44 protein-coding genes (1 of these 44 only partly in view) are annotated in these 57671 nt (G+C 55.6%); 21 read left to right on the top strand and 23 right to left on the bottom strand.

All coding sequences use genetic code 11. The features are described 5' to 3' along the window. On the top strand, positions 1 to 1783 hold the 3' portion of the coding sequence (locus CCALI_RS07725; RefSeq protein WP_016482920.1) for an NPCBM/NEW2 domain-containing protein. Its footprint begins 227 nt before the window's first position; only the last 1783 of its 2010 coding nucleotides appear in the window; its start codon lies beyond the left edge, outside the window; the stop codon is at positions 1781 to 1783. 239 nt (positions 1784 to 2022) lie between these two features. On the opposite strand, the gene CCALI_RS07720 is transcribed toward CCALI_RS07725, so the two are convergent. From CCALI_RS07720 to CCALI_RS07705, 4 genes are all read right to left on the bottom strand, one after another. After that, on the bottom strand, positions 2023 to 2943 hold the full coding sequence (locus CCALI_RS07720; RefSeq protein WP_044949016.1) for a peptidase associated/transthyretin-like domain-containing protein: 921 nt from the start codon (positions 2941 to 2943) through the stop codon (positions 2023 to 2025). 46 nt (positions 2944 to 2989) lie between these two features. Next, complete coding sequence (locus CCALI_RS07715) at positions 2990 to 6241, bottom strand: FlgD immunoglobulin-like domain containing protein (protein ID WP_016482918.1); 3252 nt, start codon at positions 6239 to 6241, stop codon at positions 2990 to 2992. 185 nt (positions 6242 to 6426) lie between these two features. Beyond that, positions 6427 to 7974: a carboxypeptidase-like regulatory domain-containing protein gene (locus tag CCALI_RS07710; protein WP_016482917.1), complete on the bottom strand. Its 1548-nt coding sequence runs from the start codon at positions 7972 to 7974 to the stop codon at positions 6427 to 6429. 283 nt (positions 7975 to 8257) lie between these two features. Further along, the gene (locus CCALI_RS07705; protein WP_016482916.1) at positions 8258 to 9955 is read right to left on the bottom strand and encodes a CRTAC1 family protein; all 1698 of its coding nucleotides are present in this window, start codon (positions 9953 to 9955) and stop codon (positions 8258 to 8260) included. 323 nt (positions 9956 to 10278) lie between these two features. Here CCALI_RS07705 and CCALI_RS07695 point away from each other — a divergent pair, with 323 nt between their 5' ends. Beyond that, entirely contained in the window at positions 10279 to 11985 is a 1707-nt protein-coding gene (locus tag CCALI_RS07695) for a COG1470 family protein (protein WP_016482915.1), read from the top strand. 2 nt (positions 11986 to 11987) lie between these two features. Here the strand turns inward: CCALI_RS07695 and CCALI_RS07690 are convergent, their stop codons facing one another. From CCALI_RS07690 to prfB, 4 genes are all read right to left on the bottom strand, one after another. Continuing rightward, positions 11988 to 12740 carry a phytanoyl-CoA dioxygenase family protein gene (locus CCALI_RS07690; RefSeq protein WP_016482914.1) on the bottom strand — a complete coding sequence of 251 codons (753 nt, stop codon included), beginning with the start codon at positions 12738 to 12740 and terminating at the stop codon, positions 11988 to 11990. 190 nt (positions 12741 to 12930) lie between these two features. After that, positions 12931 to 14049 carry a M28 family peptidase gene (locus CCALI_RS07685; RefSeq protein WP_016482913.1) on the bottom strand — a complete coding sequence of 373 codons (1119 nt, stop codon included), beginning with the start codon at positions 14047 to 14049 and terminating at the stop codon, positions 12931 to 12933. Next, a complete protein-coding gene (locus CCALI_RS07680) occupies positions 14030 to 14752 on the bottom strand; it encodes a 5'-nucleotidase C-terminal domain-containing protein (RefSeq protein ID WP_016482912.1) in 723 nt (240 codons plus the stop codon). The genes CCALI_RS07685 and CCALI_RS07680 overlap by 20 nt, the downstream gene beginning before the upstream one ends. Before the next feature lie 2 nt (positions 14753 to 14754). Then, positions 14755 to 15877, bottom strand: a protein-coding gene (gene prfB, locus CCALI_RS07675) for a peptide chain release factor 2 (RefSeq protein WP_155850509.1) whose coding sequence is annotated in 2 segments (ribosomal slippage) — positions 14755 to 15807 and positions 15809 to 15877 — 1122 coding nt in all. Because the reading frame shifts where the segments join, the coding sequence is not laid out codon by codon here. A 239-nt stretch (positions 15878 to 16116) separates the two neighbouring features. Between prfB and CCALI_RS07670 the strand changes: the two genes are divergently transcribed. Next, the gene (locus CCALI_RS07670) at positions 16117 to 16611 is read left to right on the top strand and encodes a fasciclin domain-containing protein (protein WP_016482911.1); all 495 of its coding nucleotides are present in this window, start codon (positions 16117 to 16119) and stop codon (positions 16609 to 16611) included. 70 nt (positions 16612 to 16681) lie between these two features. On the opposite strand, the gene CCALI_RS07665 is transcribed toward CCALI_RS07670, so the two are convergent. The 3 genes from CCALI_RS07665 to glgP all read right to left on the bottom strand — a co-directional run bounded on the left by CCALI_RS07665 (position 16682) and on the right by glgP (position 21259). Beyond that, entirely contained in the window at positions 16682 to 17923 is a 1242-nt protein-coding gene (locus CCALI_RS07665) for a glycosyltransferase family 4 protein (protein ID WP_172636642.1), read from the bottom strand. Beyond that, a complete protein-coding gene (locus CCALI_RS07660; RefSeq protein WP_016482909.1) occupies positions 17889 to 18485 on the bottom strand; it encodes a D-sedoheptulose-7-phosphate isomerase in 597 nt (198 codons plus the stop codon). Before CCALI_RS07660 ends, CCALI_RS07665 begins: the two co-directional genes overlap by 35 nt. 203 nt (positions 18486 to 18688) lie before the next feature. Continuing rightward, entirely contained in the window at positions 18689 to 21259 is a 2571-nt protein-coding gene (gene glgP / locus CCALI_RS07655) for an alpha-glucan family phosphorylase (RefSeq protein ID WP_016482908.1), read from the bottom strand. A gap of 320 nt (positions 21260 to 21579) precedes the next feature. Between glgP and CCALI_RS07650 the strand changes: the two genes are divergently transcribed. The 9 genes from CCALI_RS07650 (at position 21580) to CCALI_RS07615 (ending at position 31795) form a co-directional block, all read left to right on the top strand. Next, entirely contained in the window at positions 21580 to 22353 is a 774-nt protein-coding gene (locus tag CCALI_RS07650) for a hypothetical protein (protein ID WP_016482907.1), read from the top strand. A gap of 359 nt (positions 22354 to 22712) precedes the next feature. Next, positions 22713 to 23111 carry a Na-translocating system protein MpsC family protein gene (locus CCALI_RS07645; RefSeq protein ID WP_016482906.1) on the top strand — a complete coding sequence of 133 codons (399 nt, stop codon included), beginning with the start codon at positions 22713 to 22715 and terminating at the stop codon, positions 23109 to 23111. A gap of 272 nt (positions 23112 to 23383) precedes the next feature. Next, positions 23384 to 23470, top strand: a complete 87-nt coding sequence (gene kdpF, locus CCALI_RS16940) for a K(+)-transporting ATPase subunit F (protein WP_075060789.1) — start codon at positions 23384 to 23386, stop codon at positions 23468 to 23470. A gap of 14 nt (positions 23471 to 23484) precedes the next feature. After that, positions 23485 to 25278 carry a potassium-transporting ATPase subunit KdpA gene (gene kdpA / locus CCALI_RS07640; RefSeq protein ID WP_016482904.1) on the top strand — a complete coding sequence of 598 codons (1794 nt, stop codon included), beginning with the start codon at positions 23485 to 23487 and terminating at the stop codon, positions 25276 to 25278. 86 nt (positions 25279 to 25364) lie between these two features. Continuing rightward, positions 25365 to 27395: a potassium-transporting ATPase subunit KdpB gene (gene kdpB, locus CCALI_RS07635; protein ID WP_044950068.1), complete on the top strand. Its 2031-nt coding sequence runs from the start codon at positions 25365 to 25367 to the stop codon at positions 27393 to 27395. Positions 27396 to 27419: 24 nt separating this feature from the next. Further along, complete coding sequence (gene kdpC / locus CCALI_RS07630) at positions 27420 to 28049, top strand: potassium-transporting ATPase subunit KdpC (RefSeq protein ID WP_016482902.1); 630 nt, start codon at positions 27420 to 27422, stop codon at positions 28047 to 28049. Between the two features lie 7 nt (positions 28050 to 28056). Beyond that, positions 28057 to 29892 carry a sensor histidine kinase gene (locus tag CCALI_RS07625; RefSeq protein WP_016482901.1) on the top strand — a complete coding sequence of 612 codons (1836 nt, stop codon included), beginning with the start codon at positions 28057 to 28059 and terminating at the stop codon, positions 29890 to 29892. A 2-nt stretch (positions 29893 to 29894) separates the two neighbouring features. Continuing rightward, on the top strand, positions 29895 to 30632 hold the full coding sequence (locus CCALI_RS15125) for a sigma-54-dependent transcriptional regulator (RefSeq protein WP_016482900.1): 738 nt from the start codon (positions 29895 to 29897) through the stop codon (positions 30630 to 30632). Positions 30633 to 30646: 14 nt separating this feature from the next. Beyond that, positions 30647 to 31795 (top strand): universal stress protein, encoded by a 1149-nt coding sequence (locus CCALI_RS07615; protein WP_016482899.1) that lies wholly within the window; start codon positions 30647 to 30649, stop codon positions 31793 to 31795. On the opposite strand, the gene CCALI_RS07610 is transcribed toward CCALI_RS07615, so the two are convergent. Both CCALI_RS07610 and cbiM read right to left on the bottom strand, forming a co-directional pair. Beyond that, entirely contained in the window at positions 31792 to 32688 is an 897-nt protein-coding gene (locus tag CCALI_RS07610) for an energy-coupling factor ABC transporter ATP-binding protein (protein WP_016482898.1), read from the bottom strand. The two genes, CCALI_RS07615 and CCALI_RS07610, sit on opposite strands and share 4 nt — an antisense overlap. Further along, a complete protein-coding gene (gene cbiM / locus CCALI_RS16085; RefSeq protein ID WP_016482897.1) occupies positions 32688 to 34652 on the bottom strand; it encodes a cobalt transporter CbiM in 1965 nt (654 codons plus the stop codon). The genes CCALI_RS07610 and cbiM overlap by 1 nt, the downstream gene beginning before the upstream one ends. A gap of 254 nt (positions 34653 to 34906) precedes the next feature. Here cbiM and CCALI_RS16750 point away from each other — a divergent pair, with 254 nt between their 5' ends. Beyond that, complete coding sequence (locus CCALI_RS16750) at positions 34907 to 35038, top strand: hypothetical protein (RefSeq protein WP_269148088.1); 132 nt, start codon at positions 34907 to 34909, stop codon at positions 35036 to 35038. A 22-nt stretch (positions 35039 to 35060) separates the two neighbouring features. Here CCALI_RS16750 and CCALI_RS15115 read toward each other — a convergent pair whose 3' ends face one another. Then, positions 35061 to 35975 (bottom strand): type II secretion system protein, encoded by a 915-nt coding sequence (locus CCALI_RS15115; RefSeq protein WP_016482896.1) that lies wholly within the window; start codon positions 35973 to 35975, stop codon positions 35061 to 35063. 346 nt (positions 35976 to 36321) lie between these two features. On the opposite strand from CCALI_RS15115, the gene CCALI_RS07595 reads away from it, so the two are divergent. Both CCALI_RS07595 and CCALI_RS07590 read left to right on the top strand, forming a co-directional pair. Beyond that, positions 36322 to 37425 carry a stage II sporulation protein M gene (locus tag CCALI_RS07595; protein ID WP_081648324.1) on the top strand — a complete coding sequence of 368 codons (1104 nt, stop codon included), beginning with the start codon at positions 36322 to 36324 and terminating at the stop codon, positions 37423 to 37425. Positions 37426 to 37483: 58 nt separating this feature from the next. Then, entirely contained in the window at positions 37484 to 39457 is a 1974-nt protein-coding gene (locus CCALI_RS07590; protein WP_016482893.1) for an AAA family ATPase, read from the top strand. A gap of 21 nt (positions 39458 to 39478) precedes the next feature. On the opposite strand, the gene recN is transcribed toward CCALI_RS07590, so the two are convergent. Together recN and mrdA are read right to left on the bottom strand one after the other, a co-directional pair. Then, complete coding sequence (gene recN / locus CCALI_RS07585; protein WP_016482892.1) at positions 39479 to 41152, bottom strand: DNA repair protein RecN; 1674 nt, start codon at positions 41150 to 41152, stop codon at positions 39479 to 39481. Positions 41153 to 41200: 48 nt separating this feature from the next. After that, on the bottom strand, positions 41201 to 43012 hold the full coding sequence (gene mrdA / locus CCALI_RS07580) for a penicillin-binding protein 2 (RefSeq protein ID WP_016482891.1): 1812 nt from the start codon (positions 43010 to 43012) through the stop codon (positions 41201 to 41203). A 460-nt stretch (positions 43013 to 43472) separates the two neighbouring features. Between mrdA and CCALI_RS07575 the strand changes: the two genes are divergently transcribed. The 6 genes from CCALI_RS07575 to CCALI_RS16740 all read left to right on the top strand — a co-directional run bounded on the left by CCALI_RS07575 (position 43473) and on the right by CCALI_RS16740 (position 50699). Continuing rightward, positions 43473 to 46982, top strand: a complete 3510-nt coding sequence (locus tag CCALI_RS07575; protein ID WP_016482890.1) for a DNA polymerase III subunit alpha — start codon at positions 43473 to 43475, stop codon at positions 46980 to 46982. 31 nt (positions 46983 to 47013) lie between these two features. Beyond that, positions 47014 to 47817: a 4-hydroxy-tetrahydrodipicolinate reductase gene (gene dapB / locus CCALI_RS07570; protein WP_016482889.1), complete on the top strand. Its 804-nt coding sequence runs from the start codon at positions 47014 to 47016 to the stop codon at positions 47815 to 47817. 32 nt (positions 47818 to 47849) lie between these two features. Further along, a complete protein-coding gene (locus CCALI_RS07565) occupies positions 47850 to 48374 on the top strand; it encodes a mismatch-specific DNA-glycosylase (protein ID WP_052572358.1) in 525 nt (174 codons plus the stop codon). A gap of 306 nt (positions 48375 to 48680) precedes the next feature. Continuing rightward, a complete protein-coding gene (locus CCALI_RS07560) occupies positions 48681 to 49703 on the top strand; it encodes a zinc-dependent alcohol dehydrogenase (RefSeq protein WP_016482887.1) in 1023 nt (340 codons plus the stop codon). A 103-nt stretch (positions 49704 to 49806) separates the two neighbouring features. Continuing rightward, on the top strand, positions 49807 to 50286 hold the full coding sequence (locus CCALI_RS16745) for a beta/alpha barrel domain-containing protein (protein WP_075060790.1): 480 nt from the start codon (positions 49807 to 49809) through the stop codon (positions 50284 to 50286). Further along, complete coding sequence (locus CCALI_RS16740) at positions 50259 to 50699, top strand: beta/alpha barrel domain-containing protein (RefSeq protein ID WP_172636641.1); 441 nt, start codon at positions 50259 to 50261, stop codon at positions 50697 to 50699. Before CCALI_RS16745 ends, CCALI_RS16740 begins: the two co-directional genes overlap by 28 nt. Before the next feature lie 48 nt (positions 50700 to 50747). Here the strand turns inward: CCALI_RS16740 and CCALI_RS07550 are convergent, their stop codons facing one another. The 7 genes from CCALI_RS07550 to rpsB form a co-directional block, all read right to left on the bottom strand. Further along, the gene (locus CCALI_RS07550) at positions 50748 to 52076 is read right to left on the bottom strand and encodes a M50 family metallopeptidase (RefSeq protein ID WP_016482886.1); all 1329 of its coding nucleotides are present in this window, start codon (positions 52074 to 52076) and stop codon (positions 50748 to 50750) included. A gap of 72 nt (positions 52077 to 52148) precedes the next feature. Then, positions 52149 to 53312, bottom strand: a complete 1164-nt coding sequence (locus tag CCALI_RS07545; RefSeq protein ID WP_016482885.1) for a 1-deoxy-D-xylulose-5-phosphate reductoisomerase — start codon at positions 53310 to 53312, stop codon at positions 52149 to 52151. 5 nt (positions 53313 to 53317) lie between these two features. Further along, on the bottom strand, positions 53318 to 54073 hold the full coding sequence (gene uppS / locus CCALI_RS07540) for an undecaprenyl pyrophosphate synthase (protein ID WP_016482884.1): 756 nt from the start codon (positions 54071 to 54073) through the stop codon (positions 53318 to 53320). 15 nt (positions 54074 to 54088) lie between these two features. Beyond that, the gene (gene frr / locus CCALI_RS07535; RefSeq protein WP_016482883.1) at positions 54089 to 54646 is read right to left on the bottom strand and encodes a ribosome recycling factor; all 558 of its coding nucleotides are present in this window, start codon (positions 54644 to 54646) and stop codon (positions 54089 to 54091) included. A gap of 43 nt (positions 54647 to 54689) precedes the next feature. Continuing rightward, entirely contained in the window at positions 54690 to 55508 is an 819-nt protein-coding gene (gene pyrH / locus CCALI_RS07530; RefSeq protein WP_016482882.1) for a UMP kinase, read from the bottom strand. Next, positions 55505 to 56425, bottom strand: coding sequence for a translation elongation factor Ts (gene tsf, locus CCALI_RS07525; RefSeq protein ID WP_016482881.1), 921 nt, complete (start codon positions 56423 to 56425; stop codon positions 55505 to 55507). The genes pyrH and tsf overlap by 4 nt, the downstream gene beginning before the upstream one ends. A gap of 55 nt (positions 56426 to 56480) precedes the next feature. After that, positions 56481 to 57356 (bottom strand): 30S ribosomal protein S2, encoded by an 876-nt coding sequence (rpsB, locus tag CCALI_RS07520; RefSeq protein ID WP_016482880.1) that lies wholly within the window; start codon positions 57354 to 57356, stop codon positions 56481 to 56483. Between the last annotated feature and the right edge of the window lie 315 nt (positions 57357 to 57671).

The following is a 57671-nucleotide window of genomic DNA, read 5'->3' as shown; positions in this document are numbered from 1 at the left end:
AGTCTATCCGCATGGCATTGGCACTCATGCCGTCAGCGCCCTCCTTGTGCAGTTGAACGGGTGCGCCACACGCTTCGAGGCGATGGTGGGTGTGGACGATGAGACGATGGGGCGCGGTTCCGTTGACTTCCAGATCTATGTAGACAATAAGAAGGTGGCCGACAGCGGTGTGCTACGCGGTAAGGAGCCTCCAAAGCTGCTCTCAGTGCCTTTAGATGGGGCAAAGAACATGCTGCTGCTTGTAACCGATGCGGGCGATGGCATTGATTTTGATCATGCCGACTGGGGTGGTGCTCTGCTACTGCTGAAACCGGGCACCGCTGTTCGGCCGCAAAGCGTTCCAATAGGGCAGGATGAGCCACCGCGAATGACCATTCCCAAGCCAGACCCTCGTCCCGCCATTCATGGAGCGCCCGTTGTAGGCGCAACTCCCGGCTACCCGTTTCTCTTTCTCATTCCGGTAACGGGCGAGGGGCCTTTCCATTTCTCTGCCTCTCCGCTGCCGGCAGGCCTACATCTGGATGCGGATAAGGGGATTATCAGCGGGCGATTGGAACATGCTGGGCAAACGGTAGTTCACATCACGGTGCGAGGGGCGCGCGGCGTGGCGCATCGTGATCTAATCATTGTGGGGGGTAAACACAAGTTGGCCCTCACGCCGCCGATGGGCTGGAACTCTTGGAACGTTTGGGCCGGCGCAGTAGACCAAGAGAAGGTGAAGGAGGCTGCCGACTGGATGGTGCGTAGCGGTTTAGCGGCGCACGGTTATCAGTACATCAACATTGATGACACGTGGGAGGGTCCCCGTAAACCGGATGGCGAGATCACGACCAACCAGAAGTTCCCCGATCTTCCCGCCCTCGCCGCCTATATTCATAGTCTGGGTTTGAAGATAGGCATCTACTCTTCGCCAGGGCCAACCACTTGTGGCGGTTATCCAGGAAGCTATCAACATGAGCTGCAGGATGCGCAGACCTACGCCAAGTGGGGCATTGACTACCTTAAGTACGACTGGTGCTCCTATGGGAACGTGGCCACCGGCGAGGGGTTGGAGCGACTGGAGAAGCCCTATCGGGTAATGCGCGAGGCCCTCGACCAGGTTCCGCGCGACATCGTCTACAGCCTTTGCCAATATGGCATGGGCGAGGTCTGGAAGTGGGGAGCCGAGGTGGGAGGCAACTGCTGGCGCACTACGGGCGACATCAACGATAGCTGGGGCAGCCTTAGTAGCATCATTAACAGCCAGGTAGGACATGAGAAATATGCCGGCCCCGGCCACTGGAACGACCCCGACATGCTTGTGGTGGGCCGTGTAGGCTGGGGGAATCCTCACCCTAGCCATCTCACACCCAACGAACAGATCATGCACATCACGATGTGGTGCATGTTCTCGGCGCCGTTATTGATCGGCTGTGATCTCTCCAAGCTCGATCCTTTTACACTGGCCCTCCTGACGAACGATGAGGCCCTAGCGATTAACCAAGACCCCTTGGGGCGACCGGCCAGTCAGGTTGCCAATACCGGCCTTACTGAGGTTTGGGCACGTCCTCTCGCCGATGGCACTAAGGCAGTTGCCTTACTCAACATGGGCTATTGGGATACGCCCGTTACCGTCACATGGAGTGAGCTGGGCTTAGAGGGGCGGCAGCCCGTTCGTGACCTTTGGCTCCATAAAAACCTCGGCACCTACGACGGCCAGATCACCGTTAAGGTGCCGATACACGGTGCGGTTTTGCTCAAGATCGGTCGTCCCTCGCATTTGGCGCAACTACCGCACTTCTAGCAGAGCGCCGTCCATTGGACGGCGCTCTTTCGCCCCCTTCAAGGCCTAACGCCCTTCCTATTGGGGGCCAATACTGGGGGACCCCAGAAAATCGTACGATTTTCTGGGGCGCCCTTCCCCTCCAAGGCCGACGCCCTCCCCCTCCAAGGCCGACGCCCTCCCCCTTTTAGCTCGCACAACGAGAGCTTTGCAGTCCCTCGCCCGCGACGTATCTCCCCAATGCTAGAGGAGGCCCGAAGTTAGGGCAGGTTTACATTTTGGGTAACCGGCTGGTTCGTGGATTGCAGCGTAACTGGTTGGGTAACACTGCTGCCATCCGGCAGGAACACCACAATAGTGTAGCTGCCGGGCACCACCCAAAAGCTAAAGGTGCCGGTGCTGTCGGTGTGGGTATTGCCCACTACGGTGCTGCCTTGCTGCAAAATGACAGGGTAGTTTGGCTGGCCCTGACCGTTTTTTAACACCTTACCAATGATGGTGTAGGGAAGCCCTGGCACGCTCGAACTGATAGGCGCGCCAAGCGAGATGGGGCCGAGGGGATTGACCCCAGCGATCAGAGGAGCCTGTACGAATATCTGTTTGGTAACGTAGCCGGTGGCGGATACCGAGCCAATGGGTATATTGGGATCGTTGCCTAGCCCGACGGGCAGATTGCTGATGGTAAAAGAGCCATCCGAGCCGGAAAGCGTGCTGGAGCCGCCGATGGTTACGGTAGCGCCGCCCACGGGTTGGTTCTGCCCGTTAACGGTGGTGACGATTTGACCGGTGACAGAGGCATTGTAGCCGGAGGCGGAGAGAAAAATGGTACCTAGATTGACAGGCTGGGTGCTTTGGGAGGGCAATTGAAGATGAAGGGTAAGAGTCTGCTCGCCCTGTGCGGAGACGGTGGCCGTGGTAGCGCTCGCAGGAATGCCAGTAAGGGTAAAGGCGCCGTTGGTGCTAGTGGTGGTGGAGTGCCCCGCGATGCTTACGGTGGCGGGCGGATTAGGTGGCGCATCGGTCTCCACCGTTAGCACGGTACCAATAACGGTAAGATTGCCGCTGCTAGCACCACCGCCACCACCGCCGCAGCCTGCCAGCAAAGCTCCTCCTACATTTAAGAGAAGCGACCACCAGAGGAGATGCCCTCCTAAGAGGGCTTGCCTATATCTGCCCAACATACTGTTTCTTCCCATTTTGCGTTAATAGCTCCAGCTGCAAAAAATTTTAACGAATGATGGTACATGGCACGATAGAACGGGTTTGGCGACCATCGGTAGTCTCTAAGGTAACCTCTACCAAATAGGTGCCTGTGGGCAACGCGCGGCCTCTATCGTCCTTTAGGTCCCAAACCACGCGATTCAGGCCCATAGACACCGCTCGCCCTGCCAGCAGGTGCCGCACGGTTTGCCCATTAGAGGCCCGGATCTGGACACTAGAGGTGCCGGACGTACTGGTCTCGTAGACGATAGCAGCCAGCCCTACGGCGCGTCCTCCTGAGGGAACTAGGTCCACGTGCAACCCGGTGAGAATAGGGATCAAGAGGTTACGTGGGCTAGCATCTATACGGAACTGTCGCGTATACTCGTTGGGGGCGGCGGTAAAGGTATAGCTGGTACGACCGTTCATAACCACGCGACTGCCGGTGGTAAGGTCTGTAAGAGTCAGCTCCAAGCCGCGCGGCAGGTAGGCCGTGTTGCCCCATTGAATCGTGTAGGTATGGCTGCCCATAGGCAGATTCGCGGTGAGCATCCAAGAGGCTGAGCGATTGAGCGGTCGTATATCGCTGAGGAAGTTTGTGCCCACGACACGACCTGTGTTCCACTCCGGATGAGCGAAGAAGAGAGACAAGGAGTTCCCAGTAAGGAAGGGAGGGGGGGAGGCGGCATCGAGAGCAGGCACATAGGTATCGGCCCCTTGGGGCGCCTGTCCCAATGTAGCGATGGCAACGCGTCCGTCGTCGGAGGCGAGCGAAAGCGGCAGGCGCCATCCCTGTTGTGGCCGTGGGGCGACATGCAAGGCACGTGTGCCCACAGGGAGCTTGAGACGTGCTCCGCGCGTGCTCAGATTCGGATTGACATAGGTCAGAGTGATCCCCTCGGTCACCTTAACGAGAATGAAATAGCCTTGCCAAGGCAGCAGTTTGTTTTGCTGAAACGGCGAGTTCGTCGGCAAGGTTCCCGTGATGTCGGTATAGGTGGCGGCGTTTGGATCGTAACCGAACACTCCGGCAGCGATCCACCCATTGGCGATGGCAGCGGCCAAATTAGCCACCTGTCCCTGATATTGAAACTCCACTCCTCCTGTGTTGCCCAAAGTAGGGTCTGCAGTGAGATCGAGAGGTTGTGTGAAGGGATCTCCTATTTGGTTCCATCCATACTCTAACCCCACGCTCACCGAGGCTTGAACATCAGTGGAGACACCCAATATGGGCACGCCATTTTGCTGACCGGTACCGTTAAGCGCTCCTTGGAAGTTCGTCCAAAAGCCATAGCCGGGCTGATAGAGCGGCATGGAGGGATAGCGCAGGTAGTTGTCGCCACCGGCATCTTGTCGCCACATGGCAAGGAGGGTTTGGCTTGGAGGCAAGCCGAAGACCTGGGCGAGATCGGGGTTTAGCGGCTGAAGAGGCAGTGAGATCATCTGGGGACCGGCCAAAAAAACGTGATAGAGCACTTCGGTTTGTGTGGGCGCGTAGAGGATGAAGAGAGAAGAGACGTTTGATAAACCTGTATTCAGGTTGGCCTTGCGTTGAAACACATTGCGCTTATAGGTAATGGGCTGTCCACCGCCTGCCGGAGTAAAGGTAAGGGTGACCTGCGTGAAGTTATCTGGGATGGCCGGGCCACCTACAGCCCCAAAGGCACCTTGGGCTACCGGCGTGTTCACCACCGTTCCGTTGCCCCCAGTAAAGCTTGCCGACAGGGTTCCATTATCGCTGCCGACGACCACCCCAAGAAACTCGTTCGGGCTGCCGTTACCGTTTATGAACTGATGGACGGGGTAGTAGAGACGACTGTTTACACTATTGACAGGAAAATCGGCCTCAATACGTTGTGCCTGCGCGATGCCAGAAAAGAGCGGAGAGGTATAGCCTTCGCCTCCCACGATGTTGATGGGCTGATCGGCGCCTGTGAGCGTTAGAGTGGCCGTGTAGGAATAGTCGTAGAAGATGGGGTTGCAGACGCTGTTCAGATCGATCTCATCCCCGGTAGAAGTGGTGTTGTAGTAAAGCACCACGATGGCAGCCCCGTCGGAGGGGGTGGTGGTGTCGGGCAGGGTCGGGGTAACGAAGAGAAACTCTTTTGGGCCTGGGGTCACGCTGGTGTCGAGCACATACTGCTGTTGGAACCAATTAGAGAAAGGTTGCCCTTCCACAGTACCACCAACAGCCGCAGAGGCAAGCTGCTGCAAACGCACCGTGTCATTCGCGATCGTATGATCGGCTTGCCAGGCATCGTAATAGGCGTTGTTGAAGTTGATGAAAAACTGTGGGTTCTGGATAAAGCATTTCAGCCAGGCGGTTGAGGCCATCTGGAGGCGAGGAACCAACATGCCGCCAAGGCCGGTAAGCGTTTGATTGCTTTTGGTAGGAGGTAGAAAGGTGTTGTTGCCAAGCGCCGGCTGATTCAGCACATCGTAGTAGGGGGTGTAGTAGAAATCAGCAGCGGGATCTACGGGTTGGGTGGTAGGGAACTGGCCTTGGAGGTCTTGCGCCACAACCACGGCGGCGGCGCGTGCCATGCCCATTTCCCAAGCGTCATACCCGATGGCGAGAGGGCCATGAAAGGTCTGTGCCATCGCCTGTAACAAACCGAGATATTTATCTTGGTCGGTGCTGAAGTTGGGCAGGTCAATATCCACAGAGCCATCGGGGTTCATGACCACGGTAACCCCAATGATACCGGATACTTTGGTAGGATTGTCGTCCTTGTTGAGGATGGTGACCTGCCCGTTCCACAAGGGAGGGCCGATGCGACGCACTAGCGCTGGATAAAGGAGGTTGTTGACTGTGTTGTCGAGGGCAGAGGCGGTGGGCACATCAAAGGCGTACTGTCCGGAAGTGTTGGCCACAAAGGTGAGTTGGTTGTTGGTCGGCACGCTCCTGCCTGCCGGTGGTGCCTGAGGAAGTAGTATCTGACCGTTATGACGCACCACCACCATATCTACTACAGGAATCTGGTGATTCAGAGGAAAGGCATGAAGTCGCCGAAGTGTGGCTATCTCCGGTGCAACGGCGGCGGCGCGCGTTTGCATGACCTGGCGTATGCGTTGCGCGATCGCTTGCTGAACTTCGTCTTTGTTGTTAGGATGGGCTACATCCACTACCACAACCGACTGAGGGCCGTTGCCAATCGTGCGGAATGGTTGGTTCAACACATTATGGTAGGTTTGCGCCACTGCAGACTTTCCAAAGATAGAGGCCCACAGCACTAAGCCAAGCGCCCAACGCGCAGATACTGCCATGTACGTTTTCAAATCCCACTTTCCTCCCTTGTAGGTTTGCCGATTTTGAGAGCGTAGAGCTGCAATAAAGATTCTCCTTGCGGCAGAACGCCTCCTGCCTGCAAACGCCGATGAACACGCGATCGCCTTTGTCAGGTAGTGTCCACTGCCTGACAAAGACGATCAAATCAAGAGCTATCTTAACGAATAGTGGCCGCTTATGGAACCACAAAGGAACCGATAGGGCTTACGGAGAACGCATAGCCCACGTTGCTACTTGGGGGGGTATATTGGGCAATGACCGCCCAGTAGTAGGTACCTGGGGGAAGTGGGGAGGTGATCGTATAGCTTGTAGATGACGTGATCTGCTGTAAAATGGGGTTTACTCCGTTGGTGTCAGATTGATAGTCTGGAAACTGATTGTAAACCAAGACCGTGTATTGGCCAGCGGCGCTAACGCTCGTCCAAGTAAGAGTTGGGGTTGCGCTAACCGTTTGGCCGCTTACAGGGCTTAGCACGTTAATGGAGTCTAGCGGGCTAACTTGGATAGGCGTTGTTGGTTGTCCCTCTTGGCCGTTCTGTGGAAAGTTGATGGTATCCACCGGCGCGACGCTGTAGAAGTAGATGGTATCCGGCGTAAGGCTGGGATCTTGGTCGGCAAAACGGTCACCTAAAGGATCGCGCAGGAGAGCTATTGAGCTAAAATGAACGTTGTCGTTAGGGGAGCGTAGGATATCGAAGCCTAAAAGGTTAGGAACCTGCTGATAGTCCCAGAAAAGATCACATTCGACGATGCTACCGGCAGGAGCGCTACGCGTATGGAGAGCATAGCGCAACACCACCTTGCGCGGATCCGGCGCGCGATGATCGGCTAGTCCCTGCTTTTTAAGGATGTAGTTTTTAATGGCCTGATAGGCCCGCTGTAGGCGCGTTGCATTGGCGGCACGTGTGGCCACTTGAGGTACCGTGAAGGCATCGGCATCAAAACCGGTGATGGCAGGCAGAGTGGAGCTGCCGCCGGGGGACAAAGTGAAGTTAAGTTGAGAGTTAGAGCCTGCGGTGAAGGTGAGATTCGTGAAGGTTTGGTTGATGTAGCCTGCGAAGGACGCCGTAGCGGTGTAGGTAGCGGTAGTAGGAGTGCCATTGGCCGTTAGGGTGGGCAGCGCCGGAATAGTGTAGTTTCCGTTTGTATCGGTGTAGGCCGTGAAGGAGCTAAGGCTAGTAAAGTACTGCCCTCCCGTCTGTTGGTCGGTGACAGGGCCAGGTGCCACAAACACGCGCGCTCCTATAAGCGGGTTGCCATTCGTATCGCGCACGGTGCCAGAGAGAGTTGCCTGAGTGGAAGTGGGCGACATCACCACATTGGCGTTGGAGGTAAAGCTATCACCATTGAGGATTTCGATGGTGTTTTGCCCGCTCCATTGCTGGCCGTTAATGACCTTGGAAGCTCGAACCACGTAGATGGCCGAATTTTGACCGGCAGGAACCGTGATATTGGAGATCTGGTAGTCCCCCTCTTGGGTTGTGGTGGTGGATTGTCCTGCGATGGTCACCGTGGCACCGACAATGGGCGCGCCGTTAATGTCGGTAACCGTTCCAGAAACCAGGCCACTGCTCTGAGGATTAGGGCCTGGGTTTGAGGGTAGCGAGGAGCCAGAGCCCCCGCAGCCGCTGAGAAGAGCCATTAACCCAATGCTAACAACGCACAGAATGAGTTCGGCAAACCGTTTTCTACTCTTTGCACAAAGTAGCAGCCAGTCGGACATCTATCGTTTCCTTCCCATGAGGGGACCTCTGCAGCGCCTCACAGCTTCAACGCGTTTCCACGAGTTTCTCACATTAAGGACGTTTACCTACATCGCACGTGACGATCTTAGGGGGAAAAGCCGGAGGGAGGCTAACGGATCAAAACCTATTGTACCTCCTAAACCGTGAATATGTCATCTTCCTGCCTTCATCAGCCTCATGGGATTTCATCTACGATGCTACGGTCCCGCCTTATAGATGGAGGGTGCGTGCGGAGGCCGCTTCCTTTAGGCCTATGACCATCTATACCAGTTTTGCTTGTGAACTGCCCTCGACAAGCGTAACGGTGTGGTTGGTCGGTATCTGTTTGTGGACATCTATCTGCCCACTCGGCCAGTGCACCTCGATGTCGACTACCTTCGCTGTACCCACACCGCAATGAACCCTTTTGTCCGAAGCCGACATGTAGGAACCGTCCGTCTGGCACAGGCGTAGATAGCGCTTCCCTTCCTCCGTCTTTACCCACACCAGAGCCCCCAGCCCATCGCGATTGCTGCGTGTGCCCTGCAAACGGCACTGCACCCAGTTACCTACAGCGGGGGTTTCGTTGTGGAGGAGCAGAGGAGCTCCTTCGGCATCTACCGCAAGCACATCCAGTCGGCCGTCGTTATCGTAATCGCCGATGGCCAGCCCACGTCCTACAATGGGCTTCAGCAGATCGGGGCCGGCCTGTGATGTCACATCAATAAAGCGCGTGCCGTTCTGGTTCCGTAAAAGCAGGCTGGGTTGGCGATAGGTGGTGCTTTTATCAATGTCAGCGATATTATCTTGAACGTGACCGCTGACGATGATAAGGTCAAGCCAGCCGTCGTTGTCGTAGTCGAAGAACTTGGTTCCAAAAGAGACGTAAGGAAGCCCGATATCCGCCATCCCCAGCTGCGCCGAGCTTTCGGTGAAGAGGCCGCCGCCATCGTTATGGTAGATACACTTCGTCTCATGTTGAAAAGTGGCTACCACGAGGTCGAGGCGGCCATCGTTATCGTAGTCTCCCCAATCCGTGCCCATGCCGCCGTGCACGTTGCCATCCGCATTATAGGCTGTACCTGAAACTGCCCCAATATTTTTAAAGTGCCCACCGAGGTTCTGCAGAAGGTCTCCCTCCACCTCATCGTTAGCAACGGAGATGGACTGCCTGCCCGATCCATCGAAATCGGCACAGGCCACGCCGAGGTCTTTACCGTGTAGTGCATCTAGTCCCCATGCCTTCGAGACGTTTTCGAAACGGCCGTTTCCCCGATTCTTATAGAGCACACCCTTTATCGGGTTATAGAAACGCGGGCCGCAGGCAGTCATCTTGCCAGCATTATTACAAAGCTGCGGATCGGTGTGCGGCCCGAACTCTACGTAGTTCCCAATAAATAGATCGAGCAAACCATCGTTGGTTAACGGCACCCAAGCGGCTGAAGTGCCCCAAGGTTGTGGAGCGATGCCACTCTGTGCCGTTACCTCCCGAAAATGGCTCCCCCCCTCGTTGTGTAACAACGCTCCCCCTCGGTAGGCTGTCAGGTAGATGTCCACATACCCATCGTTGTCGTAGTCCCCAACCGCACAGCCCAGAAAATGGCCATGCAGCTTATCGAGACCGGTTTGACGGGTGACGTTTTGGAAATGCCCTTTCCCATCGCCACGGTAGAGAGCGAGAGAGCTTCCGACGAGGAGGATATCGAGGTTGCCGTCGTTATCGAAGTCGAGGAAGGCACATCCATTGCCGATGGTTTGAAGGATGTTGAGGGGGCGAGGACCGGGGATGACCCAGCGGTAATCCAGACCGGCCTCCGCTGCCACATCAACAAAACGAGGAGAAGCCGGCAGCGCAGGCGAATCGGGCTGGGATCTATCTATGACACGAGATTTAATGGAAGGCAGAGAGGGACGACACCCTCCGGTTAGCCAAGAGAACGTACTTATAAGACCGAGACCAATAAAGTCGCGACGTTTCAAACAGGTAGCTCCTTCGTTGAGGATACGATGTCTATTGTATTCTTTTTTGAGTGATTATTCAATTCCATGAGAAGGCCTTGTGTTCTCAAAGGTTTCAGGTGATGTCGTTCAGTGTTGTGCTGACCGCTTAGGGCGCAGGCCTTTCGTTGACAAATCTTCTGTTTGATGATTATAATACCCATACGAGCGGATTGTGTTCTCCCCTCACCCGGGATTGGGGAAACCTGGTTGCTCTGGGGAGAGTCTTAAAGATATCGCAGCGACCAAGGCGTTGAAAAGCCGTGGCCTAAGCGTGGCAATTGGAAAGGACACGGTGAGGGTTCATGTCCTCAACGGTATCAGATGCACAAAAGATAGGGATCGCCCTCGTAGAGCCGGATGTCTCTATTGAGCCAGGCGGCATTGCGCGCCTCGATGTCGTGATTACCAACCGCCAAGAGATACCCGATCGCCTTCTATTGGAGGTCGAAGGGCTCGACATAGAGTGGTACAACATTCCGGTACCGGCTTTCAATTTGGCCTCTGGCGAGCAGGCACAAGCCCGTATCAACTTTAAGGTGGCTCGATCTAGCGAAAATCGTGCTGGCTCCTATCCTTTTATTGTCCGTGTAAAGGCCATGGAGACAGGTGAGAGCGCTGAGGCACAGGCGATGCTGTTTGTGAAGCCTTTCGACCGACTCGAAATAGAGCTTGAGCCACGTCGCGCTGTTTCCACCTTTTTCCATCCTCTGCACGATTTTGAGGTGACCGTTTCCAACTTGGGGAATGTGGAACGCACCATTGAACTGCATGCTAGTGACCCTGATGATGAGTGCGCCTACGAGTTCGATGTAGATCGTGTTACCCTCAAACCCGGTCAGTCGGAGACCATTCTACTTGCAGCACGCCCTAAATCGCTCTCTTTCATCGGAAACCCGCGACTTTATGGCTTTTCTGTTTCTGCACGTGTAGCTGACGATCCCTACATCTCTACGAAAACACAGGGGCAGATCGAGCGACATGCCCTGATTTCGCCTCTTCCGGCTCTTGTGCTCGCCCTCATCGTGGTGGCCGCAACCGGAATCGTTCTCTTCCGTCCCTCTCCACCCCCTCCCACCAAGATTCTCGCATTTACGGCAAACCCCGACACCGCCCAGTCCGGCCAGACGATCACGCTTTCTTGGAATGTACAAGGGGATCATCTACGCTTTACGCTGCAACATCGCGTGGGGATTAACGGTACCCCTATCTTCGATATGCCGCCTCACATTCTCAGCGGCAATATGCCCGTGATCGCCGACCTCGTGAAAACCCCTACTACCGTTTACTACACGCTCCATGCCGATGGGCGCGGAGGAACCGATGAGCGCACCGTACAGATTAAGGTGCTTCCGCCACCGGCACCGCCTAAACCCGCTATTCAGAGCTTTACGGCCGATACCACGGTGGTGCATCCTGGCGATTCGGTAACGCTTTCGTGGAGGGCACGCAACGCAGCACACATCTATCTTGATCCGGGCAGCATCGAGATATCGCCCTTTGCCGATAGCAAAACCGTGCAAGTGCCTGCCGTTCCCGGCGATATAACCTATACCTTGCGCGTTTACGGCCAAGATGCCAATATCCCGCCTGCTGAGAAGACCCTGACCGTACATGTGCTTTCACCTGATCAAAGTGTGGCTGCCATCCAAAGCTTCACCTATAGTCCCAAGACGGTCTACTTCGGTTCTAAGGTCAAGCTGCACTGGAGCGTCGTTCGGGCGGTCTCTATTACCCTATCCACACTCGACGGCCAAACGGTTGCCACCGATCTAGCGCCTACCGGCTCTTTAGAGGTAACCATCAATCAACCAACGACGTTTGTGTTGACCGCAACCGACAATACCGGTAAGGCGGTGACGAAGCAGCTCGTTATTACCCCTGAGCCACCTCCTATGCCTACCTCCGGCCAGCAGGGCATTGATAACAATACCGGAGGTGCCCAACCGCCTGCCGCCCCTACCCCCTTGCTGAATGGGGGCAACGGCCGGCCGGGACCACCTCCGCCCTAGCTTTATATCACCCGCGGATGCCGATAGACGCTAGGAGGTGCCAGCAAAGCGCGTTGCGTAGGGGTTAAAAGGGGCTCTAACTCCGCGATTCCTGGGTGGGAATCTGGTAAGAAGTAGTAGGTATTTGCCCAGGTAAGGTGCTTGGGACTGTATTTGAGAAAAAGGTTCCGACGTTGGTGTGAAGCCTTCCACGGGAGTGTGCCGTGCGTTAACGCCTCGGTAAACAGAATACAATCTCCCGCTTTCATGGGAACCTGCTGTACAAGCGGCGATTCTTTTTCCATGTTCTGCAGCGGGCGCGGGCATGGAAAGTTCGCTTTGTGGCTGCCGGGAATACAGCAAAAACCGCCGGCCCCCGGAGGAATGTCGGCAAGGGCATAGGAGGCCACAGTCAATCCGTTGTAGATCTGCCCTCGATAGCAGTGATAGTACTGCGCCGGATCGTAGGGCGTTCCCCCACCGTGCAGGTGCAAAGGAGGAGCTCCTGCCTTTGAGAAAATGGGATAATCGTGGTCTAAACGTAACTCCGGACCCAACAGCTCCACGAGATAGGGCAACACTCGTGGATTGTCGAGCAGGGCAAGAAACGGAGGTCCCCACTGTAGAATGGAGGCGAACTGCTTTTGCCATTGAGGGTCTTTTGCTTCTTGGGCATCGATCCAGGCGTTCATCTCGCGCAGCGTTTCTGAAGGGATGGCGTTCTCGACAACGATATAGCCCCACACGTCGAACTGGTACCTCTCTTCTTCTGTCATCGTCGAAACCTCTCTAAAACTGTGAATCCTTGCCAAAAACTATTTTCAACTCTGTTTCTATCGATTCCTGCCCATTCTCGGCAGCTAGAAACGCCCAGAGAGCTCCACATAGACCACCGAACGGATAGAAGCGCTTGGCTGGCTTGGAGTAGGTAAGGAGGTAGGTTCTGCAAAGTGGGGGTGCGATCGGTTAGTTGGCCGTTTCTGTATAGATGACGCGAGCGATGGTGTCGCCCACAGCTTTGAGCGACTTTATGGAGCAGTGGGCCACATCATCCTCCAAGGTGTGCCAGGGCTTATATTCTCCGACGATGGGGTGGTTGGGGTCGGGCAGGGGCTGTATAAGATCAATAGTAGCAATATGCCCTTGTGTATTCATCGCGAGGTGGTCGTCGTCTATGTCCACCGTTTGCCCCGTGTCTCTCACAAAGATGTCGCTGTAACCAAGTACCTGTGCCGTTCCGAAGACGCGGTCGTTGATATCGGGAGCATAGAGCATAGAGTTTTGTTCTGGGTAAATGCGCATGTCTTTACCGCCCACCATATCGAGCAGAATGCCATAGGCTGGATGTCCAAAGCGAGGGTCTTCGGTGTAATGATTGGCGAAGTAGCGTGAGCCAAGCTCCACGCCGTCCCCTTTAAAGTTGTTGGCCTCAAAATCACCGTAGTCTTCTCCATCGTCTAGCAGCAACAAGACGCCTACAGGCGGGCGCTGTTTATGGAACAGCTTCGCCAGCTCCAGCAAGACAGCCACCCCTGAAGCGCCATCGTTGGCACCGGGGATGGGTGCTAAGCGATTCCACCCGTGCGGCCCGTATTTGAAGGGGCCCTTGGCCAGCTCCGCGGAGTAAGGCCCATCGGCTACGGGTCGAGTATCCCAGTGGGCCATTAACAAAACAGGATGTGGAGAGGGACGGTTCTGGCCTTTGGCGTAGAAGATGCCGATCACGTTGGTTACCGGCATATCGCGGTAGAAAAAGCGTTGCTCTACAGTGACATCGGCGTACTTTTGCATCTCGTCGCGAAGAAACTGAAGGGTTTTATCATGGGCTTCCGTGCCGAGATACCGTGGACCGAAATCCACCTGTTTTTTCAGTAAGGTAAAGGCCTCTTCTGCGTCAAAGGAGGGGTAGCTTATGGCGGTTGCGGTATCGTTAGAAGGAGAAGTCTGCAGCGATGTAGGGCTTGGAGTCGCTGGAGAGGCTATGGCCTTCGTAGAAGAATCCCCTTGATGGCAGCCTGACAAGAGCGAAAACAAAAAAAGCGCTACCAGGCTGTGCGTTAGATAGTTAGGTTCCTTTTTCCACAAGGCGGTACTCTCCTTTAGAGATAACGGGATGGTTCTTAAGATAGTCTTTAACGGCCTGCTCCAGCGTGATATCGAGAGTCTGCACGATGTCGCCCTTATCCCAATACTTAAAGTAAGCCAGTGCGCCATTGGCTAAAGTGAGCGGCATCGCCACCTGGTAGGTTTGAGTATCCACCAGCGGTAGTCCACCGATACGAACAGAGACAATACGGCCTTGGTCCTCTGCATTCGGCGCGATCGTCACTGTAAGGCCTGAGTACTGGAGAAAGCTGCTGTTCTCCTGCGGGTAGAGGAGGAAGGCATGCGCAAGAGCGCGCCGAATCTGTGCGCCTGTCAGCTTGACCACAGCGATGGTTTCGCTGCGGAAATCGAGCATCTGCACCACGTCGTTTGGGTTAAAACTGCCGAGGGAGATGGCAGAGGCGTCCGAGCGAAAGGACGCCGCTGGGATGAAGGCGGCATCGGCATGGGCGGCTTCACGCAAAGCATCCGCCACGAGACCTCCTAAGGCGGTCTCTTGGGAACCTATCTTATTTACGGAAAGCGCTACATCGGTGCGATAGGCGGTTGTGGCGGGCGTCGTGCTCTCTTTAGAAGGCTTTGCGGTAGGCGGGGCTGCGCCATAGGCCGGCAAGAGACCAACAAGTCCCATACCAAAGCCCAGCAAGCACAGCCCTGTTTTCGTGCCACCCAACGGCTTCATTTTTAACTCCTCTGCTCCACAGGACGCCTTAGCCATTGCAGGTAGGCCTGCAAGAAGTCATCGATCTCACCGTTCAGCACCCTATTGACATCGCTGGTCTCGTAGCCCGTGCGATGGTCTTTCACTAGAGTATACGGGTGCAGAACGTACGATCTATCCTGATTTCCCCACTCATTGGCCTTGGTGACCCCCCGCAGGTTCGCGATGCGTTGCTGTTGTTGCTGTTGTTGCAGGTCGTACAGGCGTGCTCGCAGCACTTGCATAGCCACAGCACGGTTTTGATGCTGCGAACGCTCGTTTTGACAAGTCACCACAATGCCAGTGGGAATATGGGTAATACGAACCGCCGATTCGGTTTTGTTGACATGTTGCCCGCCCGCCCCGCTCGAGCGGTAGTAGTCTATGCGGAGGTCCTCCGGAGCTATCTCTACCTCAACCTCCTCACCGAGATCGGGCAAAACGATGACACGCGCAAAAGAGGTCTGACGCCGCTTATTGGCGTCAAAAGGCGAGATACGCACGAGCCGATGTACTCCTCGTTCGGACTTAAGATAGCCGTAGGCGTTACGGCCGTGCACCAGGAAAGTGGTGCTTTTCAGACCAGCCACATCGGCCTCGCTCTCCTCCACGATCTCGGTCGTATAGCCGTGCGTCTCTGCCCACTTCAAGTACATCCTTTGCAGCATGGTAACCCAATCGCAGGCATCGGTGCCGCCAGCACCGGCCTCGATCTCGATGATGGCGTCGGCGACGTCATGTTCGCCAGAAAGCAGGGTCTCTAGCTCGAGACGTTCGATGTCGGCGACGGCCTTCTTGGTTTCTGTTTCAAACTCCCTTAAAGCGGCCGCATCCGGCTCTGGCTGCTCTGCAAGCAGCTCCCCGTAGGCTTCGAGGTCTTCTATACGCCGTTGGAGCCGCTGATAGGGCTCAATAGCCTCTTTCGCCTGATTCAGTTTTTGAAGCAGGGTTCGCGCGCGTTCAGGGTCTTCCCAAAGATTGGGCGCACTCGCCTCTTCCTCTAGCCGCTGGATTTCGGCCTCTTTGCGGGCGTAGTCAAAGATGCCCTCCCAGTTCGTTAAGTCGGGCCCTTAGATCATGAACTTCGCGCTGAAGCTCTTCTAGCATCCTTTTCCTTTCCCCAATAGTTTGGATATATCGATCGGGGCGAAAGTTTCACCCACTAAATCGCCTTTGAAGTATACCCTTGACTCTTTTTAAACGTGTTTCCCTTTACTCTCTACGCAAGCGCGAGGTAATAGATCTCGACAAGCGCGTGGGACGTGAGAACGATTCCCTGCCATTTTTGGGGTTCGCCCTCTTAGACCGATCAGGCGCAACCGCAGCGATCTCACTACAAACCTCTCATGTTGTGTTCGTTGCAGGATCAAAACGAAAGCGAACAAAAGCCCAATATCGTTGAGATCGCCGAGAAGAACGATCAGTTCAGCACGCTTGTCAAAGCCATTCAAGCCGCCGGCCTCACCGACACGTTAGAGAGTTCCGGCCCCTTCACAGTATTTGCGCCCACCAACGAGGCCTTCGAACACCTGATCAAGAAGATAGGTCAGAAGAAGTTCGACGCGATCCTACACAACAAGGAGGCGCTAACAGCCATCCTCACCTACCATGTTGTGCCCGGTAAAGTGATGGCCAACGATGTTGTGAAGCTGAAGAACGGCTCCAAGGTGAAGACGGTTGAGGGCTCCGATATCGTGATCCATCACGGGAAAAAAGGTGTGTTTGTGGATAACGCTAAGGTGATAAAGACAGATATCGAGGCCAGTAACGGGGTGATCCACGTGATCAATGCGGTGCTTCTTCCGCCCGACCTGAAGAGCAAAATGGCCAGCGCCAAGTAGCCTCTTTACCTGCTCCACTAACCTGCCTCTGTTTGCCTAGCCTACTACCAGTAGGCTAGGCATTTTTTGCCTATCTTACCGCAACGGTCTCGTAGATGGCAGTGACGCGTTCTGCCATAGCGCTCATCGTAAAGTGCTCACCTACATGGTGGCGTGCTTGTTCCCCCATAGTTTGTGCCAGAGAGGGGTCGGAAAGAAGACATAGGATGGCTTCAGCCATCGCCTCGGCATCGCCCATCGGCACCAAAAGCCCGGTTTGATTCGGAACCACCACCTCAAGCACTCCGCCACCGGCTGTGGCAACCACTGCTCTACCAAGTGCCATACCCTCCAAAACCACCTGTCCCAAAGGCTCCGGAATGATGGAAGCGTGGACAAGGATATCCAGATCGCTGAGCACAGCTTTCGTATCTTCTTGGAAGCCTCTAAAGACAACTCGTTCGTCGAGCTGGAGCCGCGCTACCTCACTCTGCAGCTCTACAAAGTAGGGCTGATCGCCAAATAGAGCAGAGCCGATGATCTCGAATTGCGTTTGTGGATAACGTTGTAGCACCTTAGCGGCGGCAGCGAGGTAGATATGTTGTCCCTTCCATTTGGTAATACGCCCCATGAGCCCTATACGTACCTGCGATTTTCCGCATAAAGGAGGTGGAGGGTAGGGGGGCTGTACCCAATCATCGGGGATACCGCAATAGATAACATCGGAAGGCTTCTGTTTGGGTAAATGCAATGTTTGGAGTGTGGCGGCGGAGTTTGCCACGACGAAGGTGGGTAGCGTGCGAGCTAGCAATCGAAGAATACGTACCGTATTCTTGGGAAGATAGTCTGCCTCGATTCGATCGTGGACGTGCCATACGAGGGGGATGTGGGCAAGCCGAGCGGCGAAACCGCCGATCAGATCCGCCTTTAGGGAGTTTGTGTGAACGACATCGAAAGGTTTAGTGCGTAGGAAACGTGCCAAGCGTCCAATAGCGCTTAAAACGGCGCCCAATCGGTTGGGTTGAAGAAGGCTACGAGGCCTTGAGGCCTCTCTGCGCATATCCACGATCTGCGTGTTCAACTCAAAAAGCTCCACCGGTACCTGCGCCTGTTCTAACTTCGTATGGAGAGGACCGTCGGAAAACAGCAGCACATGGGGCGCAACTCGCGAGCGATCGAAAGCTTGTGTAAGACGCAATAAAGCCACTTCACCGCCGCCGAGCTGAGCGGTATGGTCTATGAACAGAACACGACAAGGATGTTTTTGGATTGAAGGCATTGGATTTGAACGATGGAATTTACGAACCAAAAAGTCGGTTTTCGATCTCCTCACAGAGGGCATGCCATAGCGTGATGTGGGCTTCTTGAATGCGTGCAGTTACTTGAGAGGGCACGCAGAGGCAGATATCGGTGATCTCGCGAAGCTTCCCTCCCTCTGCACCGGTGAAGCCTACACAGACGGCTTGACACTGTCGAGCGACCTCTATGGCCCGAATCACGTTGGGGGAGTTGCCACTCGTAGATATACCCACGACGATATCCCCCGGCTGCGCCAAGGCCTGCACCTGTCGTGCAAAGACATCAGCAAAGCTATAATCGTTGCCTACGCAGGTAAGAATAGAATCGGCCGCAGAGAGAGCGATGGCCGGCAGCGGGTGGCGATCTTTGAGAAATCGGCCTACCAACTCTCCTGCCACATGCTGAGCATCGCACGCGCTGCCTCCATTACCGCAGAGCAGCATCTTATTTCCTTTGCTAAAAGCCGAGACGGTGGCTTCAACGAGCTGCTCGAATACGGAGCTGCAGGCCTCGAAAAGCCGCTCTTTTACCGCCATCGATTCGGCGATCGTGCGTGCGAGCGTTTGCCTTGAAGAAGAACCCTCTTTTTGTGTCATCGCAGCTCTTTTTACAAATATTTGACGTATTTCGACATACTCAAGTTCCTCTTACCCTACAAAAACGATATTGCCACGGTCAAATACCAATTTACTAGGTGGATATGTTATTCAATTTACTCGGTGGATATGGTATTGCGTGGTAGGAGCAAAGCAGAACATCGCAACTATTTTAGGTTTCTTGTGCAGGCCTCGCTGAATAACTATTCCCAGCAAATAAGGGGTAACTCTGCAGGCAGTTGGGCGTCTGGATGAGCGGGAAGAATACGCACCGAGAAGCCTCGAAGCCCACTGGCGCTACAGGGCATCTCCACTTGAAAGCAGAACAGCTCGCCTTCTTGGCCGGTGAAAGGGATATCCACAATACTCTCCGCTTTCAACCGCCGATCAGCATCCAGAGAGCCGCTATAGGCCTGCACGCGGACATCCTCCGGTGTTAAGCCAGCTAAAAAGGCCTTCACGGTTATCTTGAGTTTATCACCCACTTGCAGTGTGGCGCCCTCTTCGGGCGAAGTGATGACCTCTTGGATACGCACTTGAGGCCAGAGGCTACGAACCCTCTGTTTCCAATCCACAAGCGTACGTGCTCGCTCTAGGTTGTTCGCCCTTAGCTTTAGGCATCGCAACGTAGCGGGAAAATAGTATCGTGTGGCATATTCACTCACCATACGGTGCGTGTTAAAGCGAGGGCACAACGTGCGCATGGAGTATTTTACTCGAGCGACCCATGCGCGGGGTACTCCATCCATGCCCCTATCGTAGAAAAGCGGCACGACCTCGTTTTCCAAGAGATTGTAGAGTGCGGTGGCCTCTATCCTGTCCTGTTCTTGGGGATCGGAGTACTCCTCCCCTCGCCCAATCGCCCATCCCGCGCGCGGATCATAGCCTTCAGCCCACCAGCCGTCGAGCACCGAGACGTGAAGCCCCCCGTTAACGAGGGCTTTCATGCCACTTGTTCCGCTGGCTTCCATTGGGCGCCTGGGGGTGTTAAGCCATACGTCACATCCTTGTACCATGTAGCGACTTACGTTGAGGTCGTAGTCTTCAAGGAAAAGGATTCGTCCTCGGACCTCCGGCCGCTTAGAAAACTGCACGATCTGTCGGATAAGCTCCTTCCCTGCATCCTCACGGGGATGAGCTTTGCCTGCAAAGAGAATCTGTACCGGCCTCTGTGGGTTGGTAAGCAATCGGATGAGGCGGTCTAGGTCAGTTAGGAGGAGGGTCGCGCGTTTGTAGGGCGCAAAGCGTCGTGCAAAGCCTATGGTCAGCGCATGAGGGTCTAAGACCTCAGCGGCGGCACGAAACTCCGGATCGTCTCGGAAATAGCGCCGCTCCAGTTGCGCCCGCAGGCGCGCTCGCGCAAACCGAACCAGCTTCTCTCGGCGCGTCTCTTTGACCCGCCAAAGCAGTTCGTCGGGTATCTCCTCGATGCGTTCCCATACGCCTTCATGGTGACCGTCGTACGACCAGCGCCCGCCCAGGTACTTATCGAGCAGCTCCGCCATCTCCATGGAGGCGAAGGAGCGCAGATGAACTCCGTTGGTAACGTAGCTAGCGGGAACCTCCTCTTCGGGAAAGCCAGGATAGCCCGCTTGCATCATGCGGCGCGTAACCCGTGCGTGGAGCTGGCTCACTCCATTTACCTGATGGGCATGACGCACGGCCAAAACGGCCATGTTGAACTGCTCGCTTTGGTCCCACGGGTTCACGCGTCCCAGACCCATAAGCTCATCAAACGACAGCCCTAGCTGTTGGGCGTAGGCGGCGAAGTAGCGGTTCATCAAATCCGCAGAAAAGACATCGAAGCCGGCAGGGACAGGGGTGTGGGTGGTGAACAGACTGCCAGCTGCGGCCACCTCACGCGCCGTGGCATAGTCGCACCCCGTCTCCTCTCTCAGCTCTCGTGCCCTCTCCAAAGCGGTAAAGGCGGCGTGCCCCTCGTTCAAATGGCACACTGTTGGGCGTATCTTCAAAGCACGCAAAGCGCGCATGCCACCGATACCCAGCACCATCTCTTGCCGCAGCCGCATCTCGGCATCGCCGCCGTAGAGTTGGTCGGTGATATCCTGGTCTTCGGGGCGATTTTCTGGCAGGTTGGTATCGAGCAAGAAGAGAGGCACTCTCCCCACCTGAGCCCGCCATACACATATGGAAACCTGTCGTCCTAGCAGGTCGAGACACACTTTAAGGGGCTCGCCCTTTTCATTCAGTACCGCCTGCAAGGGCATGGAGTAGAAGTCGTTTTCTGGATAGGTCTCCTGTTGCCAGCCATCGGGAGAGAGGGTCTGCTTAAAGTAGCCCTGTTGATACAGCAGCCCCACGCCCACAAGCGGCAGGCCGAGGTCGCTAGCCGATTTCAGATGGTCGCCCGCTAGAACGCCAAGCCCGCCGGAATAGATAGGTAGACATTCTGTAAGCCCGAACTCCATGCAGAAGTAGGCGATGCAGGTTTCGGGGGGAAGTTTGTCCGCCCATTGGCGCCGATACCAGGTGTTGGTGGTGGTGAGATAGGTTTGAAGGCTATAGTGCACATGGTCTACCTCAGCGAGAAAGGCATCGTCGGCAGCCGCCTCCGTAAGGCGCTCTTGAGAGATCAAGCTCAGCATGCGAACCGGGTTATGCTCACACTGTTCCCAAAGATTGCGATCCAGACTTCGAAAGAGCTCGATCGTCTCATGGTCCCAGGCCCATCTCAGGTTATAGGCCAGCGTTCGTAGCTTTTGAAGCGGCTCGGGTAGGGCAGGGACAATATGGAAGGCGCGAATTTTGGGCATCTTTTCTCTCCAGTGCTAGGTTCAAGCTACCATTAGGCATTTAAATAGATGATTCCTGCCTCACTCGGCAAAAAATCCACAGATTGATTCGCTTTTGAGAATTTTAGTATGAATACCTGTTTTATGCAATTTCTTGCTATTTTAGTAACTTATTTGGTATATAGGGCGTAGAACCAGAAAAACGTTGGCGCGAACAGCTATTGTGGTAAAAGTTGTCCCTTTGCCTGCTTATGAGCTTATTGTGAGAGACACCGGTTCTGTTGGTAGCAGCACCATAAATTTAAAACACTATATAAAACTTTGTAGAGGAAAATCATACGATGAAAACTTTTGTTCGCCTTGTAGGGAGATGTGCGCTTTTGGGAGCATCTTTGTCAATGAGCCATTTGGCATTTGCTACGAATGACACGCTACATTTTCTAAACGCCAATGGTTCTAACAGTGTGGATGTTACCTACGTCCTCAGCGGTCAAAGCCACACCGAGAGCACCACTGCGGGCCAATACAACTTTCAGATCAATGGGAGCCAACAAATCTATACCGGTTTTTGTACCGACCTCTTCGACAGTATCTTTAACAACGATACTTGGAGTGCTCTACGCACTACCGTTTCCGACTCTACTCATGGTCTTGCCAGCGTTTACTACGCGAACGGCACCAATGGCAACACCATCTCGACACAAAACATCCACGCCATTGACTATATCGTGGCACACTATGCCAACATGCCCGCTTCACGCACCAAGACCGATGCCCAGCTTGCTATTTGGGATCTTTCTCTAGGTGGTTCAGTGAGTTACAACCCCTCCAAGCATACTTACAGCTGGAGCAGCATCTTTTCCGCGGTGGATTCTGGCCAGCATAGTTATGGCGACCTGGCCGGAGTCTACAATATTGAGCAGACCGCCTTTGCCAACGACTGGCGCAGCTGGAACTCTGTCTTTGAAAATGCTGGCGCTCAAGCTAACGGGCGCAAGCAAGATATAGCCTTTGCTGCTACTCCAGAGGCCAGCAGCTTCATTAGCTTTGCTAGCTTAGTAGCAGGTAGCATCTGGATTCCGCTACGCGCCCGAAGGCATCGCAGGGGCCGATAACCTTTCCTTTAAAGAGCTCTTGCGCAACTAGCGACATACAGGTACGTTTCATAGATTAGAGGAGAAGGGGGAGTGTACGCTTCCCCTTTCCTGATGCAAGGAGATGAAGACACGACCGAATTTTAGGCTAACATCCATGAGTTGGAATCTGCTTCAACGAAAAGCATGAAAAAATTCTGATGGCTCCCCTTGACATCTGGTGCAACGTGTGGTAAAATCCTATTTGTCCTGGTGGACAAGGATAAGGGGCTCAAAAACCTGGTATCCCTGTAGGCCAGCATCCTAGCTGAACGTGTGCCGTGAACGCACGGGCAGGTTGGATGCTGGCCTTTTTGCTAAATGGTCTGAGAAGCCCGTGTATGAACCAACCAACTAAAGGCATGATCGAGGCGGAGATCGCCAACGCAGTGTCGCGATTTCAGAGGGAGCAACAGGGGCGGGGTCCCTCGGATGTAAAAGTACACCTGGTGGGAGATGCACTTCTCGTACGCTGCACGGGTATTCTCACACCTACCGAGGCCCACCTCGTGGCGACCGAGGAGGGGCGCCGGCTGATCCGAAGCGCTCGGCAGGAGCTCCGCATGATCAGCCGCAACGAAATCGAAGCCATTATCGCCAATATCGTAGGCTGTAAGGTGCTGCGAAGCTACGGTGACGTGAACGTAGAGGCCGCTGAACTGGTGGAGGTCTACATCTTGGAAGAGAACGTAGAAAAACGCTTTCTGGATGCATCAAACCTCCCCGCGCGTAAGCGATAGACCTTAATAATAAGTCATCGTGCTCGGTTGCCGTTCCGAAGGAGGCTGCTGATTCTGCCTTTGTCGGGAAGGAGGCCGGAGGTTACGGAAGCTCTTTCATGGGAGAGCTTACCGTCACTTCCGGCCTTTTTGCTTTTTAAAACAAAAACAACAACATAGGCTAAGGAGAGAAACATGTCGGACGGATTTGCTATTTTTATTATACTGGTAATGACGGCGCTCACGGTAGGCTTTCTTTACGGTTGCAATCGTCTTCTGCAGGGAGGCCAGCGATGATGGAACACGCGTTGATCCTATTTATTATCTGCTGTCTGTTTGTGTACCTACTCTATGCGCTCTTCTATCCAGAGCGTTTCTAGGAGGCTATGAAACCATGACACCCAATGGAGTCGCACAGATACTCCTCTTCTTTCTGCTGATCCTAGTATTCACCAAACCGCTCGGCAGCTATATGGCCCGTGTTTTCCAAGGGGAGAGAACGCTGCTGCATCCGATTCTCCGCCCGCTCGAGGTGGGGCTTTATCGGCTTTTCGGTATTGAAGAGGAGGTGGAGATGCCCTGGACCACCTACGCCCTTGCCTTCGTGCTCTTCAGTGTGGTAGGGTTGCTTCTCACCTACATTCTCTTGAGGCTACAGGGGCATTTACCCTGGAACCCTCAGAAGTTTGGGGCCGATCAGATGACACCCGATTTGGCCTTTAACACAGCTGTGTCTTTCACTACCAATACTAACTGGCAATCTTATACCCCTGAAAGCACGGTTAGCTACTTCTCCAACATGGTGGCTTTGGCCATGCATAACTGGATGTCGGCCGCTGCTGGTATCGCCGTGGCTGTTGCCTTCATTCGCGGGTTTGCTCGTCGTACCGTTCATGAAATCGGCAACTTTTGGGTAGACACCACGCGGGCGACTCTCTATATTCTTCTGCCACTCACCTTCATTTTGGCGCTGCTGCTCGTATGGCAAGGGGTTCCACAGAACTTCTCGCCCTACACCAAAGTGGCCACAGTAGAGGGAAGCACGCAGCTCATTCCCCAAGGGCCGGTGGCCTCTCAAGAGGCGATTAAGGAGTTGGGTACAAACGGAGGGGGCTTCTTTAATGCCAATTCGGCTCATCCCTACGAAAACCCAACTCCGCTCACTAACCTTTTGGAGATGCTCGCCATCTTCTTGATTCCTGCAGCTCTCACCTACACCTTCGGCAAGATGGTGGGCAATACCCGGCAGGGGTGGGCGCTCTTCGCAGCCATGAGCGCCATGTTTTTCATGGGGGTTTTTGTCTGCTATCAGCAGGAACAAAGGGGCATCGCCCTACTGCAGAGCGGGCCTCTTAGACTCGACCTTAAACCCTCCTCGCTTCAGCCGGGTGGAAACATGGAGGGGAAAGAGATGCGATTTGGCATCGCAGCCACTGCCCTTTTTGCAACCGTCACTACCGACACCTCTTGTGGGGCTGTGAACGCCATGCACGACTCTTTTACTCCCATTGGAGGGCTGGTACCGCTTGTGAACATGATGACCGGTGAGGTGATCTTTGGAGGGGTGGGAGCAGGACTAACTGGTATGCTTATTATTGCCGTTATTGCGGTATTCATTGCCGGGCTTATGGTGGGACGGACACCGGAATATCTTGGCAAAAAGATTGAAAAGTATGAGATCACCATGGCGGTATTGGTGATGCTGATCCATGCTGCCTCCGTGCTCACCTTTACCGCCATCGCTTCCGATCTGCCACTCTCCGCCCACAGCTCCTGGAACCGAGTCAACGGCAGTACAACCTATCTCGGCGCCACCTATAATAACGTGAACAATCCCGGCCCCCATGGCTTTTCCGAAATTCTTTATGCGTTTACCTCCACGACCAATAACAACGGTTCGGCCTTCGCCGGCCTAAATGCCAATACCCCCATCTACAATCTGCTCCTGGGGCTGGCCATGTGGGTGGGGCGCTTCTTCATGCTGATCCCTTCCATCGCCATCGCTGGCAGCTTGGCACGTAAGAAGCTGGTACCAGCCACGGCCGGCACCTTCCCCACCGACTCCAGCACCTTCGTATTTCTGCTCGTGGGCACAACCATCATCATCGGTGCGCTTACCTTCTTCCCAGCGTTAGCGCTTGGGCCTTTTGCCGAGCAGTTCCAACTACACATCGGAAAACTCTTTTAAGGGAGCGAACAGTGCGAACCGTACAGAAAAACCCTAAGAATCCAACTGCCGGTAGGCCGTCTCACTCAGGAAGACAAACCCTCTCTCTGTTTGAGCCTACCTTGGTGAAGAATGCCGTGCGCGATGCCTTTCGCAAGCTCCATCCACGCCTCGTTGCCCGCAACCCCGTGATGTTTGTGGTGTGGGTTGGCAGTCTTCTCACATCCTATTTCTGGGTAAAGCAGCTGATTACCCATACAGGCCAACCGCTTTTTACGGGCCAGGTGGCGCTTTGGCTTTGGTTTACAGTGCTCTTTGCAAACTTCGCTGAGGCGATGGCAGAAGGACGTGGTAAGGCGCAAGCCGAGAGCCTTCGTAAAACCAAAACGGATACCCTCGCGCGCAAGCTTGTCAACGGAAAAGAGGAGCGGGTGCCGGCCACACAACTGCGCAAAGGAGATGTGGTGGTCTGTGAGGCAGGGGATATTATCCCCGGTGATGGGGAGGTTATCGAAGGAATCGCCAGCGTGGATGAGTCGGTGATAACAGGCGAGTCGGCCCCTGTTATTCGGGAGGCCGGTGGCGATCGAAGCGCGGTAACAGGGGGAACCAAAGTGCTTTCCGATCGCATCGTCATCCGCATTACCGCCAACCCAGGAGAGACCTTTATAGATCGTATGATCGCTCTGGTGGAGGGCGCCCAACGTCAGAAAACCCCCAACGAGATCGCTCTCTCCATCCTGTTATCGGGGCTTACCATTATCTTCCTACTGGTTTGTGTCACTCTGCCGCCTTTCGCCGATTTTGCCGTGCGCGCCACGCAGTCGGGCCAAGCGCCCTCCGTCGTGGTGTTGGTGGCGCTCCTGGTCTGCCTCATCCCAACCACCATCGGCGGGCTACTTTCGGCTATTGGGATCGCCGGTATGGATAGGGTGATGCAGCACAACGTACTGGCCAAGTCGGGCAAGGCGGTAGAGGCCGCGGGGGATATTGACACCATTTTGTTGGATAAAACGGGCACCATCACGTTAGGCAACCGCCAGGCGGTGGAGTTTATTCCGCTTCCCAATGTGAGTATGGAGGAGCTAGTGGATGCCGCACAGCTTTCCAGTTTGGCCGATGAGACCCCAGAAGGTCGCAGTATTGTGGTGCTTGCTAAAGAGAAGTATGGTCTTCGCGGTAGAGAGTTGGCCTCTCATCATGCGGAGTTCGTTCCCTTTTCTGCCCAAACACGCATGAGCGGTATTGATATGGATGGTCAACAGATTCGCAAAGGGGCGGCAGAGGCCATTAAGCGCCATGTGCTCTCCTTGGGCGGTGAGATTCCTTGTGAACTGGAGCCCATCGTCACCAATATCTCTCAGAAGGGAGGTACGCCTCTGGTCGTGGCCAAAAACGAGCGTATTCTCGGCGTGATCTATCTCAAAGATGTGGTAAAGGGGGGAATCCGCGAGCGCTTTGAGCAGCTCCGCTCCATGGGCATCCGCACCGTTATGATCACTGGCGATAACCCATTGACGGCTAAAACGATCGCCGAAGAGGCTGGCGTAGACGACTTTCTTGCCGAGGCCACGCCCGAAATGAAGCTAGCCCTGATCCGCCAAGAGCAGGCGGCGGGTAAGTTGGTGGCCATGACAGGGGATGGCACAAACGATGCTCCGGCGCTCGCTCAGGCCGATGTGGGGTTGGCCATGAACAGTGGTACCCAAGCAGCCAAAGAGGCGGGCAACATGGTAGACCTCGATAGCAACCCCACGAAACTCATTGAGGTGGTAGAGATCGGCAAACAGCTGCTCATGACGCGAGGGGCGCTTACCACGTTTAGCATCGCCAACGATGTGGCCAAGTATTTTGCCATCTTGCCAGCGATGTTCGCACCTATCTATCCCGCGCTGAATGCTCTCAACATCATGAAGCTAACCAATCCCGAATCGGCCATCTTGGCTGCGGTTATTTTCAATGCGTTGATCATCATCGCGCTGATCCCGTTGGCCCTTAGGGGGATCGCCTATCGGCCGTTAGGTGCAGCGGCCATCTTAAGAAGAAACCTGCTGATCTACGGGTTGGGCGGCATCATCGCCCCCTTCCCAGGCATTTGGCTGCTCGACCGCCTTTTGGTGCTGTTACATCTCGCCTAAAAATAGATGAAGGAGAACCTCTCTATGAGAACTCAATTACGCCCTGCTCTGGTTAGCGTTTTGGCTTGGACGATCTTGCTGGGGTTTGTTTTCCCTGGCCTTGTCACTCTGGTGGCTAACATCCTCTTTCCGTTTCAAGCTCATGGAAGCCTCATTGTGCGAAATGGCAGAGTGGTTGGCTCGGAGCTGATCGGACAAAGCTTCACGCTCCCGATCTACTTTCATCCACGTCCTTCGGCGGCAGGCAACGGCTACGACCCCACCAGTTCCGGAGGAACCAATCTGGCCCCTACGACGGATAAACTGATCAATGGCGTGCATCACGGCCCGAAGGCCACCGACAACTTCGATGGTATGAAAGACTTAGCCACCGCCTATCGTCAAGAGAACAACCTGCCGAGCACAATGCCGCTGCCCACTGACGCCGTTACCCGTTCCGGAAGCGGACTCGATCCAGACATCAGCGTTGAGAACGCTCTTTTACAGGCGGATCGTGTGGCCAAGGCACGGGGTGTGGAGGTTAGCCGTGTGAGGCGGCTTATTCACGACTATACGCAACCTCGGCAGTTCGGCATTCTCGGCGAGCCGCGCGTCAATGTGTTACGCCTGAATCTTGCGCTCGATCGGCTCTACCCTGTCACAAAGAGACAATAGAAGCAAAATGTACAATGTGCGCACCCAGTTCCTTATTGGCTATCTCATCCTCATCTTTATTCTGATGGGGGTGATCATAGGGGGGATTCTGCAGGTGCGCCACTTAGGCACCTCCGTAGACCGAATCTTGAAGAACAACTACGTTAGCGTGGTGGCCGCGGAGAACATGAAGGAGTTTTTGGAGCGTCAGGACAGCGCGGCCACCTTCTACCTGGCTGGGCAGGTGGAGAAAGCGCGCAAGCAGTACCAGTTCTTTCGGCCGCTTTTTGCCCAAGCGGCCGATGTCGAGGCCCATAATATCACGGAGCCGGGAGAGCAGCAGCTATCCGATGACATCCAGCGCCAATTCGCAAAGTATCAGAAAGCGATAGAGCGGCTGCTCTACGCAAACCCTCCTATGCCTCCCGAGCAGGCTCGTGCGTACTACTTTCATGTGCTCGAGCCGGCTTTTTTGCGCCTCAAACAGCGCGCTCAGGATGTGCTCGATCTGAATCAACAAGCCATTGTAAAGGCGGATAAACGCGCAAGAACCGAGGCGCGACGTGCTTTTTGGCTGGGCATTACGGCCTCGGTTCTCGCGCTTGGTTTGGCGCTTTTCTTCTCCTACAGAATGGTCAATTCAACTCTCGCTCCGTTGCGTTCTTTGGTGCGTCAGGCCGAAGAGATAGGAGCAGGGCATTTCAACCAGCGCATCGAGGTTCACCGATCCGATGAGATCGGCGCATTGGCACGTGCCTTTAACCGGATGGCCGAGAGGCTTCAAGAGGCACGGCGCGTTGAAGAGGAGCGTTATCAGCGAGCCGAGCGCATGTCGGAAGCGGCGTTGGAAAGTCTTTACGACCCGGTGATAGTGGCCGACGCCGAGGGCAGACTGGTACATGTGAATCGCGCAGCTGAGGGGCTTTTTGGTCCAGAGGCAAACCTTATCGGTAAGCCGATTGATGAAACCATCCGCGATAAGAGCATTGTTACAGCGCTACATAAAGCCATTCATCAACAAAGCGCCTCGGTGGCTGAAGATGAGGCCGGCATGGTGGACCTAGAATATGCTGGCATTCCACGTACCTACCGTTTGCGCACAACCCCTATGAAGGCGGAGGGGGGAGAGCTGCTTGGTGCCGTCGCCGTCTTGGAGGATATCACGCACCTACGCCAACTCGACCGACTGAAAACGGAATTCATCGGCATTGCCTCTCATGAGTTGCGCACGCCAGTGACCTCGTTGCAGCTCTCGGTGGATCTCCTTCAAGAGGGCACTCTCGGCCCGTTAACTCCCGAACAACAAGAGGTTGTTCGATGTCAGAAAGAGGATTTGCAGCGCCTCGATCGCATGATGCGCGATCTCCTCGACATCACCCGTCTTGAAACGGGAGCAACTCCACCGCGATTCGAGATCGTATCGGCTGAACAGCTGGTTCAAAACGCCGTTGAGGCCATAGAGCCTCAGACAAAAGCAAAGAATCTTCACCTACGTGTCGAAGTGTTTCCCCTATTGCCTCCGCTTCGAGCCGATCCTGCCCAGATCAACCGCGTGCTCCTCAATCTGCTCAATAACGCCGTTCGTTTTACCCCCGAGGGAGGACAAATTCATATAAAGGTCTATCCAAAGGATGAGAAGGTCTTCTTTTCGGTGCAGGATACGGGCATTGGCATTCCGCCAGAGTATCTTCCGCGCATCTTCGAGCGGTTTGTACAGGTGCCGGGCGTAGCGCGCAGCGGCGCCGGTTTAGGGCTTTCTATCGCACAGACCATTGTGAAGGCCCATGGAGGTCAGATAACCGTGGAGAGCACTCCAGGAAAAGGCAGCACTTTTACCTTCTATCTACCTGTTAAGGAGCTTTGAAAATGGCCCGCATTCTTGTAATAGATGATGAACCCAATATTTGCCGTATGCTTCAGCTTACGTTGAAAGCGGCCGGCCATGAGGTTGAAGTGGCCTATGACGGCCTTGAAGGCATCGCTAAGTTCGGCAATGGAGACGCATGGGACCTCGTTTTGTTAGACCAAAGAATGCCCGACGTGGAGGGCCTATACGTTCTGAAAGAGCTAAAGGAGCGCAATAGTGATGCAAAGATCATCATGATTACTGCTTTTGGAACGATAGACCTTGCTGTTTCTGCTATGAAGCTCGGGGCGACCGACTTTTTGAGAAAACCGTTCACGGCAAAAACCCTTCGCGGTGCGGTGGAGGCCGCCTTGAATAAGACTGAGGCAGCTCCGGCTGAATCGCAGGGGCTGACCTACGGGTTTACCACGGTCAACGGCTACCACATCGAGTTTCAACCGGATACCGCTCTTTATACCGGGGGTAAGTTTGAACAGACGTTCACCGTTACCAGCCCTTCAGGGGAGAAGAGCCAGTGTAAGGTTGTTCTCTTGCCCCATATCATAGAGCTTGTAAAAGCTTATGCCGACAGGGAGCAGTTTGCCGGCGGTAATCGTTTTTGGCAGGCCCTCTGTGAAGAGGCGTTAGCCAACTATCTTTGGCAGCATGCCGAACTTCCTCCCAACAACCTGTTGCAGGTTGAAGAGCTGACAACCGGCATGCGTCGCTGGATTGATGCCGTGTTGACCACTGTTTAGGAGAAGGAAGCCTCATGGTGTCGGATGCTCAGGAGGAACGCCCCGATCCCGATGCATTGCTTGCCCGTATTAAAGCGGAAGAGCCACAGCAACGAGGGCGCCTGAAGATCTTTCTCGGTTTTGCTGCAGGAGTTGGCAAGACCTATGAGATGCTTAGCGAAGCGAATCGGCGCAAGCAGCGTGGGCAGGATGTGGTGATCGGCTATGTAGAGACGCACGGTCGCAAGGGAACAGAGGCACAGATAGGCGATCTCGAGATCATTCCGCGAAAGAAGATAGAGTATCGCGGTAGGGTTTTTGAAGAGATGGATACGGAAGCCATTCTGCGCCGCAAGCCTCAATGGGTGGTTGTAGATGAGCTAGCCCATACCAACGTGCCCGGCTCTGAGCGGCCGAAGCGCTGGCAAGATGTAGAGTATCTACGTGACCATGGCATCAGTGTGCTGACCACGCTGAACGTTCAGCATTTGGAAAGTCTCAACGACACGGTTTACGACATCACCGGTATTCGTGTGCGCGAGACCGTTCCCGATAGCCTGCTACATGAGGCCGAGATCGTGATGGTAGACATCACCCCGCGCGCGCTGATTCACCGATTAGAGCGCGGAGAGATATATCCTTCCGACAAGATCCAATCCGCTCTCAACAACTGGTTTCGAGAAGGCAACCTCAATGCACTTCGTGAGATAGCCCTTCGGGAAGTGGCTCAAGAGGTAGACCGTGACCTCAGCGATTATCGAAAAGAGCAGCGCATCAAGAAGACCTGGGCAACGAAAGACCGCATTATGGTGTGTATTGCCCCTGAGTTGGCATCGATGCGACTCCTACGGCGCGGATGGCGCATCGCCCAAAGGCTCGACGCGGATATCGTGGCGGTCTACGTGGAGAATCGGCCCCTCACGCCCGAACAGCAAGAACAGTTTCGCAGCGTTTTAGCGCTCGCTGACCAACTCAAGATCCCTGTTGTTACCCTTCACGGTGAAGTGGCCGATCAGCTGATCTCCTATGCTAAAGAGCATCAGATTACACAGATTGTGATCGGCCATTCAAGCCGTTCTCGTTTTCAAGAATTTCTCAAGGGCTCTATTATTCATCGGCTTACCCAAGAGTTGCGCAACATAGACATCCTTATTGTCGCTCCACCCGAAGACGAGGCACTTTAGTTCTCTTCCTGCGTTTGAGGAGGCGTTTCGAGTGGTGGTAGATGCGAATGGGCATGTTCGCCGGAATGATAGTGTGGATGCGAGTGAACGATAGAGCCATGCCGGTGCATATGTTCATGAATGAGGTTGACGCGGTAAAGCAGATCGAGGTGATCGAATAGCTGGGCGGCGGGAATATCGGCAGCAAGCGTGTGGTCTTCCGCCATAATGAGGGCACGCTGGGCAAGCTCCGGCACGAGGTGAAGATCGTGGGTGCTAATGATCAAGGTTTTTCCAGCCCTATGAAGCGCCTGCAACAGCTCCGAAAACTGCACTTGGGAGCGCGGATCGAGGCCGGTGGTCGGCTCGTCGAGTAGGAGCACATCGGGGTTTGTGGCCAAAACACACCCAAGAGCAACACGTCGCTTTTCTCCGTGGGAGAGGAGGAAAGGAGGGCGTTCTAGCAGCATCTCCACTTGAACAAGGCGAGCCACATCGTGCACGCGCTGCAGGACCTCCTCGTAAGGCAGCCCCAGATGAAGCGGTCCGAAAGCTAGCTCCTCGCGCACGGTGGCGGAGAACAACTGGGCATCGGCATTTTGAAACACGAAGCCCACGCGCCGTCGAAACCGATGGGCGTTGCGCTCCACGTTGAGAAAAGCTTCGGTTAGCGGCTCGCCAAAAGCAAGCACTTCCCCTTCTTGTGCAAAAAGCAGCCCTCCGAGCAGCTTTAGGAGGGTAGACTTCCCACAGCCATTAGCGCCTAATAGCGCCACGCTTTCCCCCGCGCGCAGCTCTACCGAGATGTTGGAGAGCGCCGGAGTTTCTGGGTTGTAGCGATAGCTTACCTGTTTTAGAACAAACAGATTGTCTAACGAAGAGGAGACTGGAGACGATGCCTGTTGTGGTTTCATCAAAAGTGACGCCCTCCTAGGAAAGTAAAGCCCATAACTAAAAATACGGCGAGAAGAAACAGGGTATCGGCAAAACGCCAACGCAGAGTACGCATCACCTGCACCCGGCCGGTAAAGCCTCGCGCGATCATGGCGGCGTGTACTTCATCGGACAGGTAGAGAGTCTTCGCAAAGAGACTCCCGATGCTCCTGCCTGCAAAGCGACGCCCCTCGGCATGCTCTATACGGCCGACCTGACGGCTTTTGCGGGCCGTGAACATCTCATCGGCAGCCTGCATCAGTACAGTAAGGTAGCGATGGGCCATCCCTAAAACTAGCACAAAGATACGTGGCGCTCCGAGGCACTGCATGGCATAGAGAAGGTCACGCCAGCGCGTGGTAAGCGGCAGAAGCGCAGCAAACGAGACCGCGGTGCCCACCCGCAATACCAGCAGCAGCACGCCTTGCATTCCAGAGGCGGTGAGGCAGAGGAAGGGATGATGGCATAGCACTAGCAGGGGGCGGCCAGGCGTAACGATGTTGAGAGCCGACGGCAAAGCAACGAGCAGCACGAAGACCGGCGCCGTAAGCCAAACCCGTTTAAGGAAGGCCGGAAGGGGAATCTGGGAGATTTGCGTCAGAACGAGGGCCAGTAAGGTTAGTCCAAGGAGGGGTAAAAAACGTTCTTGGAGCGTTGCCAAAAAGGCCAGCAGAAGCAACCCGATGAGGCGAGCGCGGGGATCGAACTGCTGGAGGAAACCTTTGCGCGAAGCACTCTCCTCTCCGCGAAGGGCTATGGTAGCTCCTGCGGCAAGTTCGGCGAGGGTTCGTTCTAAGAAGGGGGAACCTTTTCGAAGCGCGCGACTCTCGATGGTTGTTGACGAGGCTGTGTTTGTTGCGAGCCACGACGGCAACGGGGATGAGTGCGATGAAGGGGACAACAAAGTTGCAGACCTTTGTTGGCGCTGCTCCTCGTGGCGCATCCAGAGGCGGCCGGCTAACAGCAGAAGCCCCGCTATAGCGGCAGTGCCCAAGAAGCCAGCGGCTATATAACCCCAGATGTTCATACCGGTCTCCGGTTGGGCATAGTCGGGCAGAAGTCCATGGTAGCCCTTTTCAAATCTCGCCATGCCCGGAGGCACATAGCCCGGCCTTCGCAACAGATGTTCTATTTGCGCTTTAATATCCTGTGCGCCCCACTCTCCAAAAGCGCTTCCGTTCGCCAAAAGCCCTAGGGGAGAGAGCAGAACCATCAGCAATAAGATGATAATCGCCCAGCGTGTCTGCACACCGCTGCGCTCTAAGGCCGTATCTCCTGTATTGTAAAGAGGATGACCGGCAACCTGCAGGTAGCGCACAGCAAAAGTGGTGACGATGGCCTCCGCTGGGCCGGCTACCAGAAGATGCGCTGCGAGCATCGCCGGCACAGAGATATCGAGCCCAAAGGGAAAGTAGAGAGCACGTCCGTCGGCCGTGTGAAAGAGCATCGGCTGAAGCCCCAATAAGACGCCCACCACGGCGGCGGCCGCGTTAATGCCGCAGTAGGCGCCTAGTCCGGCGCAGATGGCGCGCCACAGCGAGTTGCTGGGGGAGCGCCCGGCCAGCAGCCGATAAACAAAATAGCCCACGAACGGCAATACGAAGGCCATGGTAAAGCAGTTGGCCCCATAAGCGAGGATGCCGCCATCACCAAACAGAAGCGCTTGGATGGCGAGGGCGACGGAAACCCCAATGCAGGCTGCCCAAGGCCCCAGCATCACCGCAAGAAGGGTGCCAGCTACCGGATGCGCCGTTGTCCCTCCAGGCGCGGGCACGTTAAAGAGCATCACGGTAAAACTGAAGGCCGCTCCCAACGCAAGCAGCGGAGTCTGACGTAGCCCGATCTCCTTGCGGACGCGCTTGCCTGCAGTCACCCAAACGGGCGCCATGGTGGCAGCCATTACCGCGCAAGTGGAGGGGCTGATAACACCATCTGGAATATGCATAACGCCTTGCTTGTCTCCCTCCTTAAGCGATTATGTTACACGCAAAGCCATCTCTCTGTCTACCCTACGCTAGGCGGCGCATACGGGGCACAAAAAAGAGGAGCAAGATAGCTTCTTGCTCCTCTTCGCAACACCTCCTTCACCCTCTATGGGGAACTCGTTGAGCTGCTTCCACCTCCGGGGGAAGGGCCACCTCCTCCCATGTTCAGATGCGGCCGGGGGCGATTTGGGTTTGCCGGTAAGAGCTGAGGCGGATGCGGCGGTTTGCCTGTTGGTTGCGGGTTGCCCTCATCACTTTGCGACTGACAGCCCCACAGACCGCCCAACAACAACAGGCACATCCAACCTCCTATAAGCACCTTACGCAGGCAACACCTCTTTTGTAGGTCGCTCTCTTTGTTGCGCATACTAGTAGCTCGGATCCCATTCATAGGCGTTGGTGTCTATCACTTTGGCATTGCCGCTGCCGTCGGGCTGGAAGTTCGTGCCGGCTACCAAGGCTCCCACTTTCTGGTACTTCGTATGCCCATCCACAAAGGCCACATTGGCACCGCCCTGCGGGATAACTCCCGATTGATATCCGGTGCTGTTATGGCGGAAAGAGGCGCCACCGTATCCGGGGAAGTCATAGTACTTTGTGTAGTCGTTAGCCTGTCCCGTCCAGCCGATGCTGTAGGAGTCGCAGTCTGTGTTGGCGTAGGCATAGCAGTTGATGGGTGGGTCTACCGTGGTGCCTACGGGCACCCAGACATACTGATGGTCCGCCGTTGCATAGTCTACACCCACCGAGTCGAGAAACAACACGACCTGAGCGGGGCGGTTCACCGCCGCAAATTTAAGCGGTATCCACAGATCGTTGCCATAGGCATCGGAGCCGGCATAGCGCGACAGATAGCCGTAGTTAAGGCCATATCCGCCATAGAGGAGGGAGCGGTTGTTGCCGCTCATAACGAAGCTAAGTTGGGCCTCATCCGGGCAGACGGTGAGGAACTTGTTTTTGACGTAGGGTTGGATGAGGGCTGTCCATGGGCTATAGTTTCGGTAGACGGTGCCGTTGTCGCGCAGAAGGGGCTCTTGGAAAGCAACGAAGGGCACGAAAGTTTCATCGTAGTCCTGTCCATACATGAGGATGGCGGTGGCCAGTTGCTTGGAATTGCTAAGGCAGGCGGTTTTGCGGGCTTGTTCCCGTGCTTGGGCAAAGACAGGGAACAGAATCGCTGCAAGTATCGCAATTATTGCGATAACTACAAGCAACTCAATGAGGGTAAACCCTCGCACTGCGTCTTTTGTCCGCACATGACGGTGAGAGAACATCTGTTTCATTTTCATTTTGCCTCCGAAGATGTTTGGTTTTTGACCGATTGCACAGAAGGCTCCTCGTTTTTGAGGAACCTAAAGCCTCATCTCCTCAGGTATGGGGAGATGTGATGAGCAGACCGCTTTCTGGTGAAGGTATCCGTCCTCGGTTGTCCGCTACGGTGCGAGGCAAAACACAACAGAGTGCGAAACTTACAAACGTCTCTGTATTAGCTCCTCTAGCATCTAACAGAAAAAAACTCTTATGCAAGAGGCCTATTTTGTCTATCTTCAAAATTATAACCTATTTACGTCTGGATGTCAAGTTGCGGACGATAGCTCTAATAGACGGTGACAGCGTAAGCACTGGGATATGCAAGCCCGTACTCACCTTGATTTCTCTCATAGGTGTTTATGGTATTATGGAAAATACGAAGGCGGTGGAACGACCGACGCGTTGGAGTGTGCACTGCTACCGATGAACGAGCAGGATTTTGTGAACGAACGTGAGGCCGATTGGCAAGAGTTAAGCCGTATCGTGCAGAAGGCCGATACGCGCCGTGGGGTGCGTGCATTAGATAGAGAAGACCTGTTGCGGTTTATGAGGCTCTATCGGCGTGTCTCCTCTGATCTTGCCTATGCGTCGGCGCATGCGCTTAGCGAAGACATTGTGAGTTATCTCAACGGGTTGGTGGGGCGCGCTCAAGCGATTTTATACGAGTCCGAGACCTCTTCTAGTCCGTTTCGATCCGTGCTCCACTTCTACAACTATGAATTCCCGGCGCTTTTGCAGCGTCGGTGCGGCTATTTTCTTGCCGCTTTGACCATCTTTCTTATTGGCATTGGGCTGGCCTACTGGATGGTAATAACCTCGCCGCCAAGGCTCAACCTGTTTATTCCTAAGGAGTTTCGTGCCAGCGTACGTGCTTGGAAAAGCGGCAAGATCGCAGCGCCCCCATCGGCGGCCTTTTCGGGAAAGCTGATGACCCACAATTTTCAGGTAGCCATTATGGCCTATGCCACAGGCCCGGCCATCTGCGTTCCCACCACCTATCTCTTGTTCTACAACGGAGCTGTGCTGGGAGCGATGTCGGCCTTAATGACGGAGGTGCATCGTCACGCCACCTTTTGGCCTGGCATTCTGCCACATGGTATTGCCGAGATCACGGCCACCCTCATTGGAGGAGCTGCTGGGCTTATGATGGGTGTTGCTCTGCTGCTCCCCGGCCCCTATCGTCGAAAAGAGGCCTTTTTACAAGCCGGTAGGGAGGGCGTGCAGCTGCTGCTGGGCACCATTCCGCTCTTTGTGTTTGCGGGCCTGATCGAAGGCATGTTTTCTCATCTCGCGGTGCCTGCGTGGCTTCGCCTTACCTTTGCCGGGTTAAACGGCGTTTTCTGGTATCTCTACCTATTCTTGCCTCGGCGTCCACCTATTTTGGGAGGGGAGGAAGCGGAATCAAGCGGCCGAAGGAACTGACTTCTTGTGCGTTTCGTAACTCTCCTAAGAGTCTCTCCGCTTTGGAGTTTTCAATCGCATGAGTGGAAACGACACGATAAGCGCTTCCCTTGAAGTTCTTCGCAACCTGCGTCAACGCTACCCAGAGACCGCCTTTCTTGCGCTTGGCCAAACCGTGTTTTGGGATGAGCCGATGAAGGCCGTGTTGCGCCGTCTGCTCGATCAGGCGCAACTTGGGGGCAAGATGGTAGTAGGTGTTCACGATACGGACTACTTTGCTCGCACGCGCCTGCCCAATGCCGGTGAGGCGCGTTTTGCCCTCTTGCCCCACAATGACGGTTCGACACGGGCGCTTTGGTCAGCTGCTGGGGAGATCTCCGCCCTTTTCGGCAGCGAAACGTTCCCTACACGTCACGATTTTACCGCGTATGGGGTGCCCTTACGCCGTCTAGCGACAACAGACCCGCGGGGCAAGCAGGCCTTTATTGATGAGGTAACCGAGGCGTGGGGCTGGCGCGGGCTTGCCTATTTGGGTTCAAGTGACCTTATCGCTAACGCCGTGCTCCTCAAAGATGTGGAGGAGGGACTGCTGCAGCTGCTCTCTTGGGGGTTTGAAAATAGTTGGGAGCAGATCGGCCCACAGTGTTGTCACCAGGAAGCCCGCAAGGTGGGAGAGGCGCTGCTTCAATGGTGTAAGGACTACTGTCAGCAGCATCCCAATGCCACGCTCTCCCAGCTCTATCGCGCGCTCCTTCCTCACCTCTATTCGCTCCTTCTCGGCCATCCGCCCACCGATCTTGAAGTTACCTGCACCTCCGATCTTCTACGTTTCAACACGCAGACCGCTTCCCTGCCGCGATTTCGCATCGTGTCGTTGTTTCTCAACCCGGCCACACGGGAAACCGCCGTGCAGGCCTACAACAGCGTCGTGGCAGGCAGCGAGATCTACACGCTCGATCGCTTCGGGGCTGGGGCGCTTCCCTTCGACTGTCTTGTGCCGGGAAGAGGCCGGGGCACCTTGAGAATAACACCGCGTGTGCTCTTCATCGAAACCCGCGCGCCCATCGCCATTCCACTCAAAGCCCCCATTGAAACGGTAGAGGCGTTGGCCGAAGTGCTAACCGCCTACCTTGGAGATCAGATCACTTTAGTTGGAAAAGCCATTACGCTTATCTCGATGTTCGCTCAGGAGTTCATCTGTGTCTTCAATGAAGAGGGTTCGATGTACGTTTGGCGTACGCGCCAGATGAACCAGAGGTTGAGAGAACAGGGCATTCCCATAGAGGCTCATCCCCTGTTACGTTTGCGCTACCGAACGTGGGATGCTTTGGAGGTCGCCAATGCGACGCTACGCCCCACAGCGCACATTGCCCATGCGTTTGGCCGCCCCTCGCTGCTCTGCTCGGAGTTTGCCGCCGACTGGAGATCGTCGCTAGAGCGCCAAGAGAGGCTTACCCAACAGATCAAAGTCCTGCGCAAACCGATGGACTTGATCCGCTTTTTGGAACAGCAAGATCCCGTTGGCGCTTGGGCCGATCGGGCAGCAGCATACGACACGGCCAATCGCGAGCTGATTGAGCTGCAGAGGGAGGTACAGCCGTTGCGAGAACGCCTTAAGGTGGCACATGAACGCCTTTATCAGCTGAAGCAACAGGAACAGGCGGTTCAACGCGAGATGGGGCAGCACTATCGCAGCGTGAAGGAGTGGAATGCCGAAGCGCAGGCACAACGCGCGCAGTATCAGAGGACTCTAGAGCGCATTGCCCACGAGAAGAAGCAGATACGTATGCAGATCGTCTCGTTGCGAGCTGCCCTGCTAAAACAGGAGCGCGGTGAGAGGGCACAAGCGGCACGGGCCGCTCGCTTAAAGGTACATTTGGAGGCAGAACGAGCGCGCCTGCAACTTGTGCGGTATGCTCTCCTCACTTTGCGCGGGCTTCCTCACACCAATCACCGGCCTTCGGCATGGTGGCTGCCCATGCTTTCACCTTCAGGCGAGTGGTTTCGACGCATTGTAGAAACCACCACCGTCTATACCGAGCCGCTACTGTAGCGCTGATCTACCGGGGAGATGCTACGATAATTGCGAAGCAAGCATCTCGCGCGCATGCTGGCGTACCGTATCGGTAACCGCGTTGCCGCCTAGCATGCGGGCTATCTCTTCGATGCGCTGTTCCGAGGTGAGCGGCGTTACCTGCACTATTGTGCGCTCACCCATAACTCGCTTCTCAATCGCAAACTGATGTTCGGCACGGCTTGCAATAGGTGCAAGATGGGTAATGCACAGCAGCTGCGCCCTTTTTGCAAGCGCTGCCATTTTCGCGGCGATCACGCTGGCCGTACGCCCCCCAATGCCCACATCTATCTCATCGAAGACCATGGTGGGCAGTTCTTGGCGTAGCGACATGGCCGTCTTAACGGCGAGCATTACCCGAGAGATTTCACCGCCGGATGCTACCTTCACAAGCGGCCTTAGCGGCTCTCCGGGGTTGGTAGATAAAAGGAACTCCACGCGATCGGCCCCTTGCATCGAGGGCTCGGTGGCCTGCAGTTCCACTTGGAAGCGCGCACGCTCCATGCCGAGCTCTTGCAGTTCCTGTTGTATCAGCTTTTGGAACTCTTCGGCCGCGGCTCGGCGCAAGCTGCTTAATCGCTCGCACTGCTCCGACAACCTCGCTTCCAAACGGGCAATTGCCTGATCCAAGTCACGGCTGCGCTCCTCACTATGCGTGAGCGCATGTAGTCTGCGTTCGGTGTCATCGCGGTACTGCAAAATCTCTTCGATAGTGGCACCGTACTTGCGCTTAAGCGTGCGGAGAAGCTCCAGGCGCTCCTCTATCGCCTGCAACCGCTCCGGAGAAAACTCGATGTTCTCCTGATATCGGCCGAGTTCACGCTCGACTTCACTTAGTTCGTAAAGGGCCGAGCGAACCGTCTCTAGTAGCGCATTAAGCCTTTCGTCAAAAGAGGCCGCCTCCGCCAAGGCTCGTTCTACTCGATCGAGCGTTTCAATGGCCCCGCCTGTATCCTCGTTACTTAGCCCTAAAAGGGCGGCCGTCACGTTTTCTGCCAAGCGTTGTGCGTTTGCCACGCGTCTATGTTCAGCGGCAAGCTCCTCATCCTCCCCAACAACCAGTTTGGCCGAATCGATCTCGCGAATCTGAAACTGATAGAGGTCTAGCAGCTGCATGCGTTCGCGAGCCTCTTTCTCCAGGGCCTGCCGCTCTTGCCGTAAGTTCTGCAACTCCGTCCACGTAACAGCAAGGGCAGACTTTGCTTCCAGAAGCGGTTGGCCTCCCCACTCATCGAGGATATCTCGATGGCGCGATTGCGAGAGCAGGGACTGATGTTCGTGTTGACCATGAAGGTCTATCAGCCATTCGGCTAGCGTTTTAAGCTGAGCCACCGTGGCAGGACGACCGGCGATGCGACAAAGGGAACGCCCATTGGATTGGATTTCGCGCGAGAGCAACAAAAGGCTCTCTTCGGGTTCAAACCCCATCTCTTGGGCGATCGCGGCGATGTGTGGCAGGCGACTGAGGTCGAACAGTGCGTCTACGACCGCTTTGTCGGCACCGGCGCGCACCATGGTGGGGTCTGCTCGCGCTCCTAATGCGAGGCCAAGCGCATCAATGAGAATAGATTTGCCCGCGCCGGTCTCTCCGGTAAGCACATTGAAGCCCGGATAGAACTCGATGTCAAGATGATCAATAATCGCTAGATTTCGCACAGAAAGTCGTATCAGCACGGCCAACAGTCCTCTCTTTTTGAAGAAATATGACGTTCCATCTGCATTTTACCTATGTGCCAAGGCGACCTGTTGAGACCGGTGGAAAAAGTAATACAGTAGCATTTTCTGTGCGATGGGGGCTGCTGCCTGTGCCCCATAGCCACCGCCTTCTACCATAACAGCGATGGCGATGCGCGGATGCTGTACAGGAGCAAAGCAGATGAAGAAGGCGTTATCCTCTTTTTTGCCTTGGCTATAGGCCTGGGCGGTACCGGTTTTACCGGCGATGGAGAGCCCTGGAATAGCGATGCCCGCAGCCGTACCACCGGGTTGAACGGCCATCTCCATTCCCTGCACGATGGCCTGGCGTGTTGCCGGACTAAAGCCTATCTGCCCTCTCACTTTGGGTTCCACGGGCTGGACCCTGCCGGTGATAGGGTCAATAATGGCATTAACAAAATGGGGGCGCCACAGCGTGCCGCCGTTGGCAATGGCCGCCACATAGTCTGCGAGCTGAAGCGGAGAGACGCGCAGATAGCCCTGTCCAATAGAGAGGTTGAGGGTGTCGCCGGGATACCAAGGGCCTCGTCCCGTCTTCTTTTTCCACTCTGGGGAGGGCAGTAGGCCGGGGGTTTCGGTAGGAATATCAATACCGGTGCGGCTTCCGAGCCCATAACGTTTTGCCCAAGCCACAATGGCTTCTGGGCCAGCGAGAAGCCCCACATGAAAAAAGTAGACGTTGCAGGAGGCCCCGATAGCCCGATAGAAGCCGGTAGTGCCGTGGACCTCATCGCAATGAAAAAGTCGAGAGCCGAGCCGCAAATAGCCGGGACAATAGAACTGCGTTTGTGGGGTGATGACCCCGCTTTGCAAACCGGCGGTAGCGGTGATGGGTTTAAAGGTGGAACCACAAGCAAAGGCGCTGTCAGAAGCACGGTTGATCAAGGGATGGGCGGGGTCTTTGAGCAGCTTACTGTATATCTTGCCATACTGATTTAAGTCATAAGAGGGCCAGCTGACAAAAGCGAGCACCCCACCGTTGTTGGGATCGAGCGCCACCACAGCACCGTGGTGGCCTGTATCTTCTAAGGCCTGTGCCGCCACTTTTTGAAGACCAAAGTCGAGCGCCAGCTTAAGTGTTTTTCCGGGAATGGGCGGGATCTCCTGACCCTGTCCCAAGATACGCCCGCGCGCGTCCGTCTCGTAGTCGGTTTCACCTGCTTGACCACGAAGAACCGACTCGTAGGTTCGTTCAAGCCCAAAAATGCCAACAAGGTCGTCCATGTGATAGCCACGGCTTTTCCAACGCGCATAGAGTTCGCTGGTAATAGGTCGGGTAATTCCAAGAAAGGACGAGCAGAGCCCATCGTCGCTGTAGTAACGAACGGGCTCGCGAGTGATGAAGACCCCGGGCAGGTCAAAGCTCTCCTCTTCTACTCGGATGAGGGTTTTGATATCCACATCCTTATCAATAGGCATGGGATCGTAGCGGCTGACCTGTTGTACCCATTTCGTTAGCTGATTTTGAAGGTCAGAGGCAGAAAGATGAAGCAGCTCAGCAAGTCGTGGAAGCGTTTGCGGATGTTTGCGAATATCGTCTGGGAAGATAGAGATAATGTAGCGCAACCGATTGGCAGCGAGGATATACCCGTTTCTGTCTTCGATAAGACCACGAGGGGCGATGCGGCGAATATGTTTGTACTGAAGATTTCGGCACTGTTCGGCAAGCTCTTTGCCCTCTACCACCTGCAGATACCAGAGACGAGCAACAATCGCTAAAAGCAAGAGAAAGATAATGCCATAAAGTAGGCGCAAACGCCTTAGATCGGGCGCATGTTCTGGTGCCTCAATGGGGCTGGTGATCGGTTTCTCCGCCACTTGCGCTACCTCCTCTTTTTCTTACCGCAGAAGAACGGGCTAAAGTCACAGCTGGCTATAGGCTAACTCTTCTAGTTTACACGCAAAGTTGGCTTTTGGCGCCGATGGCAACGTTTGGTTTTGGTATATTGGGGTAAGGGAGGCCGGTTAGCAGGAAACAATGGGGGCTTTCGAGAATAGAACTTTGTCTACTTTTCACAAAGGAGGAAAACCGTTAAAATAGCGGAGAGTTCTAAATATAGCGGCGACCGGGTTCAACAGCACTAAATAACGGCATCTACTGTGTTCAGAACGGGTCGGCAACGGTCTCGTTGTCGCGCCCAAGGCCGCTGCCAGCTTCCGGGCGTGATGGCGGGTAGACGGGCCTGTAGAGCGTTTTTCCTAGAGCGCTTTGCGCTTAAACGGATTTCCAAACGTCGCTTCCTGCTTTCATTTCCATCTCTTTTTGGGGGTAGTCGCCATGTCGAGCAGCTTTGTTCACGTCCATTGCCATTCGGAGTACAGCCTTTTAGACGGGGCCAATCGGCTTTCTGCGCTTGTACAACGTGCGGCAGAGCTAGAGATGCCCGCTCTTGCCCTCACCGATCATGGCGTGATGTATGGAGTGGCGGACTTTTATGAGCGTTGTAAAGCGGCCGGAGTGAAGCCCATTCTAGGGGTAGAGGCCTACGTCGCTCCGCGTCGTTATACCGACAAGCAACCCAAGCTCGATCAGGCAGCCTACCACATGGTTTTATTGGCCCGCAATCTGCAGGGCTATAAAAATCTCCTCAAACTCACCTCTATCGCGGCCTTAGAGGGTTTTTACTATAAGCCCCGCATCGATCGCGACCTCATCCAGCGTTACTCCGAGGGGCTTATTGGCACCTCTGCTTGTCTTGGCAGTGAGATCTGCACGGCCATTCTCAGTAAAGATTATAAGCGCGCCCTCGACACGGCGGCCTACTATAAAGATGTGTTTGGAGACGGCAACTTCTATATCGAGCTGCAGAATCACTCTCTGCCCGAGCAGATCGAGTGCAACGAGCATCTGCTTAAAATCGCTCGTCAACTTCGTTTGCCGGTTATCTGTTCCAACGATGTGCACTATCTCAGCAAACAGGATGCCGATGCGCACGACATTCTGCTCTGCATCGGAACCGGCTCAACGGTCAACGACCCCGACCGCCTTCGCTACGCCACCCAAGAGTTCTATCTGAAGAGCGAGCAGGAGATGCGGGCGCTTTTCGCCGACTATCAAGAGGCGGTCGAGAACACGTTGGGCATCGCCGAGAAGTGCAATGTAGAGTTAGAGTTTGGCCGTTGTCCTCTCCCCTGTCCGGATATTCCTCCGGGGCTTACCCCCCATCAATACCTAACACAGTTGGCCGAGGAAGGGCTACGACAGCGCTACAACGGCAATCCTTCCGAAAAGGTTATCGCGCGTCTGCGCTACGAGCTGGACATCATCGAAAGAACCGGTTTTTCGCAGTACATTCTCATTGTGCGCGACTTTGCCCGCTTTGCCGCCCAAAAGGGCATCTTTTTCGGGGTACGCGGTTCGGCTGCCGGCAGCCTTGTCTCTTATCTCATCGGTATCACCGATGTAGACCCTGTGGAGTACGGCCTTACCTTCGAGCGCTTCCTGAATCCGGAGCGCGTTCAGATGCCGGATGTGGATATGGATTTTGAGGATGCCCGCCGGGCCGAGGTTATCGAGTACGTGACCAAAAAGTATAGCCCTCATCAAGACGACCCAACCCAAGCCCGTGTCGCCCAAATCATCACTTTCGGAACCCTTCAGGCGCGGGCCGTGCTGCGCGATGCCGGCCGTGCCCTCGGAATGCCGATGGCCGATGTAGAGCGCCTCTGCAAGATGATTCCTACCCATCCTATCGGCATCACAATAGATAAAACCCTTGAGATCAATCAGGAGTTTCGCAACGCCTATGTTCGAGACCCGCAGGCGAAAAAGCTGATTGATACGGCGCGACGCCTAGAGGGCATTGCCCGCCATGCCTCCGTCCATGCCGCCGGCGTGATCATATCGCACGAACCTCTCGTGGAGTACACCCCGCTCACCCGCTCGGCCGATGGGGGCTGCGTTACTCAGTACGTGGCCTCAACCCTTGAAAAGATCGGTCTCTTGAAGATGGATTTTCTGGGCCTTATCAACCTTTCTATTCTGGCCCAAGCGGTGCGCAATGTGGAGCAAACTACCGGCAAAAAGATAGATGTGCGCAAGCTGCCCCTCGACGATCCCAAAACCTTCGAGCTGTTGGCACGAGGAGAAACGGTAGGGGTGTTCCAACTGGAGTCGCCTCAGATGCGGCGCTACATTGCGGAGCTAAAACCCTCCAGCGTGCGCGACCTCGCGGCCATGGTAGCTCTCTATCGCCCCGGCCCTATGGCCCATATCCCACGTTTTATCCGTTGTAAACATGGGCTGGAAAAGATCGAATATCCCCACCCATGGTTGGAAGATATCTTAAAAGAGACCTATGGGGTCATCGTCTATCAAGACCAGGTGATGCAGATCGCCCAGGTGATCGCGGGCTATACGCTAGGGCAGGCCGACATTCTTCGGCGTGCGATGGGCAAAAAGAAAAAGGAAGAGATGGTAAAACAGCGCGCTAACTTCTTGGCCGGAGCAAAAGCCAAGGGGGTGCCGGAGAAGAAAGCGAACGAGATATTCGACCTTATGGAGCCGTTTGCTGGCTATGCCTTCAATAAGGCGCACGCCGTGTGTTATGCCATGGTAGCCTATCAGACGGCCTACCTCAAAGCCAACTATCCTGTAGAGTACATGGCGGCGCTTATGGCCTGCTTCAGCGAGAAGAGCGACAAGCTCGTAACTTGCATGGAAGAGTGCAGGCGCATGGGCATTACGGTGCTGCCGCCCGACATTAATGTCAGTCAGGCCGACTTCACCGTGGAACCGCTGCCCAACGGTGCCAAGGCCATTCGCTTTGGACTATCGGCCATCAAAAATGTGGGTCGAGCCGCTGTAGAGGCCATTCTAAAAGCGCGACAGGAAGGCGGGCCGTTTACCAGTTTAGTGGACTTCTGCTGTCGCACTTTGGGCAATGAAGGGGGCGTCTCTCGTTCCACTGTGGAAACGCTGATCCTTGCCGGCGCTTTTGCAAACCTGCCCAAGCACAGCAATCGGCATGCGCTCATGGAGGCGCTCGACGCCTGCTGTCAGGCCGCAGCGCGCGTCCAACGCGACAAGAAGCTGGGACAAGCCTCCCTTGCCGATATCTTTCTCTCCAACGAGACGACTGTCGAAGAGGTAACCATTCCCGATGTGCCCGACTATCCTTCGCTTCAGCTGTTGGGGTATGAGCGTGAGCTACTCGGCTTGTATATCTCCGAACATCCGCTGCAGGCCTTTCAAGAGACCTTCCGACGTCGCCGTGTTACCTCTATTGCCGATCTGCCCGATCTGCCTGACAAGCAGGAGGTGTTGATCGGTGGGATCGTGACATCGGTCAAGCTGTTTACCTCTAAAAAGAGCGGGGAGCCTATGGCCTTTTTCACGTTGGAAGATATGACGGGCAGCGTCTCGTGCACCATCTTTCCAACGGCCTTCGCGGCTCAACGTCAGAACTTAGAAAAAGATCGCGTGGTGCTGGTGCGTGGGCGTACGAGCCATCGAGAGCGCGTACGTGATGACGACGAGGACGACAGGCCCATCGTCGAGATACTGGCGGAGGAGATCTCCCCCCTTACCGAAAGCATGGTAAGTGCGGCCCACAAGGCGAACCGCATCGTGGTGCGCCTCGACCCTAACCGCCCGGAGACGCTGCGCTTCGTGCGCGACACGATCGAGCAGCATCGGGGAAATGGAAACGCCTGCCCGGTGTATCTGCGCATCAACCGGCGCGATAAAACGTATGAGATGCGCACCGAGCTCTTAGCGGAGTATACCGACGATTTTCGACAGGCGGTCGAACATTTTTTGGGGCGTCAGGCCGTGTGGGTAGAATAGAAGAAAAGACATCTCTGAAGGATTTCCGAACATGATCAGGGTTGCCATTTGCGGCGCCGCTGGGCGCATGGGGCGTGAAGTGACCCGTGCCGTTTCAGAGGCGGAAGACATGCAGCTGGTTGCGGCCATCGATCTACACCACATCGAGGAGGACGTCGGCAGCCTGGCTGGCATTGCGCTGCTTGGTGTAAAGGTGGAGAGCGACTGGAAGGCGGCAGCCCTTCGGGCACGACCGGACGTGATGGTGGATTTTTCGGTGCACACGGCCGTACTGCCTAACGCTCTGATCGCTTTGGAGTTGGGCATTTCTCCGGTTATCGGCACAACGGGCCTGTCCGAAGAGGAGGTGGCCCGTCTTGAAACGACCGCCAAGGAACGCAAGATAGGTGCCTTTCTCGCGCCCAACTTCGCCATTGGGGCCGTTCTTATGATGCAGTTTGCCGCTCAGGCGGCGCGCTACTTGCCCGATGTCGAGATCATTGAACTGCATCATGAAAAGAAGGTGGACGCCCCTTCAGGTACCGCCATGCTCACCGCTCAGCGCATTGCGGAGGCGCGCCGTGCAGCGGGGGTACACCCAACTGCCGCGCCGGAGGGCGCTTTTGAAAAAGCCCCGGGGGCGCGGGGAGGAGTTGTGGATGGGGTCCCGGTGCATAGCGTTCGCCTCCCCGGTTTCGTGGCGCATCAGGAGGTTATTTTGGGAGGGGTAGGGCAGACACTCACCCTTCGTCACGACTCAACCGACCGACGCTCCTTTATGCCCGGCGTGCTCTTGGCCATTCGGAAAGTGCGCTCTCTGTCAGGGTTGGTGGTTGGACTTGAAAACCTGCTTTAACGGCTAGCACGATGGAGGAACGAGCGCCTCTTTTGCCGGATATTCTTGTCCCTGGGCTTGACGTGGTCTTTGTGGGAGCGGCACCGAGCTTTTGGGCCGCGCAGGTAGGGCATTACTATGCAGGGCCGCGCAACCGTTTTTGGCAGTTGCTTTACCATGCCGGTTTCACGCCGCGCCTACTGCAACCCGAAGAGGATGTGACTCTTCCCGCCTATGGCATCGGCCTCGTCGCCCTTTTTACTCATATCGCAAGCAACGCTAACCATCTTTTGCCCGAACCGTCTTCCCTCCAACGTGAACAGCTGATCGAGCGCCTGATCGCGGCGGCACCGCGCTGGGTCTGTTACAACGGCAAGGATGTCTATCGAATGGTAACCGGGCGGGAGTGCAGACGATGGGGGGAGCAGAAGGAGCAGCTGGGTGCCGCGCGCACATTTGTTGTCATTAGCTCCAGCGGTCGCGCCGACGGTTGGGGGCATGAACGCCTTATGCTGTATAAGGAGCTGTACGACTGCGTCTACCCAGCAGGCGCTAAAAGCGCAACACGGCCGCACTAGATTTAAAGACAGCCTCCGCGTCTTGAACAACGGGTAGGGCTTCCGAGCCCACAATCGCGCCTCTTCGTTGCTGAAGACCACAAGCAGAAAAGACGATAGTTATTCTCTCTGCGGCTCATCCTCGTGTGCCCGATAAAGAGCGCTTGTGATGCGTTCCGGAATGGCAGTTTTTCTATAACAATATCTAACAATATTGCTATCTTATGGGGGACAACTTCGAAAAATCTGATGTAGAATAAGCACATCGTTTCGGCCTGCCGCCCTTCGAAGTCCACGTTGGGGGGTATAGGCAGATGGAGCAAGAAGATGCAAGCGGTTCGCATAGTGGGGAAGCAACGGTGCGAATTGGTGGAGTGCCCAAAGCCGTCGCCATGGGGAGATGTGGTGGTGATAAAGGTTGAGGTAACCCCCATGTGCACCGAATACAAAGCCTATCGGGATGGATATGTGGTGGATTGGCCGGGTCATGAGGCCGCCGGCGAGGTGGCCGAGATCGCTCAGCCTGGGCGTGTGAAGGTGGGCGATAGAGTGGTTGTGATGCCAAACTACCCCTGCGGGCGCTGTTGGCTCTGTTTGAGGGGTGAATATATTCACTGCCAGCACAACCTCGATATTCTTATGACGACCGGTAACATGGCCGGTATCGCCACCTACGCCCAGTTCCTGCTGAAGCCCGATTGGCTTCTGGTGCCTGTGCCTGATGACATTCCCTTACACCATGCGGCCATGGCCTGCTGTGGGCTAGGGCCGACCTTTGGGGCTATGGAGCGTATGCGGGTAAACGCCTTCGACACAGTGCTCATCACCGGCATGGGGCCGGTTGGGCTGGGAGGCGTTATCAACGGAGTGATGCGCGGTGCCCAGGTGATCGCGGTGGAGGGCCACCCCTATCGCGCCGCACTGGCACGAGAGCTTGGAGCAGCCCATGTGCTCGACCCACAACAGACGGATGTTTTGCAGCAGATAATGGAGATCACCAAAGGGGTTGGGGTGGACAAAGCAATTGATTGCTCGGGCTCGGCCCAAGCGCAGCGCCTGTTGATGGAGGCCACCCGCCGCAAGGGTGAGGTCACCTTTGTGGGAGAGGCGGGAGAGCTGACCCTGCACGTTAGCAACGACCTTTTACGCAAGGGGCTTACCCTACATGGGCAGTGGCACTATAATCTGGCCGATACTCCTCGCCTGATGGATCTAATTCGGAGGGCCTCTGGCCTATTGGAAAAGTTCATTACCCATCGCTTGCCTTTGCAGAGGGTGCAGGAGGCCTTTGAGACGCAGCTCACCGGAAACTGCGGAAAGATAGTGCTTGAACCCTGGGCGCACGAGTAAGTTACACCCAAACTCCATTCGGGTAGACTAATCAGGCGGAGTAGAAGACGATTCTTTTGGAGGAACCCTTCTGGAATCAGAGAGCGGACAGATTAAGGCGGATGTGCGGTTAAAGCTGCCACGGAGCGTGTTGGCGGCGTCGGGAAGTTTGGGTTGGGGGGATACGTTAGAAGGGTTGGTAGAGGCGCACCGGCTGGGTGGCTTCATCACACCGACCCTCACCCTGCCGCCTCGTGAGGGAAACCCGATGCCGCGCACGGCCGAGGCGAGCGCCGGGTTTTTGCATGCCAACGGTCTGCCCAACCCCGGCCTAGAGCGCTTTTTAGACGAGCATCTGCCGCGATTGCGCGCGCTGGGCTGTCCTTTAATTGTAAGCCTGCTCGGCACGACGGCATCGGAGTGGGCGGAGCTAGCCAAGGAGTTAGGCAGGGCGAGGGGCATTACGGCTTTAGAGCTAAACCTTACCCCCTTCCTCTTCTCGACGCCATGCAAGCGTCAGCGCCTTTTCCTTCGGAAGCCGCGCTGCACCGGCAGATATCGGAGGCCATTCAAAGCGTGCGCGAAGTCACTTCCCTGCCACTAATTGCAAAGCTGCCTGCGGTCGGAGTTGAGATCGGTCATGCGGCCGTCACGGCGCAAAACGCCGGTGCGGATGTCATTGCCATCGGCCAAGCTTTGCCAGGGGTGGCCGTGCGTCTCTCCGCGCGCAGTCTGCGATTCCCCGGGGGCGTGGGCGGGCTTTCCGGCCCCTGCATGAAACCGGTCGCGCTTTACCAGCTATGGCGCGTGCGCCGAATGAGTGCGCTTCCTGTTCTTGCGTCCGGCGGCATTATGACGTTAGAAGATGCCCTCGAGTTTTTCCTGCTCGGCGCAGAGTATGTAGGGGTGGGCGTCGGCTGTGCCATTCATCCCAATTTGGCGGTTCGTCTCGCCGACGAGCTAGAGTCGTACCTTCAGAAGCATCATCTTACCAGTGTGCGGCAGCTTCGCCTCTAGAGTGTGGGGAAGCTTGCGGGCACCGATCGGTGCCGTTTCTCCATTCCGTCACTGTTTGCCGTGGGGCAGAATGCGCAGAATGTCGTTCCACATCACCAGCAGAAAGATGATACCGATGATGGCCAAACCAACAAACTGTGCCTGGTACATCTCTTTTGTGGTCAGCTTACGGCGTCGCGCGGCCTCGATGCCAAGGAGAAGGAGATGGCCTCCATCGAGGATAGGAATGGGGAAAAGGTTGACAACGCCTAAGCTCATCGAAAGCTCCGCGGCCAGGAGGGCTACGTAGGCCGGCCCTTGCTGTTGTGCGTTGTTGATTTGGCTTGCAATGGCGATGGGGCCGCCAATGTTCTCTCGGACATCACGGCTAAAGATGCCCCTAAGCATCATGTCAATGCTAAGGAAGGTGATTTGGGTTCCACGCACGATGGCCTGGAGGGGAGGGTAGCGCTTTAATTTCGGCTCGGCCTCCACCATAACCCCAATGATGCCAGCACGCTCCTTGGTGCCCTTTTCTGTTGTAATGATCTGAGGTTTTGGGGTGACGGTAATGGGGAGAAGCTCTTTTCCGCGCTGAACGAGGAGATGGAGCGGTTTGCCAACGCTGGCCCGAATTATCTGAACCATCTGATCGCCATTACGAATGGGGGTGGAGTCGATCCGAACGATCTTATCGCCCGCTTTCAGGCCCGATTGAGCCGCAGGCGTGTTGGCCACCACCGTTTCGATGACGTTGGTGCGCGTGATGGAATCAGGCAGACCGACGGTAAAACCCAGCAAACAAAAAAGCATGAAGCCAAAAAAGAGCGACATAAAGGGACCGGCGAAGATGACCAAGGCCCGTTGCCAAATGGGCTTTTGGCTGTAGCCGGCGGGGTCGGGATGTGCGGAAAGCACCATTTGCAGATAGCGGCGTTCCTGTTCGTTCAGGGAGGGTGAGAGCAGCAGCGCCTCTAGCTCTGCCCGCCCTGTGGGCGTCAGGGAGTGCTCCTCGCCAATCGCCCCGATCACGGCCTCACGCACCTTTTGGGAGATTTGGCTTTTATCGAGGGTTGCCAAGTCGGCTTCAGCGAGCCCGTGAAGTGCAGGAGCCGAATCGGGGGTGTCGTTGGAGGGGAGGACGGGGGCTGCATCAAACAGATCGGAGGGATCCATACCGGCGATACGCACAAAACCTCCTAAGGGAACGGCACGAATGTTATACTCTGTGCCATGTCGGACTCCAAGTCGCAGAAGTCGTTTGCCAAAAAAGAGGGAGAACTCCTCTACGCGCATCTTAAAAAGTTTTGCAACAATATAGTGACCCCACTCGTGAGCGACGACCAAGACGCTCAAGACAACAATAAAGTAGATCAACGTGCTTACGAGGTGCATCATATTCAATTTAGCTCCTTAAGGTTTCTTTTCCTACCGTACCTTACCTTTTTGGGTTGGAGGAGGAATTTAGCTCTACGAGGCAAGAGCTTTCGCTTTCTCGTAGACGAACGCGCGTGCCTCTTTATCGGCTTGCAGCACATTTTCTAGAGAGGCCTGTTGCGGCGTATGGTGCTTTATGGCCTCTTCTACGAGCCTTATGATGTGCAGGAAGGGGATACGCTCTCGCAGAAAGAGGTCTACGGCGGCCTCATTAGCGGCATTCATGACGGCTGGAACGGTGCCACCAGCGGCCAATGCGGCACGCGCCAAACCCAAGGCAGGAAACTTCTCTTCATCCGGCTCTTCAAAGGTAAGGTTGGTGAAATCGGCAAGGCGCATGCGAGGCAGATTCGTATCGATGCGTTCTGGGTAGACCAAGGCATACTGGATTGGCAGTCGCATATCCGGCAAGCCCATTTGGGCTAGGGTAGAGCCGTCACGAAAGCGCACCATGGAGTGTACGATGGACTGTGGATGGATCACCACCTCAATGTGATCGGCAGGAACTCCAAACAGCCAATGCGCTTCGATGATCTCCAGCGCTTTGTTCATAAGCGTGGCGGAGTTAATGGTAACCAAGCCCCCCATGTTCCAGGTTGGATGGCGCAGCGCCTGCGCCGGTGTCACGTGGTGCAGGGCCTCTTTGGGCACGCTCCGAAAAGGCCCGCCCGATGCCGTAAGAAGGAGCCTCTCTACTTGTGAAGCATCAGCCCCCTGAAGGCACTGAAAGAGGGCGGAGTGCTCGCTATCTATGGGAAGGATGGCGACCCCATGCGCTTTAGCCAGCGCCATGGTTAGCTCTCCTGCGGCCACAAGCACCTCTTTACTGGCGAGGGCGATGGTCTTTCCGGCGGTTATGGCGGCGTGTGTGGGAGCGATGCCGATGGCACCTGCCACGGCCACCACCACCAAGTCGGCATGGGGCAGGGTGGCTAGAGCGCACATCCCCTCCACCCCTGCGAAAACCTCGCAGGAGACTCCTTCTTGTTTTAGAAGACGGTTCAGGGCAGGCTCCTGTTCCCTATCTCCTATGGCGAGGTAGGGTACATGGAACTCCTTTGCTTGCTCCACCAGCCGTTGTACGTTGCTATTGGCGGATAGCCCTACGATCTGGAACCGATCGGGAAGACGCCGCACAATATCGAGCGTTTGCGTGCCGATGGAGCCTGTAGAGCCTAGAATCACCAAACGTTTCATGGGCCTTATTCTTCGGGGACGGCGCCGAACTTCCGCACGCGTCGCTGATAATCCAGAAGGGCTTCCACAAAATGGTCGCGCGTAAACTCCGGCCAGCAGACGGGCGTCACGTAGATTTCACTGTAGGCGGTTTCCCAGAGCAGAAAATTAGAGAGGCGAAGCTCACCGGCCGTACGGATCAGGAGGTCGGGGTCGGGGATATCGGGCCAATAGAGGTGGCTTGCGATGGTCTGTTCGTCAATGGTATCGGGGTTGATCTCTCCTTTTTGCACGCGCTTGGCGATGGAGCGCACGGCATCTACGACCTCGGCGCGTCCGCCGTAGTTGATGGCCAAGTTAAAGATAAGGCCATCGAAATGGCGGGTACGTTCCATGGCCACTTCCAGCTCCGTGCGCAGGTCGGGTGGCAGCTCATGAAGGCGTCCGGAGATGCGCACACGCACGCGATTCTGCACCAGCTCCTCGATCTCGTTGCGCATGGCGCGAAGCATGAGATCCATCAGACCGCCGACTTCTTCTGCGGAGCGGCGCCAGTTTTCGGAGGAGAAGCCGTAGACGGTGAGGAAGCGAATGCCGAGATCGCGGGCAGCGTACACGATGTTTTTCAGGGTGCGGTAGCCCTGATCGTGGCCGAAGAGGCGCGATTTTCCCTGCGCCCGCGCCCATCTTCCGTTTCCGTCCATGATAATGGCGACGTGGGTAGGGAGGCGGCTAGGGTCAAGCGCGACGACGTTATGCGATGCGGAGGCAAGTTCGGCCATAGCTCTCTCTCGCGATTAGACCTCCATCAGTTCGGCCTCTTTCACCTTCATGAGGTGGTCGATCTCGGCCGTGTATTTATCTACGAGTTTTTGCACCTGTTCTTCGGCCCTCTTCTCCTCATTTTCCGATATTTCGGAGGCTTTTTTAGCGGTTTGCAGCTTTTTAATGGCCTCATGGCGCACGGTGCGAATGGAGGCGCGGCCCTGCTCGGCCTTTTGGTGAACTTGCTTAATGAGCTCTTTACGCCGCTCTTCGTTGAGGGGCGGGATGTTAAGGCGCAGCGCGCTGCCATCGTTGGTGGGGGTAATGCCTACATCGGATTTTAGGATCCCTTTTTCGATCTGCGGAAGAATATTGCGGTCAAAGGGCGTTATCAGCAGTTGGCGTGGTTCGGGCACGCTAATGGAGGCGACCTGATTCAGCGGCAGCGTTGTCCCATAGGCATCCACGCGGACATGTTCCAGAATGGCCGGATTGGCGCGCCCTGTGCGGATAAGGCTAAATTCGTGTTGCGTGGCCTCCACGGCTTTTTTCATGCGCTCCTCCGCCTCGCGCAGTGTCTCTTGGATCATGGCATCCTCCTCAAAAAAGATCTGTTATCGTTTCGACAGCCTATTAGAAATTACCGACGAGCGTGCCTATTTTCTCACCGCAGACAACCCTTCGGATGTTGCCGGGGCGTGCGATATTAAAAACGACGATGGGGATGTCGTACTCCTTGCAAAAGGTGAAGGCCGTTTGGTCCATTACGCGCAGATTTTTGGCGATGCATTCGTCGAAGGAGAGCTGTTCGTAACGGACGGCGTCTTGAAACTTATGGGGGTCTCTATCGTAGATGCCATCTACGTTGGTGGCTTTCAGCACGGCACCGGCGCGGATTTCGTTGGCACGTAGGGCTGCGGCGGTGTCGGTGGTAAAGAAGGGGTTACCGGTGCCGGCGGCCAGAACGACCACACGTCCTTTTTCGAGGTGGCGAATGGCGCGGCGTCGGATGAAGGGTTCGGCCACTTCGGCCATGGCGATGGCGCTCATCACGCGGGTGGGCACGCCCTGTTTTTCCAACGCATCTTGCAGCGCCATGCTGTTAATAACGGTGCCGAGCATGCCCATATAGTCGGCAGCCGCGCGCTCCATGCCCGCCTCTGCGGCCCGTTCGCCTCGCACGATATTGCCGGCGCCCACCACCACGGCGATCTCGACTCCCACGCGATAGGCGCTGACGATCTCCGAGGCGATGGTGTGAATCGTGCGGTAGTTCAGCCCAACGTGGGGGCCTTCTTCGGGGTGTTCTAGGTCGGCAGCAAAGGCTTCGCCGGAGAGCTTCAACAGCACGCGCGACCAGCGAGGCCTTTCTAAGGGGGGTTCGGAGAGCGCTGTGGCCTCCGCGCTCTCCGGTGAAGTGAAAGACGTCGGCCTGGAGGCATCGTCGTTCATTCGACGGTTTCCTTTATTGCGCCGGAGGTGGCCGCCCCACCCGTCTGTTCTCCGACCTCATAGCGAATGAATCGGCGAATATGGGCGCCCTTTCCCACCTCTTTCAGCAGCTGTGCGATGGTCTTTTTCGGCTCGCGCAGGTAGGGCTGATCCAGCAGGACGGTCTCCTCATAGAACTTACGCAACCGTCCTTCCACGATTTTCTCTATGGCCGCTTCCGGCCGTCCTTCATTTCGGGCCACGGTCCGCGCGATGTCGCGTTCTTGTTCAAGCACCTCTTCGGGCACCTCTTCCCGAGTAAGGTAGCGAGGGCGGGAGGCTGCGATCTGCATGGCCAACTCGTGCCCTAGGTGTTTGATCTCCTCGCTGCGGGCGGCCTCCGGCGATTCGGCGCCCACCTCCACGAGCACCCCAATGCGGTCGTTGGCCGGCACATGCACGTAGGTGGCGATATGGCCGGTCTCGTCGGTGGAGACAAACGCAAATCGGCGAAAAACGATGTTCTCCCGAAGTCGGCTGAACACATCGTGGATGCGATCTTGCACCGTCAGCGCCATGTCAACCAGGGAGGGCTGTTTCAGAAGCTCCTCGGTGGAGGTTGCTCGGCTGCGCGCGACCTGTTCGGCCAGCTCTTTGGCCAGCTGTTTAAAGTCCTCGCTGCGCGCCACGAAGTCGGTCTCCGAGTTCAGCTCGATGATGGCCGCATCCCGATCGTCCACCACGGCCACGGCAATAACGCCTTCGGCGGCGACGCGGTCGCCTCTATCGCTCAGCTTGGCGCCCAGCTTTTTGCGGATGTAGACGACGGCCTCGTCGAAGTCGCCCCCGGTCTCCACGAGGGCCTCTTTGCAAAGCATCATCGCGGCGCCGGTTCGATCGCGCAGCTCTTTCACCATTGCGGCGGTTATCTCTGGCATTGTGCAAACTTCCTTTATCTATTTCTTTCAAGCGAAGATTCAAAAAAAGAGGGATTTAGGCTTCGCCTTGGCTCTCTACCTCTGCCGCCATGCGGCTGTACTCATCCTCCTCACCGGGATGAAACACGTAGTCCGCATCGGGGGTCGGCTCGAAGGCATCCACGTCCGGTTTTTCGACCTCGTCCGGCACGATCGCCTCTACCGACTCGCCTTCGGCGGGATGTTGAGCGGCCTCTTCAGCATCCCACTCCGCCTGCTTGATCTCGGCGATGGCATCCGCAAGGCGCCCGGTGATGAGGCGAATGGCGCGAATGGCGTCGTCGTTGCCCGGTATCACGTAGTCCACCAGATCGGGGTCGCAGTTGGTATCCACAAGGGCTACCACAGGAATGCCTAGGCGTCTTGCCTCCGCAATGGCGATGTGCTCCTTTTTACAATCCACTACGATCAGGCATTGTGGTAGACCGGGCATATTTTTGATGCCGCCGAGGTAGCGCTCCAGCTTGTCGCGCTCTTCAAGCAGCAGGGTAGCCTCTTTTTTGGTGAGGCGGTCTAGGGTGCCGTTCATCTGCATTTCGTTCAGCTCGTCGAGCCGTTTAAGCCGCTCCTTAATGGTGCGATAGTTGGTGAGCATTCCGCCGAGCCATCGCTGGTTTACATAGCTTTGGCGACAGCGCTGAGCGGCCTCTTGAATGGCATCTTGCGCCTGCTTTTTGGTGCCCACAAACAGCACGTGTCCACCCGAGGCGACGACCTCCTGCACAAATCGCTGGGCTTCATCGAACAGAGTCAGCGTTTGATGGAGGTCAATGATGTGGATGCCGTTGCGCGCGCCGTAGATATAGCGCTTCATCTTTGGGTTCCAACGGCGCGTCTGATGTCCAAAGTGCACTCCTGCTTCGAGGAGCTCTTTCATGGAAAGCGATGCCAATTTCTTCTTCTCCTGGGTTGTTGCCTTTTATTTGCTGCGGCCTTCCCGATGCCTCATTCCCGCGGCGGAAGGTTGTTTTGCCTCACCCAGCAGCGGGTCCGCATCGGTGCAGTGTAGATGGGGCTCTGCTCTCTACATAACCCCATCGGCAAAGTATACCCCATGAGAGATAGGGAAAGCAACCTCTGTAGCCCTCTCCCCTCGGTCAAGCCCTCCACGCGCGTGCGACCTCTCCTGCTTCTATCTTCTGAAAAGCGGCTTCGTCGCGCTCTCATGTCTCTTGTCTTTCACTCACGCCATTTAAAAAAATCTCTC

This window comes from Chthonomonas calidirosea T49 (assembly GCF_000427095.1).
GTDB classification, from domain to species: domain Bacteria; phylum Armatimonadota; class Chthonomonadetes; order Chthonomonadales; family Chthonomonadaceae; genus Chthonomonas; species Chthonomonas calidirosea.
This window is presented reverse-complemented; position numbering and strand designations above follow the sequence as displayed.

Excerpts from the sequence above, each read along its gene's own strand:
- CCALI_RS07720 (WP_044949016.1), bottom strand. The coding sequence starts at position 2,943 with ATGTTGGGCAGATATAGGCAAGCCCTCTTAGGAGGGCATCTCCTCTGG.
- CCALI_RS07710 (WP_016482917.1), bottom strand. The coding sequence starts at position 7,974 with ATGTCCGACTGGCTGCTACTTTGTGCAAAGAGTAGAAAACGGTTTGCC.
- CCALI_RS07695 (WP_016482915.1), top strand. The coding sequence starts at position 10,279 with ATGTCCTCAACGGTATCAGATGCACAAAAGATAGGGATCGCCCTCGTA.
- CCALI_RS07690 (WP_016482914.1), bottom strand. The coding sequence starts at position 12,740 with ATGACAGAAGAAGAGAGGTACCAGTTCGACGTGTGGGGCTATATCGTT.
- CCALI_RS07680 (WP_016482912.1), bottom strand. The coding sequence starts at position 14,752 with ATGAAGCCGTTGGGTGGCACGAAAACAGGGCTGTGCTTGCTGGGCTTT.
- CCALI_RS07670 (WP_016482911.1), top strand. The coding sequence starts at position 16,117 with ATGTTGTGTTCGTTGCAGGATCAAAACGAAAGCGAACAAAAGCCCAAT.
- CCALI_RS07660 (WP_016482909.1), bottom strand. The coding sequence starts at position 18,485 with ATGACACAAAAAGAGGGTTCTTCTTCAAGGCAAACGCTCGCACGCACG.
- glgP (WP_016482908.1), bottom strand. The coding sequence starts at position 21,259 with ATGCCCAAAATTCGCGCCTTCCATATTGTCCCTGCCCTACCCGAGCCG.
- CCALI_RS07650 (WP_016482907.1), top strand. The coding sequence starts at position 21,580 with ATGAAAACTTTTGTTCGCCTTGTAGGGAGATGTGCGCTTTTGGGAGCA.
- CCALI_RS07645 (WP_016482906.1), top strand. The coding sequence starts at position 22,713 with ATGAACCAACCAACTAAAGGCATGATCGAGGCGGAGATCGCCAACGCA.
- kdpF (WP_075060789.1), top strand. The coding sequence starts at position 23,384 with ATGATGGAACACGCGTTGATCCTATTTATTATCTGCTGTCTGTTTGTG.
- kdpA (WP_016482904.1), top strand. The coding sequence starts at position 23,485 with ATGACACCCAATGGAGTCGCACAGATACTCCTCTTCTTTCTGCTGATC.
- kdpC (WP_016482902.1), top strand. The coding sequence starts at position 27,420 with ATGAGAACTCAATTACGCCCTGCTCTGGTTAGCGTTTTGGCTTGGACG.
- CCALI_RS07625 (WP_016482901.1), top strand. The coding sequence starts at position 28,057 with ATGTACAATGTGCGCACCCAGTTCCTTATTGGCTATCTCATCCTCATC.
- CCALI_RS15125 (WP_016482900.1), top strand. The coding sequence starts at position 29,895 with ATGGCCCGCATTCTTGTAATAGATGATGAACCCAATATTTGCCGTATG.
- CCALI_RS07615 (WP_016482899.1), top strand. The coding sequence starts at position 30,647 with ATGGTGTCGGATGCTCAGGAGGAACGCCCCGATCCCGATGCATTGCTT.
- CCALI_RS07610 (WP_016482898.1), bottom strand. The coding sequence starts at position 32,688 with ATGAAACCACAACAGGCATCGTCTCCAGTCTCCTCTTCGTTAGACAAT.
- cbiM (WP_016482897.1), bottom strand. The coding sequence starts at position 34,652 with ATGCATATTCCAGATGGTGTTATCAGCCCCTCCACTTGCGCGGTAATG.
- CCALI_RS16750 (WP_269148088.1), top strand. The coding sequence starts at position 34,907 with ATGCGGCGGTTTGCCTGTTGGTTGCGGGTTGCCCTCATCACTTTGCGA.
- CCALI_RS15115 (WP_016482896.1), bottom strand. The coding sequence starts at position 35,975 with ATGAAACAGATGTTCTCTCACCGTCATGTGCGGACAAAAGACGCAGTG.
- CCALI_RS07595 (WP_081648324.1), top strand. The coding sequence starts at position 36,322 with ATGCAAGCCCGTACTCACCTTGATTTCTCTCATAGGTGTTTATGGTAT.
- CCALI_RS07590 (WP_016482893.1), top strand. The coding sequence starts at position 37,484 with ATGAGTGGAAACGACACGATAAGCGCTTCCCTTGAAGTTCTTCGCAAC.
- CCALI_RS07575 (WP_016482890.1), top strand. The coding sequence starts at position 43,473 with ATGTCGAGCAGCTTTGTTCACGTCCATTGCCATTCGGAGTACAGCCTT.
- dapB (WP_016482889.1), top strand. The coding sequence starts at position 47,014 with ATGATCAGGGTTGCCATTTGCGGCGCCGCTGGGCGCATGGGGCGTGAA.
- CCALI_RS07560 (WP_016482887.1), top strand. The coding sequence starts at position 48,681 with ATGCAAGCGGTTCGCATAGTGGGGAAGCAACGGTGCGAATTGGTGGAG.
- CCALI_RS07550 (WP_016482886.1), bottom strand. The coding sequence starts at position 52,076 with ATGATGCACCTCGTAAGCACGTTGATCTACTTTATTGTTGTCTTGAGC.
- CCALI_RS07545 (WP_016482885.1), bottom strand. The coding sequence starts at position 53,312 with ATGAAACGTTTGGTGATTCTAGGCTCTACAGGCTCCATCGGCACGCAA.
- uppS (WP_016482884.1), bottom strand. The coding sequence starts at position 54,073 with ATGGCCGAACTTGCCTCCGCATCGCATAACGTCGTCGCGCTTGACCCT.
- frr (WP_016482883.1), bottom strand. The coding sequence starts at position 54,646 with ATGATCCAAGAGACACTGCGCGAGGCGGAGGAGCGCATGAAAAAAGCC.
- pyrH (WP_016482882.1), bottom strand. The coding sequence starts at position 55,508 with ATGAACGACGATGCCTCCAGGCCGACGTCTTTCACTTCACCGGAGAGC.
- tsf (WP_016482881.1), bottom strand. The coding sequence starts at position 56,425 with ATGCCAGAGATAACCGCCGCAATGGTGAAAGAGCTGCGCGATCGAACC.